Raw genomic sequence first — 56136 nt, 5'->3', positions numbered from 1 at the left:
GCGATCGATCCGCGCATCGAGGCGATCGAGCTCGGGGACAGCGAGGCGGCACCGAACCCCCGGGTCGCGCTCAAGCGTGGGGTTGCGAGTTTCGGCCGCCGCGCCGTGCACGAAGTCGCCGATATCGCAGACGCGATAGCGCATCATCGGCCCGACGCTTTGCTCGTCGACGTCAACTGCTGGGGTGCTCTGTCGGTGGCAGAAGCCGGCGACATCCCCTGGGCATGCTTTGTGCCGTACACGCCCCCGCTGCGATCGCCCGGGGTGCCGCCGTTCGGTCCGGGCCTCAGACCGTTGCCGGGCGCGTTGGGCCGCCTGCGCGATGCCGCGGTGCGCGTTGCGGTGCTGCGCCAGTTAGAGCGGGTGATGCTGCCACCGATCAATGGGATCCGCGCGGATCTAGATCTGCGGACGGTCGCATCGATGGACGAATTTTTGCGCCGCGGCGCACTGGTGCTGGTCGCCAGCGGCAAGCCTTTCCAGTATCCGCGAACAGATTGGGGCGACGCGGTGCAATTGATTGGGCCATGCGTGGTCGATCCTGGGCCGCTCGTCGCTCCGGATTGGTTGACTTCGATCGATGACCCGGTCGTGCTGGTCACGACGTCATCCGAGAAGCAAGCCGACACCAACCTGATCCGGACCGCGCTGGCCGCACTGAGGGACGAGCCGGTGCACGTGGTCGCGACTTCCCCCGCCGGGCGACCCGACGACGTTGCCTCGACGGGCAACGCAACAGTTGTCCAGTTCATCCCACACGGATTGGTGCTGGACCAGGCGGTGTGTGCCGTAACGCACGGCGGCATGGGCGCTACGCAGAAGGCGCTCGCCCGTGGCATACCGGTGTGCGTCGTCCCATACGGTCGCGACCAACTCGAGGTTGCGCGGCGCGTCGAGGTGGCCCGGTGCGGTACCCGCCTGCCGGCAAAGAAACTCTCACCGTCGCGGCTGCGCATGAAGGTGCGCGAAGCGATGACGATGACCCGCGGCGCGGAACGGGTGGCTGCGGGCTTCAAGGCAACTGGGGGGACGGCGCGGGGAGCCGATCTCTTCGAACAGCGACTGCTTGGCATCAACGTCGGTTGACATCAGCAAAGGTGTGGCGGGGTGCACATCGGCGCAACGAAACGCCGATAAAGCGGCCCGCCGGATGCCCCCGCACGGTTATAGTCGCGGCGTGATCAGCGGAGAACCGCTGAGCGGGCGCGACAGTGAACTAGGGATCATTCGCCGCGCCCTGAGCGGAGCTGGCAAGCACTCCGGCGTGGTGATCGCCGGAGCCGCCGGTGTGGGCAAGACCAAGCTGGCCCTCGAAGTGCTGCGCCGCGCCGAGGCGTCCGGTGAGCGGACAAAGTGGATCGTCGGCACGGAATCGGCGTCCGCGCTGCCGCTGGGAGCGTTCATCGGCGCCCTCGGCGATGAGATGTCGGATCCGCTGGCAAACGTGCGCCTGGTGATCAATTCATTTGTCGCGCAACAGCGTCAACGCCGTGTGCTGATCGGGGTCGACGACGCGCACCTGTTGGACGGATTGTCCGCGATGGTCGTCCACCAGTTGGCGCAGTCGGGTGGGGTCCGGCTGGTGATCACGATACGGATCGGCCTCGACGAACCGGACGCGGTGACGGCGCTGTGGAAAGACGGGCTGTTGGAAAGGCTTGATCTGCGGCCATTTTCGGCCGCGACGACACGCGAGGTCATCGAGAGCCAGCTGGGCGGTCCGGTCGACGCGCGCAGCGCGGCTCGGTTCCAGAAGCTGACCGGGGGCAACGCGCTGTTCCTGCGGCAGCTGGTGGCGGATCAGGTGGCCGCCGGGCGGATGCATAAGACGGCCGGGGTATGGATGTGGGACGGCGACGTCGCGGTCTCGGCGAGCCTGTCCGACACGGTGGGCCGTCAGATGGGCCGCCTCAGCCCGGAAGTGGCGATGGTGATCGACACGTTGTCGCAGTGTGAGCCGCTGGCCGTCGAGGTGCTGTGCGATTTGGCGCGGCGCAGCGACCTGGCGGCGGCCGAGCGGATGGGCCTGGTCAGCATCGAACGCACCGGCGGCGGGTTGATGGCCAGACTCGCCCACCCGCTGTTCGGTGAGCTGCGCCGCGCGAGCGCCGGCGAGCTGTATCTGTCGGAGATTCGCGGCAGGCTGGCGGCGCGGCTGGGCGACGACGGCGACGCCGACATGCAGGCCACGGTGCGCCGCGCGTTGCTGCGCCTCGAGTCGGACCTCGACCCCGACCCCGGGCTGTACCTGGAATCGGCGCGGCATGCGATGACCCTGCTGGATCTGGATCTGGCCGACCGGTTCGCCACCGCCGCAACCGAAGCCGGTGCGCCCGGGGCGGCCGGGGTGCGGGCCATGAACCTGGCGCTGCTGGGACGCGGCGAGGCGGCCGAGTCGGCGCTGCGCGCGATGGCCGACAGCGACCTGCCCGACGGCCATCACTGGGCGACCGTGCGGGCGGCCAACCTGATGTGGAATCTCTTCGACCCCAAAGCCGCGGCCGAGATCCTCGACGGGCTTGCCGCGCTTGATTCCGAGACCCCCGCCCAGCGGGCGGAGCGGTTGGCGGTGCAGGCGTGCCTGGATGCGGTGGCGGCGCGCTGCGAAACCGCGGCCGCAAATGCCCGGGCCGCCTTGGGTTTCCCCGACCTGCCCGGCTTCCATAGGATGATGGCCTCGCTCGCGTTGATCATGGCGATGGGGGCGCTGGGTCAGGTCGATGAGCTCACCGGCGTGGCCGAGCAGACGCTGCGGCGCGCGACGACGTCGTTTCAGGCATCGCATATGCGGTTCTGGTTCGGCGCCGTCTACGGTCGAGCCTGCCGGCTGACCGGTCGGATCGATGAATTCGTCAGCACGGCAAGGCAACTGGCCGAATCGTCCCGCGACATTCCCGGCCTGGCGTATGCGAACCTGGCCCTACTGTCCGGCACTGCCGAGCTGGCTCGCGGCGCCGTCGCCGAGGCGGCCCGGCTGGTGCACGAGGCGGTGGCCGGGGTGCAAACACACTATGTGACAACCGGTTTGCGGCCGGCGAGCTATTTCGCGCTGGCCGAGGCGCACGCCAAACTCGGGCAGACCGGCGAGGCGAACGACGCGGTCGCTACGGCGCGGTCGTGCGTGCCGGCCGACTTCCTGTTCATGCACACCGCCCTGTCGCTGGCCGAGGGGTGGGCGATGGCGGCGTGCGGCCGGCTGGGCGAGGCCGTGGCATGCGCGACGGAGGCGGCCGGCCTGGCCCGCGACCGTGGCCAGCCCACCCACGAGCTGGCCTGCATCCAGGCGGCGGCGCAGTGGGGCGACGCCGCGCACGCGGCGCGGGCGCGGGAGCTGGCCGGCGCGTTGTCGCTGCCGCTGGCCGACGCCGTCGCATCGCATGCGGGGGCGCTGTCGGCCCGCGATGGCGAGGGCCTGCTTGCGGCCTCGGCGGCGTACCGGAGGATCGGTGATCGGGTCGCGGCCGCCGATGCGGCGGCGCAGGCGTCGGTGGTGTTGGACGAAAACCAACACCGTCGCCGCGGAATGTACGCCGCGGCGCTGGCCAGGGAACTGGCCGACGAGTGCGGCGGCTTGCACACGCCGGCGCTGCACACCCCGACGGGCCTGAAGTTGTCCGGCCGGCAGCGCGCCGTGGTCGAACTCGTGGTGGCCGGCCTGTCCAATCGCGAGATCGCCGAGAAGTTGGTGATGTCGGTGCGCACCGTGGAGGGCCACGTGTACCGGGCCTGCCAGCGTGTGGGGGCGCAGTCGCGCGAGGAGCTGGCGTCGATCATCCGATCGGGCCCCTGCGGCTCGCCCGCGCCCTAGAGACCCAGCAGCCGCGCCGAGCCCCACAGCGCGAGCACCGCCATCGCCAGCGAGGCGGGCACTGTGCACACGCCGAGGCGGGTGTATTCGCCGACACCGGCATCGACGTCGTGCTGGCGTAATACCCGCCGCCACAACAGGTTCGACAGCGAACCGACGTAGGTCAGGTTGGGGCCGATGTTCACCCCGATCAGTACGGCCAGCACGGCCACCGGCCCGCTCGGCGCAACCAGCGGCAGCAGCACCAGCGTGGCGGGCAGGTTGTTGACGACGTTGGCCAGCACGGCCGCTATCGCGGCGACGGCGAGCAAGGCCGGCAGGCCCGAACCCGACGGCAGCACCGCGGACATCGCCCGATCCATCCCGTTGAGCATGACCGCCTGCACCACGACGCCCAGCGCCAGCACGAACACCAGGAACGGCACGTTCACCGAGCGCACGATGTCGGACACCGAGGTGTGCCGGTGGCGCAGGCTGCGCACCGCCAGGACGACGGCGCCGCACAACGCGACCCAGGCCGGCGCAATCCCCACGGATTGGGCTACCGCGAACCCGGCCAGCGTCAGCGCGACGACCACCAACACGAACACGGGCGGGCGAGGCGGCGCGCCCAGCTCCTCCGGGTCCGGCTGCACCCGCAGGTCCTCGGCGAAGAACCACCGGAAGATCAGGTAGAGGACGGCCACCGCGCCCACCCACGGCGCCGCCATCACCAGCGTGAACTTGGTGAACGAGATGTTGGCGGTGTGGAAGGCCAGCAGATTGGTCAGGTTCGACACCGGCAGCAACAGCGAGGCGCCGTTCGCCAGATGCGCGGTGGCGTAGGCGTACGGGCGCACCCGGGTGCGCTGTCGCCGCACGGCGGCCAGCACCACCGGCGTCAGCAGCACCACGGCGGCGTCCAGGCTCAGCACCGCGGTGATCACCGAGGCGATGACGAACACCCGCCGCAGCAGGCCGCCCGACCCGACCCGCCCGCGCGTGATCGCCGCGCCCGCGGCCTCGAACAGGCCCTCGTCGTCGCACAGCTTGGCCAGCACCAGCACCGCACCCAGGAACGCCACCACGCCGGAAAGGTCGGCGATCTGTTTCGCCGCCTGGTGAACCGAGATCGCGCCGACCGCGACCAGAATCAGGGCCGCCGGGACGGCCGCCAGCGCCTCGGGCCAGCCCCGGGGGCGCGCGACGGCGAAAGCCAGGACAACAGCAAGCAGCAACAGCGCAAGCGTCAGGGCCAACGTCAGAACCGCTTCACTGCCAAGGGTCTTCGCGCCGCCACACCGTGGGCAGGTGCACCGCGACCCCGTCCCGTGCGGCCAGCTCGTCGAGGATGCCGATGGAGACGTCCAGGTCGTCACCCGCATAAGGCAAGGCGCGTAACGGTTTTGACAGTGGGCGGAAGAAGTCGTCCCAGTGGATGAGGATCACCCGTCGCGCCCCCACCGCGCGGACGGTCTCGGTCCAGTAGTCGACCAGGTATGACCGCGGCTGCAGCCCGAGCTGCCCGACGGACAGGTACACGGCGTCGGCACGGTGGCCGGCCAGGGCGCCCTTGACGAAGCCGGCACTGCCCTGGATCAGCAGGCGCCGGTCCGTCGCCCGGTGGTGCACCAGCGTCGACCAGGATTCGCCGCAGCGATACACCGACGCCTTCACCGGCGGGGTCACCGGTTCGTCGATGACGCCGGGGAACCGGTCGGGCGGGCAGTGGTGCGATTCGATCAGGGTGACGTCGTAGGCGCCCAACCGAATCGGTTCGCCGTCGACCGCCACGACGATCCGGTCCTCCGGCAGCCCGTACCCGCGCCCGACATTGGCCGCGGACCGCCCGCCGACCAGCTGCGCGCCGGTGCGATCGGCGACCAGGGCGGAGTCCAACACGTGGTCGATGTGGGTGTGCACCGGAATGACCGCCGCCAGCCGCGAGACCTTCGCCCGGGCAAGGCATCCGTCGACCCGCGCCGTCGAGGGCGCCACCTTGCCCGCCGCGATCCTGGCCAGGCTCGGCCGGGAGAAGTAGCCGTCGGTCATCAACGCCGACGAGCCGTCGTCGATCAGCAGGGTCGCCACGCCCATCCAGGTCACCGAGGGTGCGCCGGGCTCGGCGGCGGGCGCGTCGAATCGGTCCGCGTACCGCGCGATGTCGGGCCGTCCGAGTTTCAGCCGCATCAGCAGAAGGCCCTGATCTCGATGCCGGACGCCTCGAGGCGGTGGCGAACAGCAGTGGCGATCTGCACGGCTCCAGGCGAATCACCATGCACGCAAACGGATTCCGGTTTCATAGCGAGCTGTGTGCCGTCGGTCGCGGTGACCTGCCCCGAGGTGACCATGGTGGCCACCCGGTCGGCGATCTCCGCCGGGTCGTGCAGCACCGCGCCCAGCTCACGGCGGGACACCAGCCGGCCGTCGGGCCGATAGGCTCGGTCGGCGAAAGCCTCTGCGACCGTGCGTAACTCGCGGCGGGCGGCTTCGTCGAAAAACGCCGAGCCGGCCATGCTCAGCACCGGCAGCCCCGCGTCCACCAGGCGCACCGCCTCGACCACGGCGGCGGCCTGTTCGGTGTGGGTGACGATCGTGTTGTACAGCGCGCCATGCGGTTTGACGTAGGCCACCGCCGAGCCGGCCGCGTGCGCCATCGCCTGCAGCGCGCCGATCTGATACACGACGTCGGCGATCAGGTCCTCGGCCTCGACGTCGATGAAGCGCCTGCCGAACCCGGCCAGGTCGCGATAGCTCACCTGCGCCCCGATCCGGACCCCACGCGCGGCGGCCGCCCGGCATACCCGCATCAGGCCCGCGGGGTCGCCGGCATGAAAACCGCATGCGACGTTGGCGCTCGTGACGATGCCGAGCATGGCGTCGTCGTCACCCAGGCGCCAGACGCCGAAGCCCTCGCCCAGGTCGGCGTTGAGGTCGATACCGGCCACCCGCCCAGCTTATGGGGGCGCAGTCGCGCCCGCCTAGGCGAGGATGCGGTGCGGCGCCCCCGGCTACTGCCTGGTGACCTTGGCCGCGATCTGCTGGGCGAGGTCGACCGCGGCCCCGCCGGGCAGGAACGAGCCGCAGGTGGCGACGTCGATGACGACGTTGTTGCGCGCGGTCAGCGCCCGCTGGCACGTCCAGCCGTCGCTGCTGTCCTCAACCTCGGACGTGCTGAGCGTGCCCCCGACCTTGTGGGCCTCGCCCACCGCCCATACGATTTCGGGCTTGCCCGTGGGACGTTCGGAGAACTTGCGATTGGCGCAGGCGAACCACCGTCGCACCGAGGCGTCGTAGAACGTGTTGGCCTTCCGCGCGGACGGGAAGGCGATCACCGCCTGGATGGCGGAGTCGTTGCGGACCGCGGGGTCATCGAAGTTGTCGTCGAAGCGCTGGCCGCGCATCGCGGTCCAGCCGCTGTCCGCGTAGACGACCGCCTGGGCCGGGCCGTCCATCGCCAGGCAGCTCTTGTCGCTGAAAGTCGAGCTCCAGTCCCACATTTCCTGCACGCCGTAGCGCAGCCGCATCCCGGCGCTGAGCAAGGAGTTGATCTGGTCCTTGTCCAGCAGCAGCCCGTCGAGGGCCGCGGCGCTCAGCGGCGTCTGGGGCGGTGGACCGGAGGTATCCGCGGGCGACGCGCGGCCGTCGACGACGGTGGTGCAGCCGGCCGTCAGGGCGCACACCGCCGCGAGTGTCAGGAACGCGATCCGCCCGCGCACCACTGCCTTCTCCGACGTTGGGCCAATGTGTGCAACCAGCTTATGCGGCGGACTCTCGCCGGCGCCCGATCATCCAGCAGACCAGGTAGATCAGGAACGAGATGCTGGCGACGAAAACCGACACCGGTACGCCGGGCGCCAGCGACAGCACCAGGCCCCCGACGGCGGACACCTCGGCGAACACCACGGAGGTCACCATCGCCGCCGCCGGCGAGGCGATCACCCGGGCCGCCGCGGCCGCCGGCGTGATGAGCAACGACATCACCAGCAGCGCGCCGACGATCTGCACCGCCTGGGCCGCCACCACGCCGACCAGGGCCGCGAACACGATGCCCAGCCCGTAGACCGGCACGCCGCGCGCCGCGGCGACATCGGGATCGACGGTGGCGAACAACAGCGGCCGGTAACACGTCGCCAGCACGGCGATGACGAGCAGGCAGACCAGCGCCAGCATGGTCAGGCCCGTGTAGCCGACCCCGACGATCTGGCCGGTCAGCAGGGCGAAGCTGGTCGAGGTGCGGCCCGGGTAGAGATGGATGAACAACACCGCCAGGCCCAAGCCGAAGGCCAGCACCACCCCGATCACCGAATCGCGCTCCCGGTCGCGCCGACCGAGCACGCCGAACAGCGCCGCGGCCAGGGCGCTGCCGATCAGCGCGCCCACCCCCACGCCGAAGCCGACCAGCAGCGCGAAAGCGGCTCCGGTCAGCGACAATTCGCTGGAACCGTGCACGGCGAACGACATCTGCCGCATCACGATGAACGGCCCGATCAGCCCGGCTACCAGTCCCAGCAGGGCGGCGGCCAGCAGCGCCTGCTGCACGAAGTCGTGGCGGAGCAGGTGGGCGGTGATGTCGAAGGAGAACAGATGGTCCAGCAAGCCGGCGAGCCGATGCTCCATCAGCAGTACCTGTCGTCGCGCGCGCCGGCCACCACGTAGCCGTCCTTGACCTTCACCACCTGGATGTCGGATTGGTACAGGGCCGAGAGCGTCTGGCTGGTCATCACCTGCTCGACGGTGCCAACCTCGAACCGGCCGTCGACCAGGTACAGCAGCCGGTCCACGTACGGCAGGATCGGGTTTAGCTCGTGGGTGACGACGATGACCGTGGTCGCGGCGTCCTGGCGGCGCCGCTCGATCAGGGCCGACACCAGCTTGGCGTTGGCGGGGTCCAGCGTCAGCAGCGGCTCGTCGCACAGCAACAGCAGCGGGTCGCTGACCAGCGCCTGGGCGATGCGCACCCGCTGCAACTCGCCGCCCGACATCCTGCCGACCCGGACGTCGGCCAGGTGTTCGCCGTTGACCTGGCGCAGTGCCTGGCGCACGGCCACGCGCCGGCGCTCGCGGTCGGCGGACCGCAGCGGGATGGCGCCCCAGCGCGGCCCGTCGATGCCCAGCCGAACCAGGTCGCGTCCGCGCAGCATCACGTCGGCGTCCATCGGATGGTGTTGGGGCACATAGCCGATGCGTCCGCTGCCCGTGCTGATCGGCTTGCCGTCCACCAGCCCGGCGCCGGCGCTCAGCGCCAGCTGCCCGAGCAGGACCTTGAGCAGCGACGTCTTGCCGCTGCCGTTCGGGCCCAGCACCGCGATGAATTCGCCGCGCGACACCGACAGGTCCAGCTGATCCCACAGCACGCGGTCGCCGAACGACAGCCGCGCGCCACGCAGCGAAACGGTCTCGGCGGGGTTTTCGATCTCCGCGACGGGTTCGAGGCTCATGACGGCGCGGGCCGGCTCGACTGCAGCGCGGACTGCAGCTGGTTGACCGTATTGCGTTGCCACGTGAGGTAATCCGTGCCGTCGGTGAGTGTTTCGGACACATCGGTGACCGGGACACCCGCGTGCCGCGAGGCGTCGCGCAGGGCGTTGATCGCGGTCGTGGAGGTTTGCGGGTTGATCAGCACCGCCGCCACCTGACGCCGGTTGACCAGGTCGAGGACCGCCGCCATGTCGGCCGGCGCGGGATCGGTCTCGTTCTCGATGGCGGCCTCGAACGTGGCCGGGGTCCGGTTCGCCAAGCCCGAAGCCTTCAGCAGGTAGAACGCGACCGGTTCGGTCGCGACCACGGAGGTGTTGGGGTGGGTGATCGCGATCGCGTGTTCGACGCCGGCGATGGAGTCGGCGTCGCGGCCGAACGCGGCGGCGTTGGCCCGATAGTCGGCGGCGTTGGCCGGATCGATCGTCGCGAGGCGGTCGGCGATGGTGGCCGCAACCGACTTCGCGACGGTCAGGTTGTAGAAGACGTGCTCGTTGCGGGGTTGTCCGCCGTCCAGGAACGAGTAGGCATCGACCGGCTTGGCGTTGGGGTGGCGGGCCAGGACCTCGTCGACCCAGCCGTCATAGCCGCCGCCGTTGAAGACGACGAGCGGGGCGTCGGCGATCGCGGCGGCGTCCGCCGGGCTGACCTCGTAGGAGTGGGGGTCGACGTCCGCCCCGCTCAAAATGGATTTGACGGCGACATGCGAGCCCGCGACCGCGCGCGCCACGCTGCCCCACACATCGGTCGAGGCGACGACGGAGATGGCGCGCGAGTGCGCAGTGCCGCTGCAGGCGGCGAGGATCGCGCCGCCCGTCAACACCAGGGCGGCCGCCAGCCATCGCGTCGCATCGGCGGTTCTGGCCTTCGCCGTTCGCTGCCGCGTCAGTGCCATGCGCACGTCGATTTCCTCCCGCCGGCCAGTCAGCCGATCCACAATACTAATGAAAACCGTTTCCATTACAAAGCCGCAAGCTGAAGCGCGTACGCGCGGGCGCCGATCCGCTGTAGCCTCACCGAACGTGAGTCCCACACCGCGCCGGCGTGCGACTCTGGCGTCGTTGGCGGACGAGCTCAACGTTTCGCGCACGACGATCTCGAATGCCTTCAATCGGCCCGATCAGCTCTCGCCGGACCTGCGTGAGCGCGTTCTCGCGACGGCCAAGCGGCTCGGGTACGCCGGCCCCGACCCGGTCGCGCGATCATTGCGCACCCGCAAGGCCGGCGCGGTCGGCCTGGTGATGGCCGAACCCCTGACCTACTTCTTCAGCGACCCCGCCGCGCGGGACTTCGTCACCGGAGTGGCGCAGTCGTGCGAGGCGCTGGGGCAAGGGCTGCTGCTGGTGGCCGTCGGGCCCAGCCGCAGCCTCAAAGACGGGACGGCCGCGGTGCTTTCGGCCGGCGTGGACGGCTTCGTGGTGTACTCGGTGTGCGACGAGGATCCCTACCTGCAGGTGGTGCTGCAGCGCCGGCTGCCGGTCGTGGTGGTCGACCAGCCGAAGGGGCTCGCCGGCGTCTCGCGGGTGGGCATCGACGACCGCGCCGCGATGCGTGAGCTCGCCGACTACGTGCTGGGCCTGGGGCACCGCGAGATCGGGCTGCTGACCATGCGGCTGGGCCGGGACCGGCGCCAGGGCCTGGTGGACGCCGACCGGCTGCGCTCACCCGCCTTCGACGTGCAGCGCGAGCGCATCGCCGGTGTGTGGGAAGCGATGACGGCCGCCGGGGTCCACCCCGACTCCCTGACCGTGGTGGAAAGCTACGAGCACCTGCCCGAATCCGGCGGCGCGGCCGCCAAGGTGGCCCTGGAGAACAATCCGCGGATCACCGCACTCATGTGCACCGCCGACATCCTGGCCCTGTCCGCCATGGATTACCTACGCGCGCACGGCATTTACGTGCCCGGCCAGATGACCGTCTCCGGATTCGACGGCGTGCCCGAGGCCATCAACCGCGGCCTGACCACGGTGTCGCAATCCAGCCTGCAGAAGGGCCGCCGCGCCGGGGAGCTGTTGCTGAAGCCGCCGCGGTCGGGTCTGCCGGCCGTGGAACTGCTGGACACCGAGCTCGTCCGGGGCCGGACCGCCGGTCCGCCGGCGTGAGCCGGGTTACTTGGAGTCCTGGTCGCCGATCAGCAGCCGCACGGCCAGGTCCAGCCGCTTGCTGACATCGGTGGCCGAGGCCCGCCGGGTGAGCCACGCCAGCAGGTTCGACAGCCACACGTCCGAGATCACTCGGGCGATGTGGTACTGGTCCTCGGTCGGTTCGCCGTCGGCCATTGCGCGCGCGAACATCGAATCGATGAGCTTCTCGACCTGGTCGACCTCGCTGGCCGCCGACGCGTCGGCGAACACATAGGCGCGCGTCATCGCCTCGGTCAGCAGCGGGTTGCGCTGCATCGCGCGGTTCAGCTTGCCCACCATGAAGTTGAGCCGCTGGAAGGAAGTGCCACCGGTCATCGCCGAGCGGTCCGTCTTGGCGTCGATGCGGCTGAACTCGCGGCCCAGCGCCGACACCAGCAGGTGCACCTTCGACGGGAAGTACCGGTACAGCGTCCCCACCGCGACATCGGCGCGATCGGCCACCGCCCGCATTTGAACTGCCTCGTAGCCGCCCTTGGAGGCGATGGCCATGGTGGCGTCCAGGATGCGCTTGCGGCGTTCACGCTGCGCCTCCGACCCCAGTTCGGATTCCGCCAGTACTGCCACGTTTATGACCTCGCGCGGCTGCGCGTCAGACACGCGGCTCGGATTTGCGTTCGCTGGCATGTGACGGTTTGCTCCTGTTCCCGGCGGTTCGTTTGCAAACGATACGCATTCTGCGTGTGAATTTCCCACCTCCATACCGCCGCGGACAAGCGCTGTGCTGCTGCAATGGCGTTCGACTTGACGGTCGATCACTGGCACTATTAGAACACGTTCTAGTCCCGAAGAGAGCGGGTTGCGTGCCAACACGTGATGGAGACATACCCGCTTGGCGGGCAGATCGCACAATCAGGACAGGGGTCCAACCCCCTTGTCACGTCGAGTCAAGGACGCGGAGGTCCTCAAGGTGGTAGCGACCGTCACCGACGAGCAGTTTGCCGCGCGCGCCCTGGTGCGCGACTGGGCCCGCAATTCGACGTCGGGGCCGGGCGGCACCGCGGCGATCCGCGACGTGGAGCAGGGTAAGTCCGACGCCTGGCGGCCGGTGTTCTCCCGGCTGGCCGAGCTGGGGATCTTCGGCGTCGCGATCCCGGAGGAGTTGGGCGGCGCGGACGGCAGCATCGAAGACCTGTGCGCGATGGTCGAGGAAGCGGCGAAAGCGCTGGTCCCCGGGCCGGTGGCCACGACCGCGCTGGCCACTGTAGTTCTCTCCGAGGCGGTCTCGGATCCCGAGTTGTTGGGCGCCCTCGCCTCCGGGGAGCGCTTTGCCGGGCTGGCGCTGGAAGGCGACGTCGAGTTCGACGGCGCGACGTCGACGGCGTCGGGCACCCTGCCGTTCGCGCTGGGTGTGGCCGAGGGTGCGGTGCTGTTGGCGCCGGCAGACGGGAAGTGGCTGCTGATCGACACCGGCGGTGCGGGTGTGCAGGTCGAGCCCCTGACTGCCGGCGACTTCTCCCGGCCGTTGGCCCGGGTGGTGCTGAACTCCGCCCCGGCCACCGTGGTGTCGGACACCCGCGCACGCGTCGAAGAGCTGGCCGCGACGGTGCTGGCGGCCGAGGCGGCCGGCATCACCCGCTGGTCGCTGGAGACCGCCGTCGACTACGCCAAGGTCCGCGAGCAGTTCGGCAAGCCGATCGGCAGCTTCCAGGCCATCAAGCACATCTGCGCCGAAATGCTGTGCCGCGCCGAGCAGGCCGAGGTGGCCGCCGCCGACGCCGCGCGCGCCGCCGCCGAGGGCGACGAATCCCAGTTCTCCATCGCCGCGGCCCTGGCCGCGAGCACCGGCATCGCCGCGGTCAAGGCCAACGTCAAGGACTGCATCCAGGTGCTCGGCGGCATCGGCTGCACCTGGGAGCACGACGCGCACCTGTACCTGCGCCGGGCGCATGCCATCGGCCGATTCCTGGGCGGGGCCGAGACTTGGTTGCGCCGCATCACCGCGCTGACCCAGGCGGGTGTGCGGCGCCGGCTGGGGATCGACCTGACCGAGGTCGAGGATCAGCGGGCGGAGATCGCCGCCGCCGTGGCCCAGATCGCCGGGCTGCCCGAGGAGAAGCGGCAGGCGGCCCTGGCCGAGGCGGGCCTGCAGGCACCGCACTGGCCGCCGCCCTACGGGCGCGGCGCGGGACCGGCCGAGCAGCTGCTGATCGACCAGGAGCTGGCGGCGGCCGGCGTGGCCCGGCCCGACCTGGTGATCGGCTGGTGGGCGGCGCCGACCATCCTCGAGCACGGCACGCCGGAACAGGTCGAGCGCTTCGTGCCGGGCACCACGCGCGGCGAATTCCTTTGGTGCCAGCTGTTTTCGGAGCCAGGTGCCGGTTCTGACCTGGCCTCGCTGCGCACCAAGGCGGTCCGCACCGACGGTGGCTGGAACCTGACCGGGCAGAAGGTGTGGACGTCGGCCGCGCACAAGGCGAAGTGGGGCGTGTGCCTGGCCCGCACCGATCCGGATGCGCCGAAACACAAAGGCATCACCTACTTTTTGGTGGAGATGAGCTCCCCGGGCATCGAGATCCGTCCGCTGCGCGAGATCACCGGTGACTCGTTGTTCAACGAGGTGTTCCTGGACAACGTGTTCGTTCCCGACGAGCTGGTCGTCGGTGAGGTGAACGACGGTTGGCGGCTGGCCCGCACCACGCTGGCCAACGAGCGGGTCGCGATGGCCAACGGAACGGCGCTGGGCAACCCGATGGAGGAACTGCTCGAGGTGCTGGCCGAGCTCGACCTCGACGCCGCGGAGCAAGATCGGTTGGGGCGGTTGATCGTTACCGCGCAGACCGGCGCGCTGCTGGACCAGCGGATCGCCCAGCTGGCCGTCGGCGGCCAAGACCCCGGGGCGCAGTCCAGCGTGCGCAAGCTCATCGGAGTCCGCTACCGCCAGGCCCTGGCTGAGTTCACGATGGACGTGTCCGAGGGCGGCGGTCTGGTTGACCGCCGGGCGGACGGCGACCGAGCGGTGTTCGACTTCCTCAACACCCGCTGCCTGACCATCGCCGGCGGCACCGAGCAGATCCTGCTCACCGTCGCGGCCGAGCGACTTCTCGGCCTGCCGCGCTAGCCGAGATCGGCTGTGGCAGCGTGTAATTCACGCAGGGCGTCGCACGCCATGGAGCCCAGGTCTCCGCTTTCGCCCGGTTCGGCCCATCGGGCGTAGGCCGTCTTGAACGCCAGCGCGCCGAGCTCGGCGGCCAGCAGCGCCGCCGGCTCGGGGACGCCGCGGGCCTGCAGCGCTTGGACCATCGCGAGCGCCAGCCCAATCTGCTTGAGCGCGTTGCGTTCCTGAAGTTCGGCGCTGGCGGCGATCGCGGCCTTGAGCCTGGGCGCGAGTTCCCGGTTGAACGACGTGAAGGCCGACGCCGCCGATTTCAAGCCGGAGCACACCGCGGTCAGCGGTGTCGCGTCCTCGGGCGCCGCGGCGATGCCCTCGCGCAGCAGTTGCGCAATCGCGTCCTGGCCGGCGGCCAGCACGTCACGCTTGTCCGGGAAGTGCCGGAAGAACGTGCTTTTCGTCAGGCCGGCGCGCTCGGCGATCTGGGCGACGGTCGTCTGGTCGTACCCGTGTTCGTTGAACAGGTCGAGTGCCGCGGCGACCAAGCGTTCGCGCGCGTCGGGTTGCCAACGAGCCATGGCCTCACCTTAGTGATGCGACCATTGTCCCGTCACCGGTGTATGGTGATGGGACCATAGTCTCATCACTTGAAGGAGCTGCTCGTGCGCGTATTCATCACCGGCGCCAGCGGAGGAATCGGCTCGGCCGTCGTCGCGGAACTGCTCACCGCCGGCCACCGCGTCGTGGGCCTGGCCCGCTCCGACGCCGCGGCCGCGACCATCAGTGCGCTGGGCGCCGAGCCGCTGCGCGGCGACATCACCGACCTCGACGTCTTGCGGACGGCGGCGGGTGACGCCGACGGCGTTGTCTACCTGGCGTTCTCGCACGACTTCAGCCGCGCCGGCGACGCGATCGGCGACGAAGCCCGCGCGGTCGCCGCCCTCGGCGAGGCGCTCGTCGACAGCAGTAAGGCCCTGGTGCTCGCGAACGGCACCCCCGCGGCGGCCGGACGGACGAGTACCGAAGACGACCCCTTCAACGTCGACGGGCCGATGGCCGGACGCGGCCGCACCGGGCAAGCCGTGATCGATCTGGCCCGGCGCGGCGTCCGCTCGGCCGTCGTGCGGCTGCCGCGGTCGGTCCACGACGCGGGCGGGCGCTACGGTTTCGCCGGCATCCTGATTCAGGCCGCCCGGCAGCGCGGAGTGTCGGCGTATGTCGGCGACGGCGCGCAACGCTGGCCCGCGGTGCACCGGGACGACGCGGCCGCACTGTTCCGGCTCGCGCTGGAACAGGCACCGCCGGGTTCGGTACTGCACGCGGTGGGCGACGAAGGCGACCCTATGCGGGCGATCGCCGAGGTGATCGGCCGCAGGCTCGGCGTGCCCGTCGCGCCCGCAGCGGCCGAGAGCTTCGGCCCGCTGGGCGCCATCTTCGCCGCCGACCAGCCCTCGTCCAGCGCACTGACCCGCGAGCGATTCGGTTGGAAGCCCACTGGCCCAAGCCTGCTCGACGATCTCGAGACCGGTGATTACCCCGAATAGGGGTCAGGAGAACGTGGTCACGGCGCAGGTGCTCGGCGACGTGATGTTGACCCCGGAGTAGACCACCTGGATGTGGCTGCAGGCGATGACGTTGTTGTCGGTCTTGGGTTGGCCCGTCTGCCAGTCGGTGGAGTCGATGCGCCCGTTCGTCTGGTACTTCTCCGGCGGGCCCTCACCCATGTAGATGGTGGTGATCTCGTCGGAACCCATCGACTTGTGCACCCGCTCGTACTGGCCGTCGGCGTGCGCGTCGAGGTAGGCCAACCGGTTCGAGGACCGGATCTCGGTGGTTTGCCGGGCCCACAGTCCGGGCGGGAAGCCGGTCACGCCACCGGGCGTCAGCATGTCCGCCCCCGCGGTGAAGTCGCAGTGGCCGTCGGCCTTGAAGCAATTGAGGATGACCCGCGTCTCCAGCTGGTTGGGCCCGTCGAGCGGGAACAGCGTGGTGGCGGTGTTGCTCGACGCCGTGCACACCGCGGCGGGCAGAAACATCGGCATCACTGCGACGACTGCGAAACCCGATACCAGCCGCATCATCGACGCTTCCCTTCCCTCTGACCCCAGGGTGAACTTAACCGCACGACTATTCGTCGTAGGTGACTTCTACCGAATCAGATTCCGGGTGAGATTGACAGGCCAGAATCAGGCCCTCGTCCAGATCCTGCTGCTCGAGGACGTCGTTGACCTCCATGCTCACGTTGCCCTTGCGCAGCGTGCACGCGCACGCGCCGCAGTGACCCTCGCGACAGGAGAAGGGCGCGTCGAGGCCCTTGGCCAACAGGACGTCGAGAAGCTTGGCGTTGCGCGGCCACGACACGGTGTGCGTTTCGCCGTCCAGCTCGACCACCGCGGTCGCCGGCGGCTCGTCACCTTCGGCGGTGTCCTCGATCTTCACCGCCGCGAACGGGTCCGAGTCCAACGACTTGAACACTTCGATATGTATTTGCGGCGCAGGCACTTTCAGCGTTTCCAGTGCTTGTTTCGCCGAGTCCATGAAGGCGCCCGGGCCGCAGATGTACACGGGCCGATCCGTGTAGGGGGCGGCCAGCTTGGCCAGCGCGGCCACGCTGGGCAGGCCCTGAAGCGATTCCAGCCAGTGCAACACCGTGAGCCGGTCGGGGTATTTGGCGGACAGCTCGCGCAGCTTCTCGGAGAAGATCACCGACCGGTCGTCGCGGTTGGCGTAGACCAGCGTCACCTGCCCGCCGCCCTCGGCCAGCGCCGACTTGCAGATCGACATGATCGGCGTGATCCCGCTGCCGGCGGCCATCAGCAGGAAGTCGTCGCCCAGCGTTTTGGGTACGAAGTTGCCAGACGGGGCCAGCACGTGGATCCGCATGCCCTTGTGCGCGTGGTCGCACAGCCAGTTGGACGCGTAACCGTCCGCGGTGCGTTTGACCGTGACCGTTAGCGCGTCGTCGGTGAATGGGGAGCTGCACAGCGAGTAGCAGCGGGCCACCGAGCCGGTGCGCTCGCTGGGAACGCGCAGCGTCAGGAACTGGCCCGGCGCGTACCGTAGCCGCTCGGGCGGGATGGCGGGGTCGCCCGCGTCGTCGGGTACCGCGAACACCAGGGACCGCGCGTCGTCGGTCTCGGCGATGACCTCGGCGACCTGCAGTTCAAGGACGTGGTCGCCGAGAGGCTCGTCGGGAATCGCCTCGGTCAAGGCCCGTCCCTTCCTTTCGTTGCAACTAGAACATGTTACAGAAAAGCGGATTCGTATCGCTACCAGCCGCAGGAATACCCTGCTCGACACAAATCGGAACGTGTTCTAGTCTCTGGTGTAAGTCCGCTCAGTAAGTCTGGCGCAGGAGGCAAACGTAAGTGACGTCCATTCAACAGCGTGATGCGCAGTCGGTTTTGGCTGGCATCGATGATCTGCTCCCGCAGATTCGCGAACGCGCTCAGGCGACGGAGGACCTGCGGCGGCTGCCCGACGAGACCGTTCAGGACCTTCAGGATGTGGGCTTCTTCACCCTGTTGCAGCCCGAGCAGTGGGGCGGTCTGCAGTGCGATCCGACGCTGTTCTACGAGGCGGTGCGGCGGCTGGCCAGCGCGTGTGGTTCCACCGGCTGGGTGAGCTCGATCATCGGCGTGCACAACTGGCACCTGGCGCTGTTCGACCAGCGGGCGCAGGAGGAGGTCTGGGGCGAGGACCCCAAGACCCGGGTCTCGTCGTCGTATGCCCCGATGGGCGCGGGCGTGGTGACCGACGGCGGCTACCTGGTCAACGGTTCGTGGAACTGGTCGTCGGGATGTGACCACGCCACGTGGGCGTTCCTCGGCGGCCCGGTGATCAAGGACGGCCGTCCGGTCGACTTCGGCAGCTTCCTGATCCCGCGCAGCGAGTACCGCATCGACGACGTGTGGCATGTCGTCGGCCTGCGCGGTACCGGCAGCAACACCGTCGTGGTCAAGGACGTCTTCGTGCCGCGGCACCGGTTCCTGTCCTACAAGGCGATGAACGACGGCACCGCGGGCGGGTACGAGAACAACACCGCTGCGGTCTACAAGATGCCTTGGGGCACAATGCACCCCACCACGATCTCGGCGCCGATCGTCGGCATGGCCTATGGCGCGTACGACGCGCACGTCGAGCACCAGGGCAAGCGGGTGCGCGCCGCGTTCGCCGGTGAGAAGGCCAAGGACGACCCGTTCGCCAAGGTTCGCATCGCCGAAGCGGCCAGCGACATCGACGCGGCCTGGCGCCAGCTGAGCGGCAACGTCGCCGACGAGTACGCGCTGCTGTCGGCCGGCAAGGAGATCCCGTTCGACCTGCGTGCCCGCGCCCGCCGCGACCAGGTGCGCGCCACCGGCCGTGCGATCGCCTCCATCGACCGGCTGTTCGAGGCTTCCGGTGCCACGGCCCTGGCCAATGACCAACCGGTGCAACGGTTCTGGCGCGACGCGCACGCCGGCCGGGTGCACGCGGCCAACGACCCCGAGCGGGCCTACCAGATTTTCGGGAACAACGAGTTCGGGTTGCCGCCCGGCGACACCATGGTCTGAGCCATGACTGCGACCGAGGAATTGACCTTCGAGTCCACCTCGCGCTTCGCAGAGGTGGACGTGGATGGGCCGCTGAAGCTGCACTACCACGAGGCCGGCGTGGGCAACGACCAGACGGTGGTGCTGCTGCATGGCGGCGGCCCGGGCGCGGCGAGTTGGACGAACTTCTCGCGCAACATCCCGGTGCTGGCGCAGCGGTTCCACGTGCTGGCGGTCGACCAGCCCGGCTACGGTCACTCCGACAAGCGCGCCGAGCACGGGCAGTTCAACCACTACGCGGCGCGGGCGCTCAAGGCCCTGTTCGACCAGCTGGGTCTGGGACGCGTTCCGCTGATTGGGAATTCGCTCGGCGGCGGTACGGCGGTCCGCTTCGCGCTCGACTACCCGGACCGGGCCGGCAAGCTGGTGCTGATGGGGCCGGGCGGGGTGAGCGTGAACCTGTTCGCGCCCGACCCGACCGAGGGCGTCAAGCGGTTGGGCAAGTTCTCCGCCGAGCCCACCCGCGAAAACCTCGAGGCTTTTCTGCGGGTGATGGTCTACGACCAGAAGCTGATCACCGACGAATTGATCGACCAGCGTTTCGAGTTGGCCAGCACGCCCGAATCGCTGACGGCGACGCGCGCGATGGGAATGTCGTTCGCCGGAGCCGATTTCGAGCTCGGCATGATGTGGCGCGAGGTGCATCGGCTGCGCCAGCCGGTGCTGCTGATCTGGGGGCGCGAGGACCGGGTCAACCCGCTGGACGGGGCGCTGGTCGCGCTGAAAACCATTCCGCGTGCACAGCTTCACGTTTTCGGGCAATGTGGGCACTGGGCGCAGGTGGAGAAGTTCGACGAGTTCAACAAGCTCACCATCGATTTCCTGGGAGGTGCGCGATGAGCATCCGCTCTCTGGGTTACCTGCGTATCGAGGCCACCGACATGGCGGCCTGGCGCGAGTACGGCTTGAAGGTCCTCGGCATGGTCGAGGGCAAGGGCGCGACCGAGGGCGCGCTGTATCTGCGGATGGACGATTTCCCGGCCCGGCTGGTGATCGTGCCCGGCGAACAGGACCGGCTCATCGAGGCGGGCTGGGAGTGCGCGAATGCGGCTGGCCTGCAAGAGATCCGGAACCGGCTGGACGTCGAGGGCACGCCCTACAAGGAGGCCACCGCCGCCGAACTGGCCGATCGCCGGGTCGACGAGATGATCCGGTTCTCCGACCCGTCGGGCAACTGCCTGGAGGTCTTCCACGGCGCCGCCCTGGAGCACCGCCGCGTGGTCAGCCCGTACGGCCACAAGTTCGTCACCGCCGAGCAGGGCCTGGGGCACGTGGTGCTGACGACCCGCGACGACGAAGAGACACTGCACTTCTACCGGGATGTGCTGGACTTCAAGCTGCGCGACTCGATGCGGCTGCCGCCCCAGGTGGTCGGCCGGCCCGCCGATGGCCCGCCGGCCTGGCTGCGGTTCCTGGGCTGCAACCCCCGCCACCACAGCCTGGCCTTCATGCCCGGACAGACCCCCAGCGGCATCGTGCACCTGATGGTCGAGGTCGAAGAGGCCGACGACGTCGGGCTGTGCCTGGACCGGGCGCTGCGTAAGAAGGTGCCGATGTCGGCGACCCTGGGCCGCCACGTCAACGACCTGATGCTGTCCTTCTACATGAAGACACCGAGCGGATTCGATGTCGAATTCGGCTGCGAGGGAAGGCAAGTCGAGGACGACGATTGGATCGCCCGGGAGAGCACCGCGATCAGCCTGTGGGGCCACGACTTCAGCGTCGGCTTCAAGGGGTAATTTCGGGGTTATGACTGCCGCGCCGATCGACCCGCGCACGTTCCGTAGCGTGCTCGGCCAGTTCTGCACCGGGATCACCATCATCACCACCGTGCACGACGACGCCCCGATCGGCTTCGCCTGCCAGTCCTTCGCGGCGCTGTCGTTGGACCCGCCGCTGGTGTTGTTCTGCCCCACCAAGGTGTCCCGGTCGTGGAAGGCCATCGAGGCGAGCGGCCGGTTCTGCGTCAACATGCTGACCGAACAGCAGAAGCACGTCTCGGCCCGATTCGGCTCCAAGGAGCCCGACAAGTTCGCCGGGATCGACTGGCACCCCTCCGAACTCGGCTCGCCGATCATCGACGGGTCGCTGGCCTACATCGACTGCACGGTGGCTTCCGCGCACGACGGGGGCGATCACTTCGTGGTTTTCGGTGCGGTGCAGTCGCTTTCGGAGGCACCCAAGATCAAGCCCCGGCCGCTGTTGTTCTATCGCGGCGAATACACCGGGATCGAGCCGGACAAGACGACGCCGGCGCAGTGGCGCGACGATCTGGAAGCGTTCCTGACCACCACCACGCAGGACACCTGGCTCTGAGCCGTCCCCGCCGTATCCGTGTCTGACGACTGGTAGGGCGGGGTATGTAATACGACGACAGTAGATCACCCCAGCCCGGGAAGGCGGGTCGTCGTTGATTCGAGTCGGATGCGTGGCTTCGCTCGTCGCCGTTTCGGTGGCATCGGCAGCCCTGGCGATCACGGGATCGTGGGGCTGGTGGATCGTCGCGGCGATGGTTGCGGCGGTAGCCGCCGTGGGCTGCTACGACCTCATCCAGCGCCAGCACTCCGTTCTGCGCAACTACCCGGTGCTGGGGCATCTGCGGTTCATGTTGGAGGCGCTGCGCCCGGAGGTGCAGCAATACTTCGTTGAACGCAACTTCGACGGCCGGCCATTCGACCGCGACGTCCGCTCGCTGATCTACCAGCGCGCCAAGGGCACGGTCGCCGAGCAGTCGTATGGCACCGAGCGCGACATCGATTGGGACGGCTACGAATACCTGGTCCACTCGACGGCGCCGGTCGAACCGCCGCCGGAACCCTATCGGGTTCGAATCGGTGGACCCGACTGCACGCAGCCCTACGAGATCGCGCTGATGAACGTCTCCGCGATGAGTTTCGGCTCGCTGTCCGGCAATGCGCTGCGAGCGCTGAACAACGGTGCCCGCAAGGGGCGCTTCGCGCACGACACGGGCGAAGGCGGGCTGACGCCGTACCATCTCGGCGGTGCCGACGTGATCTGGGAAATCGGATCCGGTTACTTCGGATCCCGGACCAAGGACGGTGCGTTCGATCCAGTTCAGTTCGCGGACAAGGCCGCTCACGAGTTGGTGAAGTGCATCTCGATCAAGCTGAGTCAAGGCGCGAAGCCTGGTATCGGTGGCGTCCTTCCAGCCGCGAAGGTCAGCAGGGAGATCGCCGAGTACCGAGGTGTGCCGATGGGCGAGAAGTGTGTCAGCCCGGCGGCACACTCGGAGTTCGCCACTCCGCGCGAACTGATCGGCTTTGTGGTGCGGTTGCGTGAGTTGGCCAAGGGCAAGCCGGTGGGCTTCAAATTGTGTGTCGGTTCGAGGATTGACGTGCTGGCCATCTGCAAGGCGATGCTCGCGGAAGGGGTGACGCCGGATTTCATCATCGTCGACGGCGCCGAAGGCGGGACCGCCGCGGCGCCGCTGGAATACGAAGACCACGTTGGTCTTCCCCTCACCGATGGGCTGATGATCGTGCACAACGCGCTGGTGGGCACGGGCCTGCGCGACCGCATCCGAATAGGCGCGAGCGGCAAGGTGGCGACCGGAAACGACATCGTCAAACGTCTCATCCAGGGCGCGGACTACACCAACTCCGCCAGGTCGATGATGATGGCCGCGGGTTGCATCCAATCCCAGCGCTGCCATACCAACCGCTGCCCGGTCGGGGTGGCGACCCAAGACCCGGCCCGGGCGCGCGCCCTGGACATCGCCGACAAAAGCGAGCGCGTGTACCGCTACCAACGGGCGACCGTCGCCCAGGCGATGCTGATCATGGGGTCGATGGGCGTCTCCGACCCATCCATGTTGAACCCCCACATGCTGCGCAAGCGCATCTCGGCCTTTGAGCAACGCTCGTACGCCGAGCTTTACGAATGGCTGCCGATCGGCGGGCTACTGGATCAAGCCCCCGTCACCTGGCGGTCGGATTGGGAAGCGGCCGATCCCGACACGTTCGCTCCGACCGGTACGCCGCGTCCGACCACGTTCTAGAGACGCCTGGCTTCTGACGCCGATGTTTCGCGCGCGCTCGGGAGGGAACGCATGACGCATGCACGCGACCGCACCGCCGCAGGCCCGCACGGCCCGGGGCACCCGGGCGCTGGTCGACTATCTCAATACGCAAATCGATCGGACCGAGGCGGGCGACGTCGCTCTGCGCCATCGTGAGGACGACGACACCATTCACGACACCCGGGTAGCGATCCGGCGGTTGCGCAGCACACTGCGAGTGTTCGCCAAAGCGCTGGACGCATCGGAAATCGAGGGTATGGACGCCGAACTCAAATGGTTTGCCGGATTGCTCGGCGATGTTCGCGATTGCCAAGTCCAACGCGCCCGGTTCGACCAGGTGCTCGACGGGATGCCCGACGAACTGATCCTGGGTCCGGTCAAATCGCGGATCGGCAGTCATTTTGCGTCCATCGAGCTACCGGCACGCGAACTCCTCAGCGAGACAATGGAATCCGCGCGCTACCAGCGCATGATGACCGCGCTACGACGCTGGCGCACCGAACCTCCCGTCGCCGGGGCCGTGGCGACCGGAACGCTGCGACAGCGGGCGCGCCGTGCGCAGCACAAGGCGGACCGGCGGTTGGCGGCCGCGCTCGAATCGGAAGAAGCCGCCATGCTGCACCGCGCGCGCAAAGCCGCCAAGCGTGCCCGGTACGCCGCCGAACTCTGCGATTCTTTGGGCAAGCGAATTCGTGCCAAACGAACCATCAAGCGTTACAAGCGGATTCAAAGCACGCTGGGCGATCATCAGGACTCCGTGGTCGCCGCGGAAGCGCTGCGCAGGATGGGATCGGCGGCGGGGACCACGGTCGGCGAGAATGGCTTTACCTTTGGCATGATGTATGCGCGCGAGCAGCAGATCGCTCGCCAATGCCGCCAGGATGCCCGCCGGCTCTGACGGCAACCGGGCGCCGATGATTATCGCGTGTCGCGATAGTCGGGGGATTTGCCGTGCCGGGGCACATCGGCGTCGGTCGGCTGCTCCCCGCTGACCGCGGTATCGCGCTGCGCGCCGGGTTGCTCCGTAGCCGCGCCCCGGTCGGCGTCGACCCGCGGGTCGACCTTGTCGGCGCGGTCCCATTGCTTTTGGACTTCTTCGCGTGATGTCGCGGCTTCGTTTTGGTGCGCTCCCGCCCGGCTCTGCAGTCGCGCCGCCTCTGCGGCTTTGGCATCGGCCTCCGCCTGGGCGGCACGCGCCTTTGCTGCCGTCTCCGCGGCAAGCGCTTCACGGCGTTCGACTTTCTCCGTCTGCGCACCGGCCTCTTGACGGATCTGTGCCGCTTGGCGCTGACGGCGGTGGATCGTGGCCCTCCTGGCCACGATGATCAGGACCACAATCAAGACGACCGCCACCGCGGCGATCACGATCCAGGCGATCTGGTTGTTATTCATGGCGAGCTCCGTCTGATGAATCGATCTTTGCTGTTTACGGGCTGGCCCGTCCTAGCCGATTGCCCTCTTGGGCACGAATCAAACAAGGCGAACGGTTACCCCCAGGTCAGCCGCGTCTGGCCGATGGGCTTTTGGCCCGCAGTCGGCAGCGGGGCAATTCGACCGCACCAGGATGTTCAGACCCGCCCGCTCGGACAGAATGGGGTCATGACGCTGGACCTGGACGGGTACTTCGACCGCATCGACTACCGCGGCGCCGCCGAGCCGACCTTCGAGGTGCTGCAGGATCTGATGACCGCGCACACGGGGTCGATCCCGTTCGAGAACCTCGATCCGCTGATGGGCGTACCGGTCGACGACCTGAGCCCGGAGGCCCTGACCGACAAGCTGGTCCGCCGTCGCCGCGGCGGTTACTGCTACGAGCAGAACGGGCTGATGGGGTACGTGCTGACCGAGATCGGATTCCGGGTGCGGCGGTTGGCCGGCCGGGTGGTCTGGATGCTGCCGCCCGACGGCCCCCTGGGCGCCCAGACGCACACGGTGCTGGCGGTGACGTTCCCGGGCTCGCAAGGTTCGTTCCTGGTCGACGTCGGGTTCGGTGGCCAGACCTTGACCTCGCCCATTCGCTTGCAGACCGGCAACGCCCAGCAGACCACGCACGAGCCGTACCGGCTCAACGACCGCGGCGACGGCCTGGTCCTGCAAGCCCTGATCCGGGACGAGTGGCAACCGCTCTACGTGTTCGGCACCCAGACCGTGCCGCAGGTCGATCTGCGGGTGGGCAGTTGGTACGTGTCCACGCACCCGTCGTCGGCCTTCGTGACGGGCCTGACGGTCGCGCGGACAACCGAGGACGCCCGCTACAACCTGGCCGGGCGGAACCTGACCATCCACCGCGCCGACGGCAGCGAGAAGATCCGCCTGGACGACGCGGCGGCGGTCGTCGAAGTGCTTGGCGAGCGGTTCGGCATCGACGTGGCGGGCATCGGCGACCGCGGTGCGCTCGAGGCGCGCATCGTGCAGGTGCTCGACGCATAGGCGTCGGGCCGGCTCGGTTAGCGGGCCGGGAGCCAGGAACCGATGCGTCGCACCGCTTGTTCGATGTCGTTCGTCGGCCCCGCGAAGGACAGTCGCACGTACGCATTCCCGCGCGCGGTGTCGAAGTCGATGCCCGGTGCGATCGCAACGCCGGTCTCTGCCAACAACTTTGAACAGAACTCCATCGAGTTGTCGGTGAATTCCGAGACGTCGGCGTACACGTAGAAGGCGCCGTCGGTCGGGGCCAGGCGTTCGATGCCGATGCCGCGCAGCCCGTTTAGCACCAGTGAGCGATTGGTCGCATAGTGATGCAGGTGGCCGTCGGCTTCGGCGGTGGCCTCCGGGGTGAAGGCCGCCACCGCGGCGAGTTGGGACAGCACCGGCGGGCAGATGGTGAAGTTTCCGGTGAGGCAATCCACGGCGCGGCGCAGCTCGGGCGGCACTAGCAGCCAGCCCAGCCGCCAGCCCGTCATCGCGTAGTACTTGGAAAAGCTGTTGACCACCACCGCATTTCGCGATGTCTGCCACGCGCAGCTGGTCTGCGGTGCCCCTTCGTAGACCAGGCCGTGGTAGACCTCGTCGCTGATCAGTCGCGCTCCGGACGCGTCGCACCAGGACGCGATGGCGGCCAGCTCCGCCGGCTCGATGACAGTGCCCGTCGGGTTGGCCGGGCTCGCCACGATGACGCCCTGCACCGGCGGGTCGAGTTCGGCGAGCATCTGCGCGGTCGGCTGGAAACGCGTCTCCGGACCGCAGGGGATCTCCACCACCTCGCATCCCAACGCGGACAGGATGTTTCGGTAGCACGGGTAGCCGGGGCTGGCCAGCGCCACCCGGTCACCGACGTCGAAGCACGCCAGGAAGGTGAGCAGGAAGCCGCCCGAGGAGCCCGTGGTGATCACTACCGCATCGGGTTCGACGTCGAGCCCGTGCTGGCGCTGGTAGTCCGCGGCGATCGCGGCGCGCAGCTCGGGGGTGCCCAACGACACCGAGTAACCCAGGTCGTTCGAACGCACGGCGGCGGCCGCGGCCGCGCGCACCGGCTCAGGCGCCCCCACGCTGGGCTGGCCCGCCGACATGTTGACCAGGTCGCCGTGGCTGCGTTGGCGTTCCGCGGCCGCCAGCCAGACATCCATCACATAAAACGGTGGGATGCCGGCGCGCAGCGAGACACGGTCGGTCACGGCGTCTTGAGTACCTCGGATTCCAGTCGCCTAAGCAATTCATGCGACGAATCCAGCAGGTGGGCGCTGGCGTGGGCACGCTTGAAGTACAGGTGCATGTCGTGCTCCCAGGTGATCGCGATGCCGCCGTGCAACTGGATACCCTCGGCCGCCACCGTGTTCAGCGCCTCGGTGGCGGCCAGGCGGGCGGCGGCGGCGTTGGTGGGAGTGGGGTCATCGCACGCGTCGGCGACGACGGTCTTCGCGGCGGCGACGGTGACGTACAGGTCGGCCATTCGATGCTTGAGGGCCTGGAAGCTGCCGATCGGCCGGCCGAATTGCACTCGGTCCTTGGCGTATTCGACGGTCAGTTCCAAACAGCGCTCGGCGGCGCCGATCTGCTCGGCGGCCAGCAGGACGGCAGCCTTGTCCGCCAGCCCCGGGTCGGTGCCGATCGACTCGGTTTCCTCTGCCGTCAGTCGCGCCAGGCGCCGGGTCGGGTCCATGGTGGAAACGGGCTCCGCACCGAATCGCGTCCACCTGTTCACCTTGCCGTCCTCGACGGCGACCACGACGTCCGCGACATCGCCGTTCACCACGTAGTCGGCGTCGAGCACCAGCGCGCCGATCGAGGTGCCCTCGGCGAGGGTCTCCAGCGTCGCGGCGTCCGGTTCGGCCGCGCTCAACAGGGCCAGCTCGGCCAGCGTGGTGCCCAGCAGGGGGGAGGGCACCAGGGCGCGGCCGAGCTCCTGCAAAACGGCTGCGGCGTCGGCCAATTCGCCGCCCGCGCCGCCCAACTCCTCGGGTATCACCAGGGCCGCGGCGCCGACCTGCTCGCACAGCAGCCGCCACAGCGATTCGTCGTAGCCGCGGTCGGATTCCATGGCCGCGCGCACGGCCGCCGGGGCGGCGTGCTTGGCCACCAGGGCGGCGACGGTTTCGCGAAGTAGCTCGCGTTCTTCACTCATAGCGCCTCCAACACTCGCCGCCGATGTTCCTCCGGCGTCCCCCAGGCCGACCGCAACGCCTGCACGCGCAGCAGCAACAGTGACAGGTCGTGTTCCTGGGTGAAACCGATTGCGCCGTGGGTCTGCAACGCCGACCGCGCCGCCAGCAGCCCCGCCTCGGATGCGGCCGCCTTCGCCGCGCTGACGTCGCGCGGGTCCATCGTCAGCGCCGCGCCGTAGACCAGCGGCCGGGCCAGTTCGATGGCGATGTGCACGTCGGCGAGCTTGTGCTTGATCGCCTGGTACGAGCCGATCGCCCGGCCGAACTGGGTGCGCTGGTTGGCGTAGTCGACCGCGCCGTCGCGCAGCGCCTCGGCCGCGCCGATCAGCTGGGCCGCGGTGGCCAGTGCGCCGAATTCGTAGGCGCGCTTGACGTCTGCTTGCCACGCCGCACCGGTCGCGGTCACGTCGGAGAGCTTACGGCTGGGGTCGACGGACTCGTGGACCTCACCCGGTGTCGCCTCGGTGACGCCGTCCTCGGCGGCCAGCAGCACCAGGCCGGCGACGTCGGCGTCGACGGCACGCGGTGTCTGCGGCGGCAGCGCGACGGTGGCGATCAGCTCACCCGACGCCAATCCGGCGCAGCGCTCGGCGTGATCGTCAGCGGCGAGCAATACCGGTGCCACGGCGATGGATTCGGCCACCGGGCCCGGCACGCACCAACGCCCGAGGCGCTCGATGGCGACGACGAGGTCGACCGGATGGGCCTCGATGCCGTCGAATTTCTCCGGCACGGCCAGGGCGGTGACGCCAAGGTTGGCCAGCTGCTCCCACACCTTGCGGCCCGGCGCGGTATCGCCCGCGGACCACGCGCGCACCGCGCCGGGCAGATCCGCCGTGCCGAGCGCGGCGTCGATGCTGGCCGCGAAGTCGCGCTGCTGTTCGTCTAGCGCAAATTTCACTTCTTGCCCCCGGACTTCTCGCGCGGCAGGCCCAGCAGCCGCTCGGAGATGATGTTGCGCTGAATCTCGTTGGTGCCGGCGTAGATCGGGCCGCCCAGCGCGAACAGCAGGCCCTCAGTCCACCGGCTGGTGAGCTCGCCGTCGGCGGCCAGCAGGTCGAGCGCGGTCTGGTGCAATTCGACGTCGAGGTCAGACCAGAACACCTTGGTCACCGACGATTCGGCGCCCAGCTCGCCGCCGAGGGCCAGCCGGGTCACCGTGCCGAAGGTCTGCAGCCGGTAGGCCTGCGCCTTGATCCAGCCGTCGGCGACGCGGTCGGCGAACGCGTCAGGGGAGCCCCTGTCCTTCCACAGCTGTACCAGCCGCTCCGCGGTGGCCAGGAAGCGGGCCGGGCTGCGAAGTGACATGCCGCGCTCGTTGCTCGAGGTGCTCATGGCCGCGCGCCAGCCCTCGTGCGGGGTGCCGATCACGTCCTCGTCGGGCACGAACACGTCGTCGAGGAAGATTTCGCCGAACCCGGTGTCGCCGCCCAGCTGGACGATGGGCCGCACCGTAACTCCCTGGGCCTTCAGGTCGAACATGAAGTAGGTCAGCCCGTGGTGCCGCTCGGCGCCGGGGTCGGAGCGGAACAGCCCAAAACCGCGCTCGGCGAACGGTGCCCGCGAGCTCCAGATCTTCTGCCCGTTGAGCAGCCAGCCGCCGTCGGTCTGGGTGGCGGTGGACCGCAGCGACGCCAGGTCGCTGCCGGACTCGGGCTCCGACCAAGCCTGCGCCCAAATCTCCTCGCCGCTGGCCATTTTCGGCAGGATGCGCATCCGCTGTTCCTCGGTGCCGTGCGCGAACAGCGTCGGCGCCAGCATCGAGGTGCCGTTGGCGCTGGCCCGGCCGGGCGCGCCGGCGCGGAAGTACTCCTCCTCGAACACCACCCAGTGCAGCAGCGGCGCGTCACGGCCCCCGTACTTCTTCGGCCAGTTGATCACCGAGAGCCCGGCGTCGAACAGCACGCGGTCCCAATGCCGGTGCTGGTCAAAGCCTTCAGCGTTGTCGTATGACTTCGTCGGGATCGAATCGGCGTTGGCCGACAAGAATTCCCGCACCTCGGCCTGGAAGGTCAGGGTGTCTTCGTCGAGTTCCAGATCCATTAGCCCTGCTCTCGCAGTTGTGGTTTGACCACCTTGCCGCCCGCATTGCGCGGCAACGCGTCGACGAACCGCACCGAGCGCGGTGCCTTGAAGTTCGCCAGATGCTCACGGGTGTAAGCGATCACGGATTGTTCGTCGAGTTGGGCGCCGGGCCGGGTCACCAGGTACGCGCGGCCCACTTCGCCGAGCCGCTCGTCGGGAACCCCGATCACGGCGGCGTCGGCCACGCCGTCCATGCGCGCCAGCACCTGCTCGACCTCGGCGGGGTAAACGTTGAATCCACCGCAGATGTACATGTCTTTCAGCCGGTCGGTGATCCGCAGGTTGCCGGCGGCGTCGACGGCGCCGATGTCACCGGTGTGCAGCCATCCGTCGGCGTCGATGGCGGCCGCGGTGGCCTCCGGGTCCTCGAGGTAGCCCAGCATCACGTTCGGCCCGCGCAGCAACACCTCGCCCGATTCCCCGGGTGAGTCGGCGTCGATGCGCAGCTCGAAGTCGGCGAAGGGGCGCCCGCAGGTGGTGGCCACGGTGACGGCGTCGTCGTCGGCGCGGCACATGGTGCCCATGCCGTTGGCCTCGGTCAGCCCGTAGGCGGTCAGCACGATGTCGATGTCGAGCTCGGATTGCATGCGCTCGACGAGCACGACCGGCACGGTCGCGGCGCCGGTCACCGCGAACCGCAGTGAGCTCAGGTCGTAGTCGTTGCGCGCCGGGTGGTCCAGCAGCGTCTGGTAGATGGTGGGCGGCCCGGGCAGCACCGTGATGCGGTGTTGCTCAATGGCTTGCAGCGCGCGCAGCGGGTCGAAGGTCAGGTGGGGGATCAGCGTCGCGCCGGTCTGCAGGCAGGCCAGGATGCCGGCCTTGTAGCCGAAGTTGTGAAAGAACGGGTTGATGCACAGGTAGCGGTCGTCACTGGTGATCTTGCCGTTGGCCGCCCAGGCCGCCGAGGCCGACAACGACTGCCGGTGCGCGCACAGCACGCCTTTGCTGCGGCCGGTGGTACCGGAGGTGAAGAGGATGTCGCTGACGTCATCGGGCACGACGGCGGACGCGCGAGCGGCGACCGCGTCGAGGTCGCTGCCGCGCGCGACGAATTCGTCCCAGGTTCCGTCGTCGGCGTCGATCGGTATCCGCACGATGTGCCGCAGCGCGGGCAGCGCCGCACGGTCCAGGTCGGCGATGCGATCGTTGCCGAGGAATCGGCCCATCCCGAAGAGCACGGGCGCGCCGGTGCGGGCCAGGATGTCGCTGGCCTCGGCGGCGGTGTAGCGGGTGTTCAGCGGCACCATCGCCGCCCCGGAGTGGTGGATCGCCAGGCAGGCCACCACCCAATGCCAGGTGTTCGGCGACCAGACGGCCACCCGGTCGCCGGCCCGCACGCCGCAGTCGGTCAGGGCGGCGGCGGCCCGGTGCACTTCGTCGCGCAGCGCGGCCGCGGTGAACGACCGTTCGTCGGTGATCAACGCGTCGTGATCGGGCAGCTGGCCCGCGAAACGATCCAGCGCCGCGGGCACCGTGCGCGGATCGTTGGTCATCGAATGCTCCTAGAGAGTTCCGCCCGCGAAGCGCAGTCACCGACGGCCTAACAAAGCAAGTGCTTGGTAGGTTAGCCTACAGGGCATGCAGGACGTCGAGGAGTTCCGGGCGGAGGTCCGCCAATGGCTCGCCGACAATCTGGTCGGCGAATTCGCAGCTCTCAAGGGCCTCGGTGGGCCCGGCCGCGAGCACGAGGCGTTCGAGGAGCGCCGGGCATGGAACCAGCATCTCGCCGCGGCCGGGCTGACCTGCCTCGGCTGGCCGGTCGAGCACGGCGGCCGGGGCCTGTCCACCGCGCACCGGGTGGCTTTCTACGAGGAATACGCCAAGGCCGACGCCCCGGACAAGGTCAACCACTTCGGCGAGGAACTGCTCGGCCCCACGCTGATCGCCTTCGGCACGCCCGAGCAGCAGCAGCGCTTCCTGCCGCGCATCCTCGACGTCACCGAGCTGTGGTGCCAGGGCTATTCGGAGCCCGGCGCCGGCAGTGACCTGGCCAACGTGGCGACCACCGCCGAACTCGACGGCGACGAATGGGTTATCAACGGCCAGAAGGTGTGGACGTCGTTGGCGCACTGGGCGCAGTGGTGCTTCGTGGTCGCGCGCACCGAGAAGGGGTCCAAGCGCCACGCCGGGCTGTCGTATCTGCTGGTGCCGCTGGATCAGCCGGGCGTGGAGGTCCGCCCGATCATCCAGCTGACGGGCGACTCGGAATTCAACGAGGTGTTCTTCGACGACGCCCGCACCGAGGCCGGCCTGGTGGTCGGCGAGCCCGGTGACGGCTGGCGGGTCGCGATGGGGACGCTGACCTTCGAGCGGGGCGTGTCGACGCTGGGACAGCAGATCCGTTACGCCCGTGAGCTTTCCAATCTGGCCGAGCTCGCCCAGCGCACCGGTGCCGCCGACGACCCATTCATCCGCGAGCGGCTGACCCGGGCGTGGACCGGGCTGCGGGCCATGCGCAGCTACGCGCTGGCCACCATGGACGTCGAGCAGCCCGGCCAGGACAACGTGTCGAAGTTGTTGTGGGCCAACTGGCATCGCGATCTGGGCGAGCTGGCCATGGACGTCATCGGCAAGCCGGGACTCACGCTGACCGACGGCGAGTTCGACGAATGGCAGCGCCTGTTCCTGTTCACCCGCGCCGACACCATCTATGGCGGATCCAACGAGATCCAGCGCAACATCATCGCCGAGCGGGTGCTCGGCCTACCCCGAGAGGTCAAAGGATGAGTCTGTCCGAAGCTCCCAAAGAGATTGCCGGACACGGACTTCTGCAGGGCAAGGTGGTGGTCGTCACGGCCGCCGCCGGCACCGGCATCGGCGCGTCGACGGCACGACGGGCGCTGGCCGAGGGTGCCGACGTGGTGATCTCGGATCACCACGAACGCCGGCTGGGGGAGACCGCCGACGAGCTCGCCGCACTGGGACAGGGCCGAGTCGAAAGCGTGCTGTGCGACGTGACGTCGACCGCGCAGATCGATGCGCTGTTCGCCTCGGCCACCGCGCGGATGGGACGCGTCGACGTCCTGGTGAACAACGCCGGGCTGGGCGGGCAGACCCCGGTGGTCGACATGACCGACGAGGAGTGGGACCGCGTCCTGGACGTCACCCTCACGTCGGTGTTTCGCGCCACCCGCGCGGCGCTGCGCTACTTCCGCGACGCGCCGCACGGCGGGGTGATCGTCAACAACGCCAGCGTCCTCGGCTGGCGCGCGCAGCACTCGCAGTCGCACTATGCCGCGGCCAAGGCCGGGGTGATGGCGCTGACCCGTTGCAGCGCAATCGAAGCCGCCGAATACGACGTGCGGATCAATGCGGTGTCGCCGAGCATCGCGCGGCACAAGTTCCTGGAGAAGACGTCGTCGTCGGAGTTGCTCGACCGGCTGTCGGCCGGCGAGGCCTTCGGGCGGGCCGCCGAGCCGTGGGAGGTGGCGGCAACCATCGCGTTCCTCGCCAGCGACTACTCCAGCTACCTCACCGGCGAGGTCATCTCGGTTTCCAGCCAGCACCCGTGAGCTGCGTCTCGCTGACGCCGGCGGTTTCGCTGCGCCGAGGCTTGGCACGGGGCCCAGGGGCCGGGAAATCACACCGCGGTGGCCAAGCAAGCGCTTGGTTGATACTCTGATCGGGTGGACCGAGTGCCCGGTCAGGCCAACAGCCGGAGAGACGAGCTACTGGAGCTCGCCGCGACCATGTTCGCCGAGCGTGGATTGCGTGCCACCACCGTGCGCGACATCGCCGACAGCGCGGGCATCCTGTCCGGCAGCCTGTACCACCACTTCTCCTCCAAGGAGGAGATGGTCGACGAGCTCTTGCGCAGTTTCCTGGATTGGTTGTTCGCGCGCTACCGCGAGATCGTGGACAGCGAGGCCAATCCGCTGGAGCGGCTCAAGGGATTGTTCATGGTGTCGTTCGAGGCGATCGAGCACCGGCACGCGCAGGTCGTCATCTACCAGGACGAGGCCCAGCGGCTCTTGTCCCAGCCCCGGTTCTCCTACATCGAGGACATGAACCGGCAGCAACGCAAGATGTGGCTCGAGTTGCTCAATCAGGGCGTGGAGGAGGGCTGCTTTCGGCCCGACCTCGACGTCGACCTGATCTACCGCTTCATCCGGGACACCACGTGGGTGTCGGTGCGCTGGTATCAGCCGGGCGGGCCGCTCACCGCGGAGCAGGTCGGCCAGCAATACCTCGCCATCGTTCTGGGCGGAATTACTGCGGAATCAAAGAAGATCGAAGAAGGAGTCTGAAATGCCACGTGTCGGCGACGATGCAGAGCGAAGCGATGAGGAGGAGCGACACAATGACTGAGGCGTACGTCATCGACGCTGTGCGTACCGCGGTCGGCAAGCGCGGCGGATCGCTGGCCGGGGTTCACCCGGTGGATCTGGGTGCCCTGGGCTGGCGCGGACTGCTTGACCGGGTCGACGTCGACCCCGCCGCCGTTGACGACGTGATCGCCGGCTGTGTCGATGCCATCGGCGCGCAGGCCGGCAACATCGCCCGCCTCTCGTGGCTGGCCGCCGGCTATCCCGAAGAGGTTCCCGGCGTCACCGTCGACCGGCAGTGCGGTTCCAGTCAGCAGGCCATTTCCTTTGGCGCACAGGCGGTTCTGTCCGGCACGGCCGACCTGATCGTCGCCGGCGGCGTGCAGAACATGAGCCAGATCCCGATCTCGTCGGCCATGACGGTGGGCGAGCAGTTCGGATTCACCTCGCCGACCAACGAGTCCAAGCAGTGGCTGCACCGCTACGGCGACCAGGAGATCTCGCAGTTCCGCGGTTCGGAGCTGATCGCCGAGAAGTGGAACCTGTCTCGCGAGGAGATGGAGCGCTACGCGCTGACCAGTCACGAGCGTGCGTTCGCGGCTATCCGGGGCGGCCACTTCGACAACGAAATCATCACCGTCGAAACGGAATCCGGGCCGTTCCGGGTTGACGAGGGCCCACGTGAGTCGTCGCTGGAGAAGATGGCCGGCCTCAAGCCGCTGGTCGAAGGGGGCCGGCTGACGGCGGCCATGGCCAGTCAGATCTCCGACGGTGCCAGTGCGGTGCTGCTGGCGTCCGAAAAGGCCGTCAAGGAGCACAATTTGACGCCGCGGGCGCGTATCCACCACATCAGCGCCCGCGCCGCCGACCCGGTCTTCATGCTGACCGGGCCCATCCCGGCGACCCGCTACGCGCTGGACAAGGCCGGGCTGTCCATCGACGACATCGACACTGTGGAGATCAACGAGGCGTTCGCGCCGGTGGTGTTGGCGTGGCTCAAGGAGATCAAGGCCGACCCGGAGAAGGTCAATCCCAACGGCGGCGCGATCGCGCTCGGTCACCCGCTGGGTGCCACCGGCGCCAAGCTGTTCGCCACCATGCTCAACGAGCTGGAGCGCATCGGCGGGCGCTACGGCCTGCAGACGATGTGTGAAGGCGGCGGCACGGCCAACGTCACGATCATCGAGCGTCTTTAATCGCCTGGGACGGGCGAGCGATCAGCCCCGGGTCGGATCGAACTCGAGTACCTGGGTGAGCCGAATGTTGTTGCCGGACGGGTCACGGAAGGAAGTGTCGATGCCGTACGCCTGCCGGGTGGGAGGATCGTTGAATGTGACGCCACGGGCGGACAATTCGTCGTAACGAGCTTGGCAATCGTCGGTCTCCAAAAACAAGGTGCCGCCTGCCCCCTTGGCCACCAGTTCGGCCAGTTGTGTGCTGGACCCAGCGTCGAGCATTGGCGGTTTTGGAACGGGCATCAGCACCAGCCCGACGTCGTCTTGCCCTACGGGTCCGACGCACAGCCACCGGAAGTTCCACGCCTCCATCGTCACATCCGCTCGGATCTCCCAGCCGAGCGTCTTGGTGTAGAACTCCAGTGCCGCGTCTTGGTCATGCACCCAGAATTGGGCGTTAGCGATCTTGAGCATCGGTTCTCCTGACTTTGGTCTGTCGTTCTGAAGCTACGGAGGTTGCGGGTTCGCAGTCTTCTCGAAACGTGCGGTTTTGCGGTCGCCCGTAGGCCAGCACGACACAGCGTGGAATCCGCACGTGGCGGACGGCCGGCGGGAACTTGTTCCGGTACGCCTGCGGCGTGCAGCCGAACATGCGGCGAAAGCTGGTGGTGAACGAGCCGACGCTTTCCCAACCGACGGCGAAGCACACAGCGGCGACCGTCCAGTCGGTGGTGCGCAGCAACGCTGCGGCTCGTTCGAGCCGCCGCGTCAGGAGGTACTGGTGCGGCGACTCGCCGAACGTCTGCTTGAAGCGCCGACTGAAGTGGGCAGGTGATAGGCCTGCCGCCGCTGCCAGATCGGCGACGGAGAGTCGCTCGGGATAATGCGCGTCGACCAGGTCTTTGGCGCGAAGAAGATGCCGGGCTGTTGGTGCAGCTGCCACTTTCATAGTGTGCCGGACATGCAAACGGTCAGTGGGTTGCCACGACCAGGCCGATGCTGCCCAGGGCGAGTAGCCAACTCGTGAAGCTGCCGACCAGGAAGTACTCGGTCACCTCGTCGATGCCGACGCCGCCGTTGCGGCTTTTTTGAGCGTTCAATTCGGGAAACCGGATGATGCCCTTGGCGGCGACGACGGCGCTGGCCGCGGCCACCTGTCCGCCGACGCCAAGGCTCAGGATCAGCAGGCGCTCCATCGGTCCCAACAGCCTGCCGCCCTTGAGCCGATCCGACGGCTGCGGCTCACCGGCCGGGCGCACCGCGCCCACCGAGCCAAGCACCAAGCGCACCAACTGATTTGCGGTGGCGAACTGGACGAGAACCACGCCGACGAGCATCAGCAGCCGGGTGGGCGCGACATGGTCGAGCGGCAGGTGAACCCAGGCCGACCACCGCGCGACGGCGCCGTTGGCCGGCGAAGACCAGCCGGACGACACCGCCAGCAGCGCCAGCGCGGAGCCGAACACGGCCAATGGCGCGCCTTGCGCGGTGCCGCTGCGCTCGCTTCGCGCGCATAGCCATTCCCAGGCGATCACCGCCGCGGCCGCCACCACCAGCAAAGCGATGTCGCCGGCATGCCACAGGGCCCCCAGCGCCGCACACCCCAGCACCACCACCGGCCCGATCAGCAGCGGCGGCCAGACCGCACGGGTCGCCCGCCGGCAGAGGTCGGCGACTCCCAATGCGATGAGAAAGACCGCGATGGCGCTCACGGCAGGCTCCGAAGATATTGGCTGGCAAGGACAATCAGATCCAGGCCATCGCGGCTGGCGCGCTGGGACACCGCCGACGGGCTGATTCCCTCGTCGGCGGCGAGCTCCTTCTTGGTCCGGCCTGTCATCAACCCCGTCACAATCCGCAACGACCTCTCATCGAGCGATCCAAGCAGATGGTCCCGACAAATCAGGGCCGCGTTGACCGCGGCGACGTCGTCGCGTGTGTCGCTATCCGCCCGAAACGTCGTGCGCACCAGCTGGAATCCCGGCTGCCGCTGGGCCGCTGCGGTCTGCTGGATGGCCTCTCGCGCGGTCCACCAGCCCGGTCCGTCCTGGATTCCCGCGTCGGCATCCAGAACGGTGACCGTGCCCCAGCCGATGCCGAACCGGACGTCGACGTCGGGGCCGACGGTCAGCCGCAGCGACAGCGCGGCATCGATCGCGGCACCCACGGTCGGGTAGCTGCCCTGAAACTCGTCGCCGACCGTGAACGCCGGTGGGTCGATGGCGTCGCCGGCGGCGTGCCGCAGGGCGCTCGCCAGGGCCCGGTGCAGCTTCGAGCGGTCGGTGGCGCGCCGGGAGCCGACGACGTCGCCGATGAGGGTCGCCCGGGGTGAAGAATACTGCTTCATCCAGACCATATGAAGAGTATAGCTTAATAAGTAAAGACTTTAGCTATACACTTCAATAGCCCGACCGGGGCCGGTTACGGCCCCTCCACCAGCCCGGATGCCGCTTGCAGGTGTTTGATCGCGTCACGCACGATCGAATCGATCAGCTCGGCGCACGACGGCAGGTCCTCGAGAATGCCGGCCACCTGTCCGGAAGCCAGCACGCCGGCATCGGTGTTCCCGTCGACCAGGCCGGCTTTCAACAGCATCGGCGTGTTGGCCGCCATCACCACCTGCGACCAGGTCAGCTCCTTGCCGTGGCGCATCGCCAGGCCGTCGCTGATCATCGATCGCCAGGTCATCTGCGACATGTGCTTGAACTTGGCGGCGTTGCGCACCGCGGCGGTCAGACCCCTGATCGGCGTGCCGTTTTCCAGCTTCTCGACCAGGCCGGTGCGCAGCACCCGGTGGGGCATGCCGTCGACACGCGTGGTGACGACCGTCCCGTCCAGCGCCGATTCCAGGTAACGGCGTTTCACCGCATCCGGCACGGTGGAATCCGAGGTCAGCAGGAAGCGGGTGCCCATCGCGACCCCCGCGGCGCCGTAGCTCAGCGCGGCGGCTAGGCCGCGTCCGTCGAAGAATCCGCCGGCCGCGATCACCGGAATCCCGGTGCCCTGCACGGCGTCCAGCACCGAGGGTAGCAGCAGGGTGGTGGCGACCGGCCCGGTGTGCCCGCCGCCCTCGCCGCCCTGCACGATCATCGCGTCGGCGCCCCAGCTTGCCACCTTGCGCGCATGCTTGGCCGCACCGATCGACGGAATCACCACGGCCCCGGCCTCTTTCAGCCGGGCGATCAGCTCCTGCTTGGGTGCCAGCGCGAAGGAGGCCACCTTCACGCCCTCGCGGATCATCAACTCGACCCGGTCCCCGGCGTCGGCGGCGTCGGCGCGCATGTTCACGCCGAACGGCTTGTCGGTGGCGGCCTTGACCTTGCTGATGGCCGTCGCCAACTCGTCGAGCGTCATGGTGGCCGATGCCAGGATGCCCAGCCCGCCGGCGTTGGCGGTGGCCGCCACCAGCCGGGCACCGGCAACCCAGCCCATCCCGGTTTGGACCACCGGGTGCTCGACACCGACCAGCTCGGTCAGCGGCGTGCGCAGCCTCATACCCGCCGCCGACGATGCAGAGCGAAGCGATGAGGAGGAGGCGGAATAATCATGAACGGATCTCTCTGTCGCGCAGCGACTTCGGGTCGATGACCTCGCGGATCAGGCGCAGCTCGTCGTCGGTCGGCAGTCGCGTCTCCTCGGCGCCGTCCAGGCCGTGGATTTCGAACGACGTGTTCTCGCGCACCTCGTCGGCCGCGACGCCGGGATGCAGCGACACCGCCCGCATGGTGCGGTCCGGCCCGCCGAAGTCGAACACACCGAGGTTCGACACCACCCGATAGGTGTTGGCGAAACGAAACGCCGGGTTGTCGGCGTCCACGTTGTCCCAGCCGATTCCGCACACCACGTCGACCTTCTCGCAGAACACCCGCTTGGAGTGGTTGCCCACCCAGTAGCTGGTCGCGTGGTTGATGGCGTTGCCGGGCGCACCGCGGACACCGAACATCTGCCGCTTGGGTTGCTGCAGCGGTCCGAACGCCGAGATGTTCTGATTGCCAAAGCGGTCAACCTGATTGGCGCCCATCACCACGTGGCGACGGCCCCAGGCCAGCGTCTCGAACACCCGGCCGAACGGCATCCAGCCCTCGACGGGAGCGGACGCGCCCAGGGCCGGGGTCTCGGCCAACAGCTGCGCCTCGCCGTCGGTCAGCAGGATGTCCGGTGAGAAGGTCAACCGGGCCAGCCGCGCGCCGACCGAGGCCATGTTGGTCATCGGGCTGACCATGATCTCGCCTGCGTCCCGGAACAATTCGGCGCAGGCGACCGCGCAGATCTCGGGTCGGGTGATCGCTTCGCCGCTCATGACGAGGCCTCCTCTTTGAACGCGCGCACGGCCGCCTGATAGTCCTCTTCGCTGCCCGACAGGAAGGTCTGCACGAACTGCCGCCAGCCCTCGTCCGTCGAGGCCGCCTCGGCGTAGTGCCGCTGAAACTTCTCGTCGCGGCCGTAATCCGGTGCGGCGGTAGTGAAGTGGGCGCCGCCCGGCGCTTCGACCACACCGTCGACCATCATGCGGTTCACCAGCAGCGCCTGCGGGGGCACTGCCTTGACCAATTCCTGGGTAGGCACGACGCGCTCCACCGACAAGAAGCGCTTCTCGGCGGCCATCAGGAACAGGTCGTCGAAGTACGGGTCGATCCCGGTGTAGGCCGCATTGCCTTGCGCGTCACCGAGATTGAGGTGCGCGAACGCGGCATCCAGGCGCAGCGCCGGCATCGCGATCAGGGTCTCGTGCCCACCGCCGGGCGCCGGATAGGGGCTGGTCACCGTCTGCAGCTCACCTTCCCAGAAGTCCAGCACCGAGCTGCCCAGCCCGGCGCGGATCGGCAGGAACGGCAACCGTTGCGCGGCGGCCTGCAGTCCGCAGCGCAGCATGCCCTCGTCCATCTCCCGGGCCTCGATCGCGCCGTTGGCACGGGCCTTGGCGAACCAGGGGTCGTAGAAGGGCGGGGAGTCCAGCGAGACGAATCCGTAGTAGACCCGCTTGACCTTGCCGGCCGAGCACAGCAGGCCCAGGTCCGGCCCGCCGTAGGTGACCACCGTCAGGTCGGTGATGTCGGTACGCAGCAGCGCGCGCACGAACGCCATCGGTTTGCGCCGCGATCCCCAGCCGCCGATACCGATCGTCATGCCGCTGCGTAATTGCGCGACGGCCTCGTCAAGAGTGGTTCGCTTGTCGCTCAAGACTTCTCACCCTTCGTCGTACCGGCGAACGCGTCACGGTGCTCGTCGGACACCCCGGCGAGGTTGAGCTCGAACGTAAAGCCTTGCTCCATGCGGTAACTCGAGTTGACTCGTTGCACGTCGATCAGGTTCAGCGCTTCCTTGGCCGCGCGGATGACGCGGGTGTCCTTGGCGGCGATGTCGCGCGCCACCCGCAGGGCGGCCTCGTCGAGCTGGTCGCGAGGCACCACCTCGTGCACCGAGCCGAAGTGGTGCAGGGTGGCGGCGTCGACGGTGGCCGCGGTGAAGAACAGCCGCCGCATCATGTGCTGCGGAACCAGTCGTGACAGGTGCGTCGCCGCGCCGAGCGCGCCGCGTTCCACCTCCGGCAGCCCGAAGGTGGCGTCGTCGGAGGCCACGATGACGTCGGAGTTGCCGACCAGCCCGATGCCGCCGCCCACGCAGAATCCGTTGACGGCGGCGACGACGGGCACCGCGCACTCGTAGACCGCGCGGAACGCGGCGAAGCAGCCGCGGTTGGCGTCGATCAGCGCGGTGAATCCCTCGGTGCGCTGCATCTCCTTGATGTCGACCCCGGCGTTGAAGCCGCGGCCCTCCGCGCGCAGGATCACCACGTGGGTGTTGAGATCTTGGCCGGCCGCGGTGATGGTGTCGGCAAGTTCGAACCAGCCGCGCGACGGGATGGCGTTGACGGGCGGGAAGTCGACGGTGACCGCGACGATGCCCGGTTCGGTGATTGTGGATGTGATGGGCAAGGTGCCACTTCCTTGTGGGTAACTACCTAAGCAAGCACTTGCTTGGTACGCTAGCACAGTGACTCGCGCCGAAGCATCCGACGCCATCAATTTGGGGCTGGCCGGGCGGGTGGTTCTCGTCACCGGCGGTGTCCGCGGTGTGGGTGCCGGCATCAGCTCCGTTTTCACCAAGCAGGGCGCCACCGTCGTCACCTGCGCGCGGCGGGCGGTCGAGGGTTTGCCCTACGAATTCCACTCGTGCGACGTCCGCGACGACGACGCCGTCAAGGCCTTGATCGACACCATCGTGGACCGGCACGGGCGCCTCGACGTCGTCGTCAACAACGCCGGGGGATCGCCCTACGTGCTGACCGCGGAGTCCAGCGCCAAGTTCAACCGCAAGATCATCGAGCTGAATCTGATTGGTGCGCTGTCGGTTTCGCAGCACGCGAACGCTCACATGCAAACCCAGCCGCAGGGCGGGTCGATCGTCAACATCTGCAGCCTCAGCGGCCGCCGGCCGTCCCCCGGAACGGGCGCCTACGGTGCGGCCAAGGCCGGCCTGGAAAGCCTGACACAGACCCTGGCGGTGGAGTGGGGTCCGAAGGTCCGGGTGAACGCCTGCGTGGTCGGCATGGTGGAGACCGAGCAATCCGAACTGTTCTACGGCGATGCCGACTCAATCGCCGCGATCTCGAAGAATGTGCCACTCGGGCGGCTGGCCGAGCCCGCCGATATCGGTTGGGCCGCAGCCTTTCTGGCCTCCGACGTAGCTTCCTATATCAGCGGGGCCTCGTTGGAGGTGCACGGCGGCGGCGAGCCGCCGCACTATCTGGCCACCACGAACGCGAACGCGATCAAGTAGAGGAGACAAAAACTATGGGAGTGGTTGACGGCCGCGTCGTCATCGTCACCGGAGCGGGCGGCGGTATCGGTCGCGCGCACGCGCTGGCCTTCGCCGAAGAAGGCGCGCGTGTGGTGGTCAACGACATCGGGGTGGGCCTGGACGGTTCGCCGGCCGGCGGCGGCAGCGCCGCCCAGAGTGTCGTCGACGAAATCACCGCCGCCGGTGGTGAAGCCGTCGCCGACGGATCCAACGTCGCGGATTGGGACCAGGCGGCGAGCCTGATTCAGACCGCCGTCGAAAGCTTCGGCGGCCTGGACGTTTTGGTGAACAACGCCGGCATCGTCCGCGACCGGATGATGGCCAACACCAGCGAAGAGGAGTTCGACGCCGTCATCGCCGTGCACCTGAAGGGACACTTCGCCACGATGCGCCACGCCGCGTCGTACTGGCGGGGGCTGTCCAAGGAGGGCAAGACCGTTGACGCGCGGATCATCAACACCAGTTCGGGCGCCGGCCTGCAGGGCAGCGTCGGGCAGGGCAACTACAGCGCCGCCAAGGCCGGCATCGCGGCGATGACGTTGGTCGCCGCCGCCGAGATGGGGCGCTACGGCGTCACCGTCAACGCCATCGCGCCCTCGGCCCGCACCCGCATGACCGAGACGGTGTTCGCCGAGATGATGGCGACGCAGGACCAGGACTTCGACGCCATGGCGCCGGAAAACATTTCACCGCTGGTGGTTTGGCTGGGCAGCGCCGAATCGCGCGACGTCACCGGAAAGGTGTTCGAGGTCGAGGGCGGCAAAATCCGGGTCGCCGAGGGCTGGGCGCACGGGCCCGAGATCGACAAGGGCGCGAGATGGGACCCCGCGGAACTGGGGCGCGTCGTCGCCGACCTGCTCGCCAAGGCGCGCCGACCGGTCCCGGTCTACGGCGCCTAGCGCGGCTCGCACACCACCAGCGGGATGACCCGGTCGGCGGTCTCGCGGTATTTGCGATAGGGCGGGTACATTCGCGTCAATCGTGGCCAATACCGTTCGCGCTCAGCGTCGGTGGCGTCGCGGGCGACCAGGTCCAGACGCTGGGCGCGGATCTGCACCCGCACGTCGGGATTCTCCTTGAGGTTGAGGTACCACGGCGGATCCTCGTCGCGCCCAGCGAAGGACGCGGGCAGGATCACCCGCTCGCCATCGCGCAGGTACAGCGTCGCGGTGGTCCGCGGCTCGTCGGACTTGCGTCCGGTGGTGGTCAGCAAGGCCGCCGGGAACCGCAGCAGCTTAGCACCCACCTTGCCGTTGGTTCGCCGGTACACCCAGATATGGGCGCGCGCGAAATACTTGAGCAGCAGCGCAATCGGGCGCGAGTTGCGAATCCAGCGGCGGTCGGACATGGTGCCCAGATGATTCCCCGGCTGGGCGAAATGGAAACTCAGGGGTCGCAGATGACGACCGGGATGACCCGATCGGTCCACGCCCGGTAGTCGTCGAACGAGGGATACATGGCGTCCAGCTTCGGCCAGTACTCGGCGCGTTCCGCCTCGGTGGCATCGCGCGCCTGCAGTTGCAGGACCTCGTCCTTGATCTGCACGGAGACTTTGGGATTGGCCTTGAGGTTGAGGTACCACTGCGGGTGTTTGTCGCTGCCGCCCTTGGAGGCGACCAGGATCACCCGGTTCCCCTCGCGCAGGTAGAGCAGTGGGCTGACGCGCGGTTCGCCGCTCTTGCGGCCGGTGGTGGTGAGCAGCGCGACCGGAGCCTTCTGGAAGGTGTCGCCGAACCTTCCGTTGCTGCGCTGGTAGATCCACGTGTTGCCCTTGGCCATCCATTTGATGATGAAGCTGACCCAGGGCGCATTCAGTGAACGTGGCTTCGGTTTCGGCATGGGAGCTCCTTGACGTCCCTAACGCTGGATAAACGGTTGGAAGCGAACCTTGATGTGGTGGATTTCGGCCTTCCCGCTCGGGCTTTCGGCCGGAATCACGAAGGTCTCGTTGACGTGCGCGGCGAGCCGCCGGCCACCGAACGCCGCCTTGGTCAGCACCTGGTACGACGCGTGCACGCGGTCGCCGTCGATGCGGTAGTCCGGCGGCGTCGTCTCCGCGAGCAACCGGTACTGCAGCCCGCGATTGAGGCTGCGCCGCAGGTGATTTCCGGAGAAACCGTTCTTGATTCCCTGCTCGATGCGGGTGCACCCGCGCGCGAACGGAACGGCGTCACCGTCGTGGTTGACCAACGCGTCGATGTAGGCCTGCGCCGCGGCGATGCGGCTGTCGTCGGAGACGCTCACCAGGAATCGGAACGACCGAGCGCTAGATGCGCTCGATGATGGTGCCGGTCGACAGGGCGCCGCCGGCGCACATGGTGATCAGCGCGGTGGTCTGGTCGGTGCGCTCCAGCTCGTGCAGCGCGGTGGTGATCAGCCGGCTGCCGGTGCTGCCGACGGGATGGCCCAGCGCGATCGCCCCGCCGTTGACGTTGACCTTGGCCATGTCCGGGTCGTGCACCCGCGCCCACGACAGCACGACGGAAGCGAATGCCTCGTTGATCTCGGTGATGTCGATGTCGCCCATCTTCATCCCGGCCTTCTCCAGCACCTTCGCCGTCGACTGCACCGGGCCGTCCAGGTGGTAGTACGGCTCGGCCCCGACCAGCGCCTGGCTGACGATGCGGGCCCGCGGCCGCAGGCCCAGCGCCTTGGCCTTGTCCTCGTCCATCCACAGCACGGCCGCCGCGCCGTCGGAGATCTGCGACGACGTTCCCGCCGTGTGGATTCCGCCCTCGAGCACCGGCTTCAGCGAGCTCAGGCCCGACAGCGTGGTGTCGCGCAGGCCCTGGTCGCGGCTGATGGTGACGCGCTCGGACGTCGGTTGCTTGTTCTCGTCGAGCGCCGGGGCCTCGATCGGGGAGATCTCGCGGTCGAAGCGGCCCTCTTCCCAGGCCTGCTTGGCCTTGGTCTGAGACGCCAGGCCGAACTCGTCGATGTCTTCACGGGTGATGCCGCGCCGCTTGGCGATCCGCTCGGCCGCGGTGAACTGGTCGGGCAGGTCGATGTCCCACGATGCGGGCCGCAGGATGGTGCGGTCCGGACCGGCGTTCGCGCCGAGCCCGACCCGGCTCATGGCCTCGATGCCGCACGCGATGCCGATGTCGATCGCGCCCGCCGCGATCAGACCGGCGACCAGGCCGTTGGCCTGCTGACCGCTGCCGCACTGGCAATCCACCGTCATCGCGCCGACGTGCTCCGGCAGCCCGGCCACCAGCCAGCTGACCCGGCTGATGTTGTTGGACTGCTCGCCGTACTGTGTCACGCAGCCGCCGATGACCTGTTCGACGTCGCCGGCGTCGATGCCGGCCTTCTCGACCAGCGCCTTCTGGACCGCACCCAACAGCTCGGTGGCGTGCAAACCGGACAGCCATCCGTTTCGTTTGCCGATGGGGCTGCGAGTGGCTTCAACGATGACAGGGTTACCCATTCCGTCAGGCTAGAACACGTTTCATTACTCTGACAAGCGAGGATGGTGACCTGCCTTTTATCTGCGCAGGAGGCGTGTTTTACTGGCACTAGAACACGTTGCAATTGAGGAGCGCATACACATGGCACCCCCCAACATTCCCGCCGACTTCGACTTTCTTGACCCCGACGTCAACCTTGCCGGGTTGCCCGTCGAGGAACTTGCCCAGCTGCGTAAGGCAGAGCCGATCCACTGGGTTGACATCCCGAATGGCGCGGGCGGGTTCGAGGACCACGGATATTGGATCGTCACCAAGCACGCCGACGTCAAGGAGGTGTCCAAGCGCAGCGACATCTTCTCCAGCTGGATGAACGGCGCCATCCCGACCTGGCCGCCGGAGATGAAGCGTGAGCAGGTCGAGCTGCAGCGCAGCGTCATGCTCAACATGGACGCTCCGCACCACACCCGGCTGCGCAAGATCATCTCCCGCGGGTTCACGCCGCGCGCCATCGGACGGCTGGAAGCCGAACTGGCCCAGCGCGCCCAGAACATCGCCGAGACCGCCGCGAAAGAGGGCAGCGGTGACTTCGTCGAACAGGTGTCGTGCGAGCTGCCCCTGCAGGCCATCGCGGGTCTGCTGGGCGTCCCGCAGGAGGATCGCGACAAGCTCTTCCGCTGGTCCAACGAGATGACCGGTGGCACCGACCCCGAGTACGCCACCGTCGACCCCGCGCAGTCGTCGATGGAACTGATCATGTACGCGATGGCGATGGCGGCGGAGCGCAACCAGAACCCCACCGACGACATCGTCACCACGCTCATCCAGGCCGACATCGACGGCGAGAAGCTCTCCGACGACGAGTTCGGCTTCTTCGTGGTGATGCTGGCCGTAGCGGGCAACGAGACGACGCGGAACTCGATCACCCACGGCATGATCGCGATGGCGGACAACCCCGATCAATGGGAGCTCTTCAAGAAGGAGCGCCCGGCGACCGCGGCCGACGAGATCATCCGTTGGGCCACACCGGTTTCGGCCTTCCAGCGCACCGCCAACGAGGACACCGAGTTGAGCGGCGTGCGGATCAAGAAGGGCCAGCGGGTGGTGATGTCGTACCGGTCGGCCAACTTCGACGAAGAGGTCTTCGAGGACCCGCACAGCTTCAACATCCTGCGCGACCCGAACCCGCACGTCGGATTCGGCGGCACCGGAGCCCACTACTGCATCGGTGCGAACCTGGCCCGCATGACGATCAACCTGATCTTCAACGCGGTCGCCGATCACATGCCGGATCTCAAGCCGATCGGCGAGCCCGAGCGGTTGCGGTCGGGCTGGCTCAACGGCATCAAGCATTGGCAGGTCGACTACGCCGGCAAGCCCGCGGTGACGCCCTGATGGACTTCGATCTCACCGCGACGCAACAGGCCGTCGCCGATGTGGTGACGTCGGTGTCCGAGCGCGAATTGAGCTGGGACGCTTTGGTCAGTGGCGGTGTGACGGCGCTTCCGGTGCCCGAACGTCTCGGTGGGGACGGGGTGGGTCTGCCCGAGGTCGCCACGGTGCTGACCGAGATCGGCCGCCACGGCGCGATCACGCCGGCCCTGGCCACCCTCGGTTTCGGTGTGCTGCCGCTGCTTGATCTGGCCTCCGACGAACAGCAGGACCGGTTTTTGGCCGGCGTCGCCAAGGGCGCGGTCCTCACCGCCGCCCTCAACGAGCCGGGTACCGCGTTGCCGGACCGTCCGTCGACCACGTTCGCCAACGGACGGTTGTCGGGCACCAAGGTCGGCGTCGGCTATGCCGGACAAGCGGATTGGATCCTCGTCACCGCCGACAGCGCGGTGGTCGTGGTGTCGTCGAAGGCCAACGGGGTCGAGGTGGTTCAAACCCCGACCTCGAATGACTCCGAGGAGTACACGGTCACGTTCGCCGACGTCGCGGTTGCAGACTCCGACGTTTTGGCGGGCGCGACGGCTTCCCGGGTCAACCAGTTGGTGCTGGCCGCCATCGGCGCCTACGCCGACGGGCTGGTGGCCGGGGCGCTGCGGCTGACCGCCGACTACGTGGCCAACCGCAAGCAGTTCGGCAAGCCGCTGTCGACGTTCCAGACCGTGGCCGCCCAGCTCGCCGAGGTCTACATCGCCTCGCGGACCATCGGTTTGGTGGCGAAGTCGGTTGCCTGGCGGTTGTCGGAGGGCAGGGACGCCGACGACGACCTGGATGTGCTCGGCTACTGGATCACCTCCCAGGCGCCGCCGGTCATGCAGATCTGCCATCACCTGCACGGCGGGATGGGAATGGACATCACCTATCCGATGCACCGGTACTACTCCACGATCAAGGACCTGTCCCGGCTGCTGGGTGGTCCGTCTCATCGTCTCGATCTGGTGGGAGCGCAATGTTCATAGACCTGACTCCGGAGCAGCGCCAGCTGCAAGCGGAACTGCGGGAATACTTTTCGAACCTGATCTCGTCCGACGAGATGAAGGCGATGGAGCAGGACCGTCACAACGAGGCCTACCGCGCGGTGATCCGGCGGATGGGCCGCGACGGCAAGCTCGGCGTCGGATGGCCAAAGGAGTTCGGCGGCTTGGGCTTCGGCCCGATCGAGCAGTCGATCTTCGTCAACGAGGCGCACCGGGCCGACGTGCCGCTGCCCGCGGTGACGTTGCAGACGGTCGGCCCGGTTCTGCAGCAGTTCGGCAGCGACGAGCAGAAGAAGAGGTTCCTGCCGGCCATCCTGGCGGGCGAGGTGCACTTCGCGATCGGCTACACCGAGCCCGAGGCGGGCACCGACCTGGCCTCGCTGCGGACCACCGCCGTTCGCCATGGCGACGAGTACATCGTCAACGGGCAGAAGATCTTCACCACCGGTGCCCACGACGCGGACTACATCTGGCTGGCCTGCCGCACCGACCCGGAAGCCGTGAAGCACAAGGGTATTTCGATCCTGATCGTCGACACCAAGGATCCCGGTTACTCCTGGACTCCGATCATCCTGTCCGACGGCGCGCACCACACCAACGCCACCTACTACAACGACGTACGGGTGCCCGCGGAAATGTTGGTCGGCGAGGAGAACGGCGGATGGCGGCTGATCACCACCCAGCTCAACAACGAGCGGGTCATGCTGGGCCCGGCGGGCCGCACCGCCGGCATCTACGACCGGGTGCACGCCTGGGCGTCCAAGCCGGGCAGTGACGGCGTCACGCCGATCGACCACCAGGACGTCAAGCGGGCGCTCGGTGAGATCCACGCGATGTGGCGGATCAACGAGCTGCTCAACTGGCAGGTGGCCGCCGCGGGCGAGGACATCAACGTGGCCGACGCCGCGTCGACGAAAGTCTTTGGCACCGAGCGCATCCAGTACATCGGCCGGCTCGCCGAGGAAATCGTCGGCAAGTACGGCAACCCCGCCGATTCCGACACCGCCGACCTGCTCAACTGGCTGGACTCCCAGACCAAGCGCAACCTGGTCATCACCTTCGGCGGGGGCGTGAACGAAGTGATGCGCGAGATGATCGCCGCGTCCGGCCTCAAGGTGCCGAGGGTGCCTCGATGACGGATATCAAAGAAGCGGTCGCGGAAATCACCGCCACCGTCGTCGCTAAGCCGCGGGATGCCCGGGATCCGGTGAACCAGCCGACGATCAACAACTGGGTCGAGGCGCTCGGCGATGCCAACCCGATCTACGTCGACGAGGCCGCCGCCAAGGCCGCCGGTCATCCCGGCATCGTCGCACCGCCGGCCATGATTCAGGTGTGGACCATGTTCGGACTGGGTGGGGAACGACCGACCGACGACCCCATGGGCCCGATCATGAAGCTGTTCGACGACGCGGGCTACATCGGGGTGGTCGCGACCAACTGCGAGCAGACCTATCACCGGTATCTGCGTCCGGGCGAGCAGGTCACCGTCCACTCCGAGATGCGCGACGTAGTCGGCCCCAAGCAGACCGGGCTCGGCGAGGGCTGGTTCATCAACCAGCACATCACCTGGCGGGTCGGCGACGAGGACGTCGCCGAAATGGCTTGGCGCATCCTGAAGTTCAGACCACGCGAGGATTCCGGCACCGCCGGCTCCGTTCCGCAGGACCTGGACGCCGATGCCATGATGCGTCCCGCGGTGTCGCGCGACACCGCCTTCTTCTGGGAGGGCGTCAAAGCGCACGAACTGCGGATCCAGCGCCTCGCCGACGGCACCCTCCAGCACCCGCCGGTGCCGGCGGTGTGGCAGGACAAGGCCGAGCCCATCGACTACGCGGTGGCCAGCGGTCGCGGCACGGTGTTCAGCTTCGTGGTGCACCACGCGCCGAAGGTGCCCGGTCGCACACTGCCGTTCGTGATCGCACTGATCGAATTGGATGAGGGCGTTCGGATGCTCGGCGAGCTACGCAACGTCGACCACGCCGAGATCAAGATCGGAATGCCGGTCCGCGCAACCTATATCGACTTCCCGGCCGGTGAGTCCGGCCCGGAGTGGAGCCTCTACGCCTGGGAGCCGGACGCATGAGCGCACCTGCTGTGGAAGTAGGCACCGTTCTGCCCGAGCTCAAGCTGGAGGGCACGCCGACGTTCATCATCTCGACGGCCCTGGCCACCAGGGACTTTCAGGACGTGCACCATGACCGGGACCTGGCCCAGGCCAAGGGTTCCAAGGACATCTTCGTCAACATCCTCACCGACACCGGCCTGGTGCAGCGCTACGTCACCGACTGGGCCGGCCCGACGGCGCGGATCAAGTCGATCGGGCTGCGGCTCGGCGTGCCGTGGTACGCCTACGACACCGTCACCTTCTCCGGTGAGGTGACCGCCATCGACGACGGCCTGATCACGCTGAAGGTGTTCGGCCGCAATAGCCTTGGTGATCACGTCATCGCGAACGTGACGCTCACGATCGGGGGTTCGTAGATGTTGTCGGGTAAGGCTGCGATCGTCGGCATCGGCGCCACCGACTTCTCCAAGGACTCCGGACGCAGCGAGCTGCGGCTGGCGGCCGAGGCGGTGCTGGATGCGCTGGACGACGCGGGGCTGAGCCCCTCGGACGTCGACGGGCTGACCACGTTCACGATGGACACCAACAACGAGACCGCGGTGGCGCGTGCGGCCGGCATCGGTGACCTGAAGTTCTTCTCGCAGATCGGGTACGGCGGCGGTGCCGCGTGCGCGACCGTCCAGCAGGCGGCGATCGCCGTGGCCACGGGGGTGGCCGAGGTCGTCGTCGCGTACCGGGCGTTCAACGAGCGTTCGGGCATGCGGTTCGGTCAGGTGCAGACCCGACTGGTGGGAAACGCCGGCGCGCAAGCTGATTCGACGGCGGCGGACAACTCGTTCTCCTACCCGCACGGGCTGTCCACGCCGGCCGCACAGGTCGCCATGATCGCCCAGCGATATATGCATCTGTCCGGTGCGACCAGCCGGGACTTCGGTGCGATTTCGGTGGCCGACCGCAAGCATGCGGCCAAGAACCCGAAGGCGTATTTCTACGAGAAGCCGATAACCATTGAGGACCACCAGAATTCGCGGTGGATCGCCGAGCCGCTGCGGCTGCTGGATTGCTGCCAGGAGACCGACGGCGCGGTCGCTATCGTCGTGACATCGCCGGAGCGGGCGAAGGATCTCAAGCAGCGACCGGCGATCATCGAGGCGGCGGCCCAGGGCTCCAGTCCCGACCAGTACACGATGGTCAGCTACTACCGGCCCGAGCTCGGCCTGCCCGAGATGGGTGTGGTGGGCCAGCAGCTCTGGGGGCAGTCGGGGTTGAAGCCGACCGACATCCAGACCGCGATCCTTTACGACCACTTCACGCCGTTCACCCTGATTCAGTTGGAAGAGTTGGGATTCTGCGGCAAGGGCGAGGCCAAGGACTTCATCGCCGACGGTGCCATCGAGATCGGTGGGCGACTGCCGATCAACACCCACGGTGGCCAACTCGGCGAGGCCTACATCCACGGGATGAACGGCATCGCCGAGGGTGTGCGGCAGCTGCGGGGCACCTCGGTCAACCCGGTGCCGGACGTCGAGCACGTCCTCGTCACCGCCGGAACCGGTGTGCCCACCTCGGGCCTGATCCTGGGCTAGGGGCCTAACGCCGCGCGAGTGTGCGGCTAGCCCCTCTCCCGGCGAGCAGGCCCGTCGAGCGTGAAGTTAGTTGCGCACTCGCGGCCGAGCGTGAAACTAACTGCACATTGGACGAGTGAAGTGACGGTGCGAGCGACTCGTGCGACGCTGCCGCCATGGGAGAGCCGTTCCTCGGCAGTGAAGCCGTTGCTCGAGGCACACTGACCAGAGGCCGGCTGAGCACGGGCTATGTGCGGCTTTTCCGAGATGTTTACGTGAGGCGGGATGCGGACATCACTGCGGCCATGCGAGCGAGAGCCGGCTGGTTGTGGTCCGGGCGCCAGGGCGTGGTCGCCGGGTTCGCCGCCGCGGCGCTACACGGGAGCAAATGGGTCGACAGCTTGACGGTGGTGGACCTCATCCACGACAACCGCCATCCCCAGGCTGGAATCAGAGCACACGGCGACCGGATCGAGGACGACGAGATCTCCGTTATAGGAGGAATCCCGCTGACCTCGGCAGCCAGGACAGCCCTCGATATCGGCTGCTGGTATTCGACTACAGCGGCGGTTGCCGGCATCGACGCGTTGGCCCGCGCAACGGGAATCAAGGCGGCCGACGTCGATTTGCTTGCGCAAAGGTACTCGCGCCGCCGGGGCATCGTGCAGGCGCGCAAGGCCATCGCACTATTCGACAGTGGGGCGCAGTCTCCGAAGGAGTCGTGGCTGCGGATTGTGCTGGTACAAGCGGGCTTACCGCCACCGCAGACGCAGATCCCGATCAGCGATGAGTCTGGCGATCTTGTGGCCTATCTCGACATGGGTTGGGAAGAACTAAAGGTCGCGGTCGAGTATGACGGTGATCATCATCGGACGAATCGGCGTCAGTATGGATGGGATATTCGTCGCTCAGAAATGCTGCAGCGACGCGGTTGGATTGTGGTGAGGGTGGTCGCGGGCGACCGGCCAGCCGACATCATTCGCCGGGTGCAAGCGGCTCGCGCTCTGCGAGCGTGAAGTTAGTTTCACGCTCGCCGCCGAACGTGAAAATAGTTTCACACTCGGCGAGAGAAGACCGGCGCTCGGCGAGAGAAGCGCAGAAGGCGTTACGCGGGGATCAGTTCGACGCCCGACAGCACGACGGCGTTGTCGCGCGAGGGCGCGACGACGCTGGCCAGGAAGCGGCCGTTGTCCTTCCAGATGCCGACCTTCAGCGTTTCGCCGGGGAAAGCCACCCCGGCGAAACGTGCGCCGTAGGCTGCCACCGCTCCGGTATCGCCGTCGAGCAGCGCATCGGTGATCGCCTTGCAGGTCATGCCGTAGGTGCACAGCCCGTGCAGGATGGGCTGGGAAAACCCTGCGGCAGCGGCGAATTCGGGATCGGAGTGCAGCGGATTGCGGTCGCCGCACAGCCGGTAGAGCAGCGCCTGCTGCGGCAGAATCGGCACGTCGACCTCGAGATCGGGGGCACGGTCGGGCGCGCCGTCCGACGTCGATGGCCCACGCTCGCCGCCGAATCCGCCTTCGCCGCGGGCGAAGATGGACCGGCGCTGCGTCCACAGCAGCGTGCCGTCCGGCGCGGTCACCGTCGTCTCGCTCCAGATGACGGCGGCCTTGCCCTTGTCCCAGATGTCCGTGAACCGGGTGACGGCCTTGGCCGAGCCCGACGGCGGCAGCGGGGCGGGCGCCTCGACCCGCTCGCTGGCGTGCAGCACCTTGCTCAGCTCGATGTCGATGCCGGGGAACTTGACGGTCGGCGGCTTCGTGACGTGGAAGGTGGCGGCGACGTTGCCGAACGTCGGCAGCACCTGCGGGGTGTCGTCGATCAGGTAGCGCAGCTCGCGCGGGTCCACCGGATCGGCACCGGCACCCAGCCCGAGGTGGTAGAGCTGCACATCGCTGCTGGCCCAAGAGAATTCGATGGGATCCAGCTCGGCATTCAGCGCGACGTCTACGTCGATGGGCATCTCAGCGCTCCTCCGCAATGTGCAACGCCGCCAGGTAGCCGAACGTCATGGCCGGTCCGATGGTGCCACCCGGACCGGGGTACGTGTGGCCCATCACCGGAGCACTGACATTGCCCGCGGCGTAGAGGCCTTCGATGATACTGCCGTCGTCGCGCAGCGCCCGGCCGTGGATGTCGGTGCGGATGCCACCCTTGGTGCCCAGATCACCGGGCACCATCTTGGCCGCGTAGTACGGCGCGTGACTGATCTCGCCGAGGTTGGGGTTGGGCTTGTTGGTCGGGTCGCCGTAGTACTTGTCGTAGGCGCTCTCGCCGCGCTGGAAGTCGGCGTCGATGCCGGAGCGGGCGAAGCCGTTGAAACGTTCCACGGTTGCGGTGAATTCGTTCACCGGAAGGCCGGCCTTCTGCGCCAGCTCCGCAAGGGTGTCGGCGGTGATGATGACGCCCGATTCCAGCCACTTGCGCGGAATGCGTTGTCCGGGCTGCAATCCCGCGAAGATGTAGCGGTCCCGGTACTGCTGGTCGAACACCAGCCAGGCGGGGATGTTCTCGCCCGGTCCCGGGCCCTGACCGTATTCGCCGCCGTACATGTGATGGCACGCCTCGACGTAGGGCATCGACTCGTTCATGAACCGCTTGCCCGACATGTTGACGATGATCGACCCCGGCGAATTGCGCTCGGACAACGCGAACCAGGGCGCCCCCACCAGCGGGACGGTCGGCCCCCACCAGGCGTCTTCCATGATGTCCAGTGCGGCGCCGAGCTTTTCGCCCGCCAGAATCCCGTCGCCGGTGTTGGCCACTGCGCCGACGGTCCACTCGGTGGTGATCGGTGCGCGCTGGTATTTCACCCGCATCTGTTCGTTGTGCTCGAACCCGCCCGACGCCAGGATCACACCGCGCCGCGCCCGGATCAGCCGGGGCTCACCCGATTCGGCATCGCCGGCGCCGCGCACGTAGACACCACGCACCACCCCTTCTTCGACGTAGAGGTCGGTGAGCGCGGTGTTGAGCACGACCGGAACCCCGGCCCGCTGCAACCCGATCCGCAGCGGCCCGATCAACGCCCGGCCCATGCCGACGAGGTTCTTGCCTGTCGCCTTGGCCCACATGGTGCGCGCCCCGACTTTCAGGCTGCGCAGCACACCGCGCGGGTGACGCTTGAGCTGGTTCAGCCGCACGTAATCCTGTTGCATCACCACGACGTTGAGCGGGACCTTGCCGTAGGCCGGCTCCAGGCCGGCTTCGTCGGCACCGAGCTTGCGGGCGTTGAACGGCTTCGGCTCGATCGATCGGCCCTCCGCGCGGCCGCCCGGCGACTCGGGGTAGTAGTCGGAGTACTTCGGCACCCAGCACATCTTCAGCGGGGTGTGCTTCAGCACAAACGACAGCATCTCGGGGCCGCGCTCGAGATAGGTATCGATGCGCTCCGGCTCGACGACGTTGCCGACGATCCCGTGCAGATAGGTGCGGGCGGCCTCGGCGGTATCGCGGACCCCGTCACGCTTGAGGACTTCGTTATTTGGGATCCAAACGCCGCCGCCTGAGCGTGCGGTCGAACCGCCGAAGTGTGGGGCCTTCTCGATGACTATGGTGGAAAGACCCCGGTGAGCGGCGGTAAGGGCGGCCACCATGCCGGCCCCGCCGCTCCCGACCACGACGACGTCGTACTCCTGCGCTGACATGTAGAACACGTTATAGAATTGCCCCGGGCGGCCGCTACTGGCCCGGTCGACCGTACGAGGAGACGTGAAAAAATGCTCAGTGTTGCCACGCGCGACGAGCTAGCTGCCGACTTGGCGCAAGCCGAGCGGAGCGGCGAGCCGATCGCCCCGCTTACCGCCGCCTACCCGGACATCGACGTCGTCGACGCCTACGAGATTCAGCTGATCAACATCCGCCAGAGAGTCGCGGAAGGGGCCCGGGTGCTGGGCCACAAGGTCGGGCTGTCGTCGTTGGCGATCCAGCAAATGATGGGCGTCGACGAGCCGGACTACGGACATCTGCTCGACGAGATGCAGCTGTTCGAGGACACCCCGGTCAAGGCGAACCGCTACCTGTATCCCCGGGTCGAGGTCGAAGTCGGGTTCGTCCTGAACGCGGACCTGCCGGGAGCCGGCTGCACCGAGGACGACGTGCTGGCTGCCACCGAGGCGCTCGTCCCCTCGATCGAGCTTATCGACACCCGGATCACGGACTGGAAGATCGAACTCTGCGACACCATCGCCGACAATGCGTCGTCGGCGGGTTTCGTGCTCGGTGAGGCGCGCGTTTCCCCCCGTGACATCGACGTCAAGGGGATCGACGCCGTGTTGCGTTGCAACGACGAGGTCGTCGCGGAAGGCCGTACCGACGCGGTGCTGGGCAATCCGGTTACCGCGGTGGCCTGGCTGGCCCGCAAGGTGGACGGCTTCGGTGTCCGCCTGCGCAAAGGCGACGTGGTACTGCCCGGATCGTGCACGCGGGCGATCGACGCACACCCCGGTGACAACTTCGTCGCCGACTTCGCGGGCCTCGGTTCCGTGCGTTTATCGTTCGAATAAGCTCGAATTAAATCGTCTAACTTAAATCTCAAAAGCTTCGAAAAGGGGCATCATGCCGACTAAGGCGAGTGTGGCCATTGTCGGGTCGGGGAATATCAGCACTGACCTGCTCTACAAGTTGTTGCGTTCGGATTGGCTGGAACCGC

General features: G+C 68.0%; 56 protein-coding genes and 2 pseudogenes (1 of these 58 only partly in view). 27 read left to right on the top strand and 31 right to left on the bottom strand.

Annotated features, from left to right (window positions below; all coding sequences use genetic code 11):
• Together A5732_RS12965 and A5732_RS12960 are read left to right on the top strand one after the other, a co-directional pair.
• A protein-coding gene (locus A5732_RS12965; protein WP_076051599.1) for a glycosyltransferase crosses the window boundary here: on the top strand, positions 1–1086 show its 3' portion. 156 nt of this gene lie to the left of the window's left edge; 1086 of the gene's 1242 nt are visible here — the last part of the coding sequence; its start codon lies off the left edge, out of view; the stop codon is at positions 1084–1086.
• Between the two features lie 91 nt (positions 1087–1177).
• Complete coding sequence (locus A5732_RS12960) at positions 1178–3808, top strand: LuxR family transcriptional regulator (protein WP_076102402.1); 2631 nt, start codon at positions 1178–1180, stop codon at positions 3806–3808.
• Here A5732_RS12960 and A5732_RS12955 read toward each other — a convergent pair.
• From A5732_RS12955 to A5732_RS12925, 7 genes are all read right to left on the bottom strand, one after another.
• Complete coding sequence (locus A5732_RS12955) at positions 3805–5046, bottom strand: SLC13 family permease (RefSeq protein ID WP_076051563.1); 1242 nt, start codon at positions 5044–5046, stop codon at positions 3805–3807. The two genes, A5732_RS12960 and A5732_RS12955, sit on opposite strands and share 4 nt — an antisense overlap.
• Before the next feature lie 13 nt (positions 5047–5059).
• Entirely contained in the window at positions 5060–5977 is a 918-nt protein-coding gene (locus A5732_RS12950) for an MBL fold metallo-hydrolase (RefSeq protein WP_076102392.1), read from the bottom strand.
• Positions 5977–6735 (bottom strand): LamB/YcsF family protein, encoded by a 759-nt coding sequence (locus tag A5732_RS12945; RefSeq protein WP_076102391.1) that lies wholly within the window; start codon positions 6733–6735, stop codon positions 5977–5979. Before A5732_RS12945 ends, A5732_RS12950 begins: the two co-directional genes overlap by 1 nt.
• Positions 6736–6798: 63 nt before the next feature.
• Complete coding sequence (locus A5732_RS12940) at positions 6799–7509, bottom strand: sensor domain-containing protein (RefSeq protein ID WP_076051566.1); 711 nt, start codon at positions 7507–7509, stop codon at positions 6799–6801.
• 37 nt (positions 7510–7546) lie between these two features.
• Positions 7547–8407: a metal ABC transporter permease gene (locus A5732_RS12935; RefSeq protein ID WP_065075827.1), complete on the bottom strand. Its 861-nt coding sequence runs from the start codon at positions 8405–8407 to the stop codon at positions 7547–7549.
• Positions 8407–9228 carry a metal ABC transporter ATP-binding protein gene (locus tag A5732_RS12930; protein ID WP_076051567.1) on the bottom strand — a complete coding sequence of 274 codons (822 nt, stop codon included), beginning with the start codon at positions 9226–9228 and terminating at the stop codon, positions 8407–8409. The genes A5732_RS12935 and A5732_RS12930 overlap by 1 nt, the downstream gene beginning before the upstream one ends.
• Positions 9225–10160, bottom strand: coding sequence for a metal ABC transporter solute-binding protein, Zn/Mn family (locus tag A5732_RS12925; protein WP_076102401.1), 936 nt, complete (start codon positions 10158–10160; stop codon positions 9225–9227). Before A5732_RS12925 ends, A5732_RS12930 begins: the two co-directional genes overlap by 4 nt.
• Positions 10161–10287: 127 nt before the next feature.
• Here A5732_RS12925 and A5732_RS12920 point away from each other — a divergent pair, with 127 nt between their 5' ends.
• Positions 10288–11367: a LacI family DNA-binding transcriptional regulator gene (locus tag A5732_RS12920; protein ID WP_076102390.1), complete on the top strand. Its 1080-nt coding sequence runs from the start codon at positions 10288–10290 to the stop codon at positions 11365–11367.
• 6 nt (positions 11368–11373) lie between these two features.
• Here A5732_RS12920 and kstR read toward each other — a convergent pair whose 3' ends face one another.
• Entirely contained in the window at positions 11374–11973 is a 600-nt protein-coding gene (kstR, locus tag A5732_RS12915) for a cholesterol catabolism transcriptional regulator KstR (protein WP_064952052.1), read from the bottom strand.
• Positions 11974–12316: 343 nt separating this feature from the next.
• On the opposite strand from kstR, the gene A5732_RS12910 reads away from it, so the two are divergent.
• A complete protein-coding gene (locus tag A5732_RS12910) occupies positions 12317–14467 on the top strand; it encodes an acyl-CoA dehydrogenase (protein WP_076051602.1) in 2151 nt (716 codons plus the stop codon).
• On the opposite strand, the gene A5732_RS12905 is transcribed toward A5732_RS12910, so the two are convergent.
• Positions 14464–15036, bottom strand: coding sequence for a TetR/AcrR family transcriptional regulator (locus tag A5732_RS12905; RefSeq protein WP_076102389.1), 573 nt, complete (start codon positions 15034–15036; stop codon positions 14464–14466). The genes A5732_RS12910 and A5732_RS12905 overlap by 4 nt on opposite strands.
• Positions 15037–15120: 84 nt before the next feature.
• Here A5732_RS12905 and A5732_RS12900 point away from each other — a divergent pair, with 84 nt between their 5' ends.
• Entirely contained in the window at positions 15121–16002 is an 882-nt protein-coding gene (locus A5732_RS12900; protein ID WP_076102400.1) for an SDR family oxidoreductase, read from the top strand.
• A gap of 3 nt (positions 16003–16005) precedes the next feature.
• On the opposite strand, the gene A5732_RS12895 is transcribed toward A5732_RS12900, so the two are convergent.
• Entirely contained in the window at positions 16006–16539 is a 534-nt protein-coding gene (locus A5732_RS12895) for a hypothetical protein (protein ID WP_076102388.1), read from the bottom strand.
• A 46-nt stretch (positions 16540–16585) separates the two neighbouring features.
• A complete protein-coding gene (locus A5732_RS12890; RefSeq protein ID WP_076102387.1) occupies positions 16586–17668 on the bottom strand; it encodes a ferredoxin--NADP reductase in 1083 nt (360 codons plus the stop codon).
• 158 nt (positions 17669–17826) lie between these two features.
• Between A5732_RS12890 and hsaA the strand changes: the two genes are divergently transcribed.
• From hsaA to A5732_RS12860, 6 genes are all read left to right on the top strand, one after another.
• Positions 17827–19011, top strand: a complete 1185-nt coding sequence (gene hsaA, locus A5732_RS12885) for a 3-hydroxy-9,10-secoandrosta-1,3,5(10)-triene-9,17-dione monooxygenase oxygenase subunit (RefSeq protein WP_076102386.1) — start codon at positions 17827–17829, stop codon at positions 19009–19011.
• A 3-nt stretch (positions 19012–19014) separates the two neighbouring features.
• On the top strand, positions 19015–19890 hold the full coding sequence (hsaD, locus tag A5732_RS12880) for a 4,5:9,10-diseco-3-hydroxy-5,9,17-trioxoandrosta-1(10),2-diene-4-oate hydrolase (protein WP_076051571.1): 876 nt from the start codon (positions 19015–19017) through the stop codon (positions 19888–19890).
• Positions 19887–20789 (top strand): iron-dependent extradiol dioxygenase HsaC, encoded by a 903-nt coding sequence (hsaC, locus tag A5732_RS12875; protein ID WP_007772389.1) that lies wholly within the window; start codon positions 19887–19889, stop codon positions 20787–20789. The genes hsaD and hsaC overlap by 4 nt, the downstream gene beginning before the upstream one ends.
• Positions 20790–20799: 10 nt before the next feature.
• Positions 20800–21366, top strand: coding sequence for a 3-hydroxy-9,10-secoandrosta-1,3,5(10)-triene-9,17-dione monooxygenase reductase subunit (gene hsaB / locus A5732_RS12870; RefSeq protein ID WP_076102385.1), 567 nt, complete (start codon positions 20800–20802; stop codon positions 21364–21366).
• 112 nt (positions 21367–21478) lie between these two features.
• Positions 21479–23068 (top strand): FMN-binding glutamate synthase family protein, encoded by a 1590-nt coding sequence (locus A5732_RS12865; RefSeq protein ID WP_436971822.1) that lies wholly within the window; start codon positions 21479–21481, stop codon positions 23066–23068.
• Positions 23069–23126: 58 nt separating this feature from the next.
• Complete coding sequence (locus tag A5732_RS12860; RefSeq protein ID WP_076102383.1) at positions 23127–23987, top strand: CHAD domain-containing protein; 861 nt, start codon at positions 23127–23129, stop codon at positions 23985–23987.
• A 20-nt stretch (positions 23988–24007) separates the two neighbouring features.
• Here A5732_RS12860 and A5732_RS12855 read toward each other — a convergent pair whose 3' ends face one another.
• Positions 24008–24481, bottom strand: coding sequence for a hypothetical protein (locus A5732_RS12855; RefSeq protein WP_076102382.1), 474 nt, complete (start codon positions 24479–24481; stop codon positions 24008–24010).
• Between the two features lie 207 nt (positions 24482–24688).
• On the opposite strand from A5732_RS12855, the gene A5732_RS12850 reads away from it, so the two are divergent.
• Positions 24689–25519, top strand: coding sequence for an arylamine N-acetyltransferase family protein (locus A5732_RS12850; protein WP_076102381.1), 831 nt, complete (start codon positions 24689–24691; stop codon positions 25517–25519).
• A 17-nt stretch (positions 25520–25536) separates the two neighbouring features.
• Here A5732_RS12850 and A5732_RS12845 read toward each other — a convergent pair whose 3' ends face one another.
• The 5 genes from A5732_RS12845 to fadD3 are packed head-to-tail and all read right to left on the bottom strand — an operon-like array spanning position 25537 to position 31268.
• The gene (locus A5732_RS12845) at positions 25537–26703 is read right to left on the bottom strand and encodes a pyridoxal phosphate-dependent aminotransferase (RefSeq protein WP_076051577.1); all 1167 of its coding nucleotides are present in this window, start codon (positions 26701–26703) and stop codon (positions 25537–25539) included.
• Positions 26700–27650 carry an acyl-CoA dehydrogenase IpdE2 gene (gene ipdE2, locus A5732_RS12840; RefSeq protein WP_076102380.1) on the bottom strand — a complete coding sequence of 317 codons (951 nt, stop codon included), beginning with the start codon at positions 27648–27650 and terminating at the stop codon, positions 26700–26702. The genes A5732_RS12845 and ipdE2 overlap by 4 nt, the downstream gene beginning before the upstream one ends.
• Positions 27647–28591: an acyl-CoA dehydrogenase family protein gene (locus tag A5732_RS12835; RefSeq protein WP_076102379.1), complete on the bottom strand. Its 945-nt coding sequence runs from the start codon at positions 28589–28591 to the stop codon at positions 27647–27649. The genes ipdE2 and A5732_RS12835 overlap by 4 nt, the downstream gene beginning before the upstream one ends.
• A complete protein-coding gene (locus A5732_RS12830; protein ID WP_076051580.1) occupies positions 28588–29733 on the bottom strand; it encodes an acyl-CoA dehydrogenase family protein in 1146 nt (381 codons plus the stop codon). The genes A5732_RS12835 and A5732_RS12830 overlap by 4 nt, the downstream gene beginning before the upstream one ends.
• The gene (gene fadD3, locus A5732_RS12825) at positions 29733–31268 is read right to left on the bottom strand and encodes a 3-((3aS,4S,7aS)-7a-methyl-1,5-dioxo-octahydro-1H-inden-4-yl)propanoate--CoA ligase FadD3 (RefSeq protein ID WP_076102378.1); all 1536 of its coding nucleotides are present in this window, start codon (positions 31266–31268) and stop codon (positions 29733–29735) included. Before fadD3 ends, A5732_RS12830 begins: the two co-directional genes overlap by 1 nt.
• 85 nt (positions 31269–31353) lie before the next feature.
• Between fadD3 and ipdE1 the strand changes: the two genes are divergently transcribed.
• The 4 genes from ipdE1 to fadA6 all read left to right on the top strand — a co-directional run bounded on the left by ipdE1 (position 31354) and on the right by fadA6 (position 35236).
• Positions 31354–32502 carry an acyl-CoA dehydrogenase IpdE1 gene (ipdE1, locus tag A5732_RS12820; protein WP_076102377.1) on the top strand — a complete coding sequence of 383 codons (1149 nt, stop codon included), beginning with the start codon at positions 31354–31356 and terminating at the stop codon, positions 32500–32502.
• The gene (gene ipdF / locus A5732_RS12815; protein ID WP_064952008.1) at positions 32499–33287 is read left to right on the top strand and encodes a (5R,7aS)-5-hydroxy-7a-methyl-1-oxo-2,3,5,6,7,7a-hexahydro-1H-indene-carboxyl-CoA reductase; all 789 of its coding nucleotides are present in this window, start codon (positions 32499–32501) and stop codon (positions 33285–33287) included. The genes ipdE1 and ipdF overlap by 4 nt, the downstream gene beginning before the upstream one ends.
• 114 nt (positions 33288–33401) lie before the next feature.
• Positions 33402–34022 (top strand): TetR family transcriptional regulator KstR2, encoded by a 621-nt coding sequence (gene kstR2, locus A5732_RS12810; RefSeq protein WP_075236389.1) that lies wholly within the window; start codon positions 33402–33404, stop codon positions 34020–34022.
• 53 nt (positions 34023–34075) lie between these two features.
• Entirely contained in the window at positions 34076–35236 is a 1161-nt protein-coding gene (gene fadA6, locus A5732_RS12805; RefSeq protein ID WP_076051583.1) for a steroid 3-ketoacyl-CoA thiolase FadA6, read from the top strand.
• 21 nt (positions 35237–35257) lie between these two features.
• On the opposite strand, the gene A5732_RS12800 is transcribed toward fadA6, so the two are convergent.
• The 8 genes and pseudogenes from A5732_RS12800 to echA20 all read right to left on the bottom strand — a co-directional run bounded on the left by A5732_RS12800 (position 35258) and on the right by echA20 (position 41151).
• Positions 35258–35689: a VOC family protein gene (locus tag A5732_RS12800; RefSeq protein ID WP_064952005.1), complete on the bottom strand. Its 432-nt coding sequence runs from the start codon at positions 35687–35689 to the stop codon at positions 35258–35260.
• Positions 35673–36158 (bottom strand): helix-turn-helix domain-containing protein, encoded by a 486-nt coding sequence (locus tag A5732_RS12795; protein WP_216351578.1) that lies wholly within the window; start codon positions 36156–36158, stop codon positions 35673–35675. The genes A5732_RS12800 and A5732_RS12795 overlap by 17 nt, the downstream gene beginning before the upstream one ends.
• 28 nt (positions 36159–36186) lie before the next feature.
• On the bottom strand, positions 36187–36927 hold the full coding sequence (locus A5732_RS12790) for a hypothetical protein (protein ID WP_076102375.1): 741 nt from the start codon (positions 36925–36927) through the stop codon (positions 36187–36189).
• Positions 36924–37562, bottom strand: coding sequence for a SatD family protein (locus A5732_RS12785; RefSeq protein ID WP_142256599.1), 639 nt, complete (start codon positions 37560–37562; stop codon positions 36924–36926). The genes A5732_RS12790 and A5732_RS12785 overlap by 4 nt, the downstream gene beginning before the upstream one ends.
• A 74-nt stretch (positions 37563–37636) precedes the next feature.
• Positions 37637–38722: pseudogene (locus A5732_RS12780) on the bottom strand (nitronate monooxygenase); the annotation flags it as partial.
• A gap of 37 nt (positions 38723–38759) precedes the next feature.
• Positions 38760–39515 (bottom strand): cholesterol ring-cleaving hydrolase subunit IpdB, encoded by a 756-nt coding sequence (gene ipdB / locus A5732_RS12775; RefSeq protein WP_064952001.1) that lies wholly within the window; start codon positions 39513–39515, stop codon positions 38760–38762.
• Positions 39512–40396: a cholesterol ring-cleaving hydrolase subunit IpdA gene (gene ipdA / locus A5732_RS12770; RefSeq protein ID WP_076102372.1), complete on the bottom strand. Its 885-nt coding sequence runs from the start codon at positions 40394–40396 to the stop codon at positions 39512–39514. The genes ipdB and ipdA overlap by 4 nt, the downstream gene beginning before the upstream one ends.
• Entirely contained in the window at positions 40393–41151 is a 759-nt protein-coding gene (gene echA20, locus A5732_RS12765) for a (7aS)-7a-methyl-1,5-dioxo-2,3,5,6,7,7a-hexahydro-1H-indene-carboxyl-CoA hydrolase (protein WP_076051588.1), read from the bottom strand. Before echA20 ends, ipdA begins: the two co-directional genes overlap by 4 nt.
• Before the next feature lie 58 nt (positions 41152–41209).
• On the opposite strand from echA20, the gene A5732_RS12760 reads away from it, so the two are divergent.
• Positions 41210–41995: an SDR family oxidoreductase gene (locus tag A5732_RS12760; protein WP_171975014.1), complete on the top strand. Its 786-nt coding sequence runs from the start codon at positions 41210–41212 to the stop codon at positions 41993–41995.
• 14 nt (positions 41996–42009) lie between these two features.
• Complete coding sequence (locus tag A5732_RS12755) at positions 42010–42915, top strand: SDR family oxidoreductase (RefSeq protein WP_076051589.1); 906 nt, start codon at positions 42010–42012, stop codon at positions 42913–42915.
• On the opposite strand, the gene A5732_RS12750 is transcribed toward A5732_RS12755, so the two are convergent.
• Genes A5732_RS12750 through A5732_RS12735 form a run of 4 tightly spaced genes read right to left on the bottom strand, consistent with a single transcriptional unit; the run spans position 42912 to position 45446 of the window.
• Positions 42912–43364, bottom strand: a complete 453-nt coding sequence (locus A5732_RS12750; RefSeq protein ID WP_076051590.1) for a nitroreductase family deazaflavin-dependent oxidoreductase — start codon at positions 43362–43364, stop codon at positions 42912–42914. The genes A5732_RS12755 and A5732_RS12750 overlap by 4 nt on opposite strands.
• Positions 43365–43402: 38 nt before the next feature.
• On the bottom strand, positions 43403–43855 hold the full coding sequence (locus A5732_RS12745) for a nitroreductase family deazaflavin-dependent oxidoreductase (RefSeq protein ID WP_064951996.1): 453 nt from the start codon (positions 43853–43855) through the stop codon (positions 43403–43405).
• A gap of 18 nt (positions 43856–43873) precedes the next feature.
• Entirely contained in the window at positions 43874–44263 is a 390-nt protein-coding gene (locus A5732_RS12740; RefSeq protein ID WP_171975015.1) for a hypothetical protein, read from the bottom strand.
• A 19-nt stretch (positions 44264–44282) separates the two neighbouring features.
• A complete protein-coding gene (locus A5732_RS12735; protein WP_065050856.1) occupies positions 44283–45446 on the bottom strand; it encodes a steroid 3-ketoacyl-CoA thiolase in 1164 nt (387 codons plus the stop codon).
• A gap of 121 nt (positions 45447–45567) precedes the next feature.
• On the opposite strand from A5732_RS12735, the gene A5732_RS12730 reads away from it, so the two are divergent.
• The 7 genes from A5732_RS12730 (at position 45568) to A5732_RS12700 (ending at position 52498) form a co-directional block, all read left to right on the top strand.
• Positions 45568–46818 (top strand): cytochrome P450, encoded by a 1251-nt coding sequence (locus tag A5732_RS12730; RefSeq protein WP_076051592.1) that lies wholly within the window; start codon positions 45568–45570, stop codon positions 46816–46818.
• Positions 46818–47831, top strand: coding sequence for an acyl-CoA dehydrogenase family protein (locus A5732_RS12725; protein WP_076051593.1), 1014 nt, complete (start codon positions 46818–46820; stop codon positions 47829–47831). Before A5732_RS12730 ends, A5732_RS12725 begins: the two co-directional genes overlap by 1 nt.
• Entirely contained in the window at positions 47822–48985 is a 1164-nt protein-coding gene (gene fadE29, locus A5732_RS12720; protein ID WP_076051594.1) for an acyl-CoA dehydrogenase FadE29, read from the top strand. The genes A5732_RS12725 and fadE29 overlap by 10 nt, the downstream gene beginning before the upstream one ends.
• Positions 48982–49935, top strand: coding sequence for a bifunctional MaoC family dehydratase N-terminal/OB-fold nucleic acid binding domain-containing protein (locus A5732_RS12715; protein WP_076051595.1), 954 nt, complete (start codon positions 48982–48984; stop codon positions 49933–49935). The genes fadE29 and A5732_RS12715 overlap by 4 nt, the downstream gene beginning before the upstream one ends.
• Complete coding sequence (locus A5732_RS12710; RefSeq protein WP_065050846.1) at positions 49932–50333, top strand: MaoC family dehydratase; 402 nt, start codon at positions 49932–49934, stop codon at positions 50331–50333. The genes A5732_RS12715 and A5732_RS12710 overlap by 4 nt, the downstream gene beginning before the upstream one ends.
• Entirely contained in the window at positions 50334–51503 is a 1170-nt protein-coding gene (locus A5732_RS12705; RefSeq protein WP_076051596.1) for a lipid-transfer protein, read from the top strand.
• Between the two features lie 155 nt (positions 51504–51658).
• Positions 51659–52498 (top strand): hypothetical protein, encoded by an 840-nt coding sequence (locus A5732_RS12700; RefSeq protein WP_076051597.1) that lies wholly within the window; start codon positions 51659–51661, stop codon positions 52496–52498.
• An 89-nt stretch (positions 52499–52587) separates the two neighbouring features.
• Here A5732_RS12700 and A5732_RS12695 read toward each other — a convergent pair whose 3' ends face one another.
• Together A5732_RS12695 and kstD are read right to left on the bottom strand one after the other, a co-directional pair.
• Complete coding sequence (locus A5732_RS12695; RefSeq protein WP_076102371.1) at positions 52588–53448, bottom strand: MaoC family dehydratase; 861 nt, start codon at positions 53446–53448, stop codon at positions 52588–52590.
• 1 nt (position 53449) lies between these two features.
• A complete protein-coding gene (kstD, locus tag A5732_RS12690; RefSeq protein WP_076102398.1) occupies positions 53450–55132 on the bottom strand; it encodes a 3-oxosteroid 1-dehydrogenase in 1683 nt (560 codons plus the stop codon).
• Between the two features lie 72 nt (positions 55133–55204).
• Between kstD and A5732_RS12685 the strand changes: the two genes are divergently transcribed.
• Positions 55205–55990: a 2-keto-4-pentenoate hydratase gene (locus A5732_RS12685; protein ID WP_064882156.1), complete on the top strand. Its 786-nt coding sequence runs from the start codon at positions 55205–55207 to the stop codon at positions 55988–55990.
• A 52-nt stretch (positions 55991–56042) separates the two neighbouring features.
• Positions 56043–56136 (top strand): annotated as a pseudogene (locus A5732_RS27045) (acetaldehyde dehydrogenase (acetylating)); the annotation flags it as partial.

It is taken from the genome of Mycobacterium colombiense (assembly GCF_001953985.1).
GTDB classification, from domain to species: domain Bacteria; phylum Actinomycetota; class Actinomycetes; order Mycobacteriales; family Mycobacteriaceae; genus Mycobacterium; species Mycobacterium colombiense_B.
This window is presented reverse-complemented; position numbering and strand designations above follow the sequence as displayed.

Excerpts from the sequence above, each read along its gene's own strand:
- A5732_RS12710 (WP_065050846.1), top strand. The coding sequence starts at position 49,932 with ATGAGCGCACCTGCTGTGGAAGTAGGCACCGTTCTGCCCGAGCTCAAG.
- A5732_RS12715 (WP_076051595.1), top strand. The coding sequence starts at position 48,982 with ATGACGGATATCAAAGAAGCGGTCGCGGAAATCACCGCCACCGTCGTC.
- A5732_RS12785 (WP_142256599.1), bottom strand. The coding sequence starts at position 37,562 with ATGAAGCAGTATTCTTCACCCCGGGCGACCCTCATCGGCGACGTCGTC.
- A5732_RS12950 (WP_076102392.1), bottom strand. The coding sequence starts at position 5,977 with ATGCGGCTGAAACTCGGACGGCCCGACATCGCGCGGTACGCGGACCGA.
- ipdE1 (WP_076102377.1), top strand. The coding sequence starts at position 31,354 with ATGCAGGACGTCGAGGAGTTCCGGGCGGAGGTCCGCCAATGGCTCGCC.
- ipdB (WP_064952001.1), bottom strand. The coding sequence starts at position 39,515 with ATGAGCGGCGAAGCGATCACCCGACCCGAGATCTGCGCGGTCGCCTGC.
- A5732_RS12755 (WP_076051589.1), top strand. The coding sequence starts at position 42,010 with ATGGGAGTGGTTGACGGCCGCGTCGTCATCGTCACCGGAGCGGGCGGC.
- A5732_RS12695 (WP_076102371.1), bottom strand. The coding sequence starts at position 53,448 with ATGCCCATCGACGTAGACGTCGCGCTGAATGCCGAGCTGGATCCCATC.
- A5732_RS12860 (WP_076102383.1), top strand. The coding sequence starts at position 23,127 with ATGCACGCGACCGCACCGCCGCAGGCCCGCACGGCCCGGGGCACCCGG.
- A5732_RS12925 (WP_076102401.1), bottom strand. The coding sequence starts at position 10,160 with ATGGCACTGACGCGGCAGCGAACGGCGAAGGCCAGAACCGCCGATGCG.
- fadA6 (WP_076051583.1), top strand. The coding sequence starts at position 34,076 with ATGACTGAGGCGTACGTCATCGACGCTGTGCGTACCGCGGTCGGCAAG.
- A5732_RS12705 (WP_076051596.1), top strand. The coding sequence starts at position 50,334 with ATGTTGTCGGGTAAGGCTGCGATCGTCGGCATCGGCGCCACCGACTTC.
- A5732_RS12735 (WP_065050856.1), bottom strand. The coding sequence starts at position 45,446 with ATGGGTAACCCTGTCATCGTTGAAGCCACTCGCAGCCCCATCGGCAAA.
- A5732_RS12725 (WP_076051593.1), top strand. The coding sequence starts at position 46,818 with ATGGACTTCGATCTCACCGCGACGCAACAGGCCGTCGCCGATGTGGTG.
- A5732_RS12850 (WP_076102381.1), top strand. The coding sequence starts at position 24,689 with ATGACGCTGGACCTGGACGGGTACTTCGACCGCATCGACTACCGCGGC.
- A5732_RS12800 (WP_064952005.1), bottom strand. The coding sequence starts at position 35,689 with ATGCTCAAGATCGCTAACGCCCAATTCTGGGTGCATGACCAAGACGCG.
- A5732_RS12700 (WP_076051597.1), top strand. The coding sequence starts at position 51,659 with ATGGGAGAGCCGTTCCTCGGCAGTGAAGCCGTTGCTCGAGGCACACTG.
- A5732_RS12685 (WP_064882156.1), top strand. The coding sequence starts at position 55,205 with ATGCTCAGTGTTGCCACGCGCGACGAGCTAGCTGCCGACTTGGCGCAA.
- A5732_RS12830 (WP_076051580.1), bottom strand. The coding sequence starts at position 29,733 with ATGGATCTGGAACTCGACGAAGACACCCTGACCTTCCAGGCCGAGGTG.
- ipdE2 (WP_076102380.1), bottom strand. The coding sequence starts at position 27,650 with ATGAGTGAAGAACGCGAGCTACTTCGCGAAACCGTCGCCGCCCTGGTG.
- kstD (WP_076102398.1), bottom strand. The coding sequence starts at position 55,132 with ATGTCAGCGCAGGAGTACGACGTCGTCGTGGTCGGGAGCGGCGGGGCC.
- A5732_RS12730 (WP_076051592.1), top strand. The coding sequence starts at position 45,568 with ATGGCACCCCCCAACATTCCCGCCGACTTCGACTTTCTTGACCCCGAC.
- ipdF (WP_064952008.1), top strand. The coding sequence starts at position 32,499 with ATGAGTCTGTCCGAAGCTCCCAAAGAGATTGCCGGACACGGACTTCTG.
- A5732_RS12745 (WP_064951996.1), bottom strand. The coding sequence starts at position 43,855 with ATGCCGAAACCGAAGCCACGTTCACTGAATGCGCCCTGGGTCAGCTTC.
- fadD3 (WP_076102378.1), bottom strand. The coding sequence starts at position 31,268 with ATGACCAACGATCCGCGCACGGTGCCCGCGGCGCTGGATCGTTTCGCG.
- A5732_RS12935 (WP_065075827.1), bottom strand. The coding sequence starts at position 8,407 with ATGGAGCATCGGCTCGCCGGCTTGCTGGACCATCTGTTCTCCTTCGAC.
- hsaB (WP_076102385.1), top strand. The coding sequence starts at position 20,800 with ATGACTGCCGCGCCGATCGACCCGCGCACGTTCCGTAGCGTGCTCGGC.
- hsaC (WP_007772389.1), top strand. The coding sequence starts at position 19,887 with ATGAGCATCCGCTCTCTGGGTTACCTGCGTATCGAGGCCACCGACATG.
- fadE29 (WP_076051594.1), top strand. The coding sequence starts at position 47,822 with ATGTTCATAGACCTGACTCCGGAGCAGCGCCAGCTGCAAGCGGAACTG.
- hsaD (WP_076051571.1), top strand. The coding sequence starts at position 19,015 with ATGACTGCGACCGAGGAATTGACCTTCGAGTCCACCTCGCGCTTCGCA.
- A5732_RS12750 (WP_076051590.1), bottom strand. The coding sequence starts at position 43,364 with ATGTCCGACCGCCGCTGGATTCGCAACTCGCGCCCGATTGCGCTGCTG.
- A5732_RS12855 (WP_076102382.1), bottom strand. The coding sequence starts at position 24,481 with ATGAATAACAACCAGATCGCCTGGATCGTGATCGCCGCGGTGGCGGTC.
- A5732_RS12930 (WP_076051567.1), bottom strand. The coding sequence starts at position 9,228 with ATGAGCCTCGAACCCGTCGCGGAGATCGAAAACCCCGCCGAGACCGTT.
- A5732_RS12895 (WP_076102388.1), bottom strand. The coding sequence starts at position 16,539 with ATGATGCGGCTGGTATCGGGTTTCGCAGTCGTCGCAGTGATGCCGATG.
- A5732_RS12905 (WP_076102389.1), bottom strand. The coding sequence starts at position 15,036 with ATGGCTCGTTGGCAACCCGACGCGCGCGAACGCTTGGTCGCCGCGGCA.